The 57671-nt window shown below is 72.0% G+C and carries 47 protein-coding genes (1 of these 47 running past the window's edge); 16 read left to right on the top strand and 31 right to left on the bottom strand.

Annotation, left to right across the window (positions count from 1 at the left end; all coding sequences use genetic code 11):
* Positions 1-114 carry the final stretch of a cysteine hydrolase family protein gene (locus J7E91_RS12440; RefSeq protein ID WP_214902077.1) on the top strand. Its footprint begins 567 nt before the window's first position, so the window shows 114 of its 681 coding nt (coding positions 568-681); its start codon lies beyond the left edge, outside the window; its stop codon occupies positions 112-114.
* Positions 115-369: 255 nt separating this feature from the next.
* Here J7E91_RS12440 and J7E91_RS12435 read toward each other — a convergent pair whose 3' ends face one another.
* The 6 genes from J7E91_RS12435 to J7E91_RS12410 form a co-directional block, all read right to left on the bottom strand.
* Positions 370-1311, bottom strand: coding sequence for a hypothetical protein (locus tag J7E91_RS12435; protein WP_214902074.1), 942 nt, complete (start codon positions 1309-1311; stop codon positions 370-372).
* A gap of 61 nt (positions 1312-1372) precedes the next feature.
* A complete protein-coding gene (locus J7E91_RS12430) occupies positions 1373-2866 on the bottom strand; it encodes an APC family permease (RefSeq protein ID WP_285439063.1) in 1494 nt (497 codons plus the stop codon).
* A gap of 155 nt (positions 2867-3021) precedes the next feature.
* Positions 3022-4155 (bottom strand): aromatic ring-hydroxylating dioxygenase subunit alpha, encoded by a 1134-nt coding sequence (locus J7E91_RS12425; protein ID WP_214902071.1) that lies wholly within the window; start codon positions 4153-4155, stop codon positions 3022-3024.
* Between the two features lie 139 nt (positions 4156-4294).
* Positions 4295-6757, bottom strand: coding sequence for an FAD-dependent oxidoreductase (locus J7E91_RS12420; RefSeq protein ID WP_214902069.1), 2463 nt, complete (start codon positions 6755-6757; stop codon positions 4295-4297).
* Positions 6757-7842, bottom strand: coding sequence for an S-(hydroxymethyl)mycothiol dehydrogenase (locus tag J7E91_RS12415; RefSeq protein WP_214902041.1), 1086 nt, complete (start codon positions 7840-7842; stop codon positions 6757-6759). Before J7E91_RS12415 ends, J7E91_RS12420 begins: the two co-directional genes overlap by 1 nt.
* Before the next feature lie 151 nt (positions 7843-7993).
* Complete coding sequence (locus J7E91_RS12410; RefSeq protein ID WP_214902410.1) at positions 7994-8785, bottom strand: IclR family transcriptional regulator; 792 nt, start codon at positions 8783-8785, stop codon at positions 7994-7996.
* 193 nt (positions 8786-8978) lie between these two features.
* Here J7E91_RS12410 and J7E91_RS12405 point away from each other — a divergent pair, with 193 nt between their 5' ends.
* Together J7E91_RS12405 and J7E91_RS12400 are read left to right on the top strand one after the other, a co-directional pair.
* Entirely contained in the window at positions 8979-9320 is a 342-nt protein-coding gene (locus tag J7E91_RS12405; protein ID WP_214902393.1) for a bifunctional 3-phenylpropionate/cinnamic acid dioxygenase ferredoxin subunit, read from the top strand.
* On the top strand, positions 9317-10498 hold the full coding sequence (locus J7E91_RS12400; RefSeq protein ID WP_214902038.1) for an NAD(P)/FAD-dependent oxidoreductase: 1182 nt from the start codon (positions 9317-9319) through the stop codon (positions 10496-10498). Before J7E91_RS12405 ends, J7E91_RS12400 begins: the two co-directional genes overlap by 4 nt.
* A gap of 83 nt (positions 10499-10581) precedes the next feature.
* On the opposite strand, the gene J7E91_RS12395 is transcribed toward J7E91_RS12400, so the two are convergent.
* From J7E91_RS12395 to J7E91_RS12365, 7 genes are all read right to left on the bottom strand, one after another.
* A complete protein-coding gene (locus tag J7E91_RS12395; protein ID WP_308376420.1) occupies positions 10582-11853 on the bottom strand; it encodes a glycoside hydrolase family 6 protein in 1272 nt (423 codons plus the stop codon).
* A gap of 162 nt (positions 11854-12015) precedes the next feature.
* Entirely contained in the window at positions 12016-12411 is a 396-nt protein-coding gene (locus J7E91_RS12390) for a DUF2809 domain-containing protein (protein WP_308376419.1), read from the bottom strand.
* Between the two features lie 27 nt (positions 12412-12438).
* Positions 12439-13590 (bottom strand): XdhC/CoxI family protein, encoded by a 1152-nt coding sequence (locus J7E91_RS12385; RefSeq protein ID WP_214902035.1) that lies wholly within the window; start codon positions 13588-13590, stop codon positions 12439-12441.
* 42 nt (positions 13591-13632) lie between these two features.
* Entirely contained in the window at positions 13633-15099 is a 1467-nt protein-coding gene (locus J7E91_RS12380) for an NCS2 family permease (protein ID WP_214902032.1), read from the bottom strand.
* A 282-nt stretch (positions 15100-15381) separates the two neighbouring features.
* On the bottom strand, positions 15382-17766 hold the full coding sequence (locus J7E91_RS12375; protein WP_214902030.1) for a xanthine dehydrogenase family protein molybdopterin-binding subunit: 2385 nt from the start codon (positions 17764-17766) through the stop codon (positions 15382-15384).
* Between the two features lie 3 nt (positions 17767-17769).
* Entirely contained in the window at positions 17770-18378 is a 609-nt protein-coding gene (locus J7E91_RS12370) for a (2Fe-2S)-binding protein (RefSeq protein WP_214902022.1), read from the bottom strand.
* 2 nt (positions 18379-18380) lie between these two features.
* Positions 18381-19271, bottom strand: a complete 891-nt coding sequence (locus J7E91_RS12365; RefSeq protein ID WP_214902019.1) for a xanthine dehydrogenase family protein subunit M — start codon at positions 19269-19271, stop codon at positions 18381-18383.
* Between the two features lie 410 nt (positions 19272-19681).
* On the opposite strand from J7E91_RS12365, the gene J7E91_RS12360 reads away from it, so the two are divergent.
* Together J7E91_RS12360 and J7E91_RS12355 are read left to right on the top strand one after the other, a co-directional pair.
* On the top strand, positions 19682-21415 hold the full coding sequence (locus tag J7E91_RS12360; RefSeq protein WP_214902016.1) for a PucR family transcriptional regulator ligand-binding domain-containing protein: 1734 nt from the start codon (positions 19682-19684) through the stop codon (positions 21413-21415).
* Positions 21416-21828: 413 nt separating this feature from the next.
* Positions 21829-22602: a hypothetical protein gene (locus tag J7E91_RS12355; protein WP_251015565.1), complete on the top strand. Its 774-nt coding sequence runs from the start codon at positions 21829-21831 to the stop codon at positions 22600-22602.
* Positions 22603-22642: 40 nt separating this feature from the next.
* On the opposite strand, the gene J7E91_RS12350 is transcribed toward J7E91_RS12355, so the two are convergent.
* Positions 22643-23416, bottom strand: a complete 774-nt coding sequence (locus J7E91_RS12350) for a GntR family transcriptional regulator (RefSeq protein ID WP_214902010.1) — start codon at positions 23414-23416, stop codon at positions 22643-22645.
* 156 nt (positions 23417-23572) lie between these two features.
* Here J7E91_RS12350 and J7E91_RS12345 point away from each other — a divergent pair, with 156 nt between their 5' ends.
* The gene (locus tag J7E91_RS12345; protein ID WP_214902006.1) at positions 23573-24454 is read left to right on the top strand and encodes a (2Fe-2S)-binding protein; all 882 of its coding nucleotides are present in this window, start codon (positions 23573-23575) and stop codon (positions 24452-24454) included.
* A 193-nt stretch (positions 24455-24647) separates the two neighbouring features.
* Positions 24648-25706 carry a DUF2637 domain-containing protein gene (locus J7E91_RS12340; protein ID WP_214902003.1) on the top strand — a complete coding sequence of 353 codons (1059 nt, stop codon included), beginning with the start codon at positions 24648-24650 and terminating at the stop codon, positions 25704-25706.
* A 32-nt stretch (positions 25707-25738) separates the two neighbouring features.
* Here the strand turns inward: J7E91_RS12340 and J7E91_RS12335 are convergent, their stop codons facing one another.
* The 4 genes from J7E91_RS12335 to J7E91_RS12320 all read right to left on the bottom strand — a co-directional run bounded on the left by J7E91_RS12335 (position 25739) and on the right by J7E91_RS12320 (position 30928).
* On the bottom strand, positions 25739-26227 hold the full coding sequence (locus tag J7E91_RS12335) for an ATP-binding protein (RefSeq protein WP_214902001.1): 489 nt from the start codon (positions 26225-26227) through the stop codon (positions 25739-25741).
* An 88-nt stretch (positions 26228-26315) separates the two neighbouring features.
* Positions 26316-27113 (bottom strand): hypothetical protein, encoded by a 798-nt coding sequence (locus J7E91_RS12330; protein ID WP_214901999.1) that lies wholly within the window; start codon positions 27111-27113, stop codon positions 26316-26318.
* Positions 27114-27216: 103 nt separating this feature from the next.
* Complete coding sequence (locus J7E91_RS12325) at positions 27217-28965, bottom strand: pyruvate dehydrogenase (protein WP_214901989.1); 1749 nt, start codon at positions 28963-28965, stop codon at positions 27217-27219.
* 103 nt (positions 28966-29068) lie between these two features.
* On the bottom strand, positions 29069-30928 hold the full coding sequence (locus J7E91_RS12320) for a protein phosphatase 2C domain-containing protein (RefSeq protein WP_214901986.1): 1860 nt from the start codon (positions 30926-30928) through the stop codon (positions 29069-29071).
* Positions 30929-31239: 311 nt separating this feature from the next.
* On the opposite strand from J7E91_RS12320, the gene J7E91_RS12315 reads away from it, so the two are divergent.
* A complete protein-coding gene (locus tag J7E91_RS12315) occupies positions 31240-32223 on the top strand; it encodes a helix-turn-helix domain-containing protein (RefSeq protein WP_214901984.1) in 984 nt (327 codons plus the stop codon).
* An 87-nt stretch (positions 32224-32310) separates the two neighbouring features.
* Positions 32311-32793 carry a DUF456 domain-containing protein gene (locus tag J7E91_RS12310; RefSeq protein ID WP_214901982.1) on the top strand — a complete coding sequence of 161 codons (483 nt, stop codon included), beginning with the start codon at positions 32311-32313 and terminating at the stop codon, positions 32791-32793.
* 313 nt (positions 32794-33106) lie between these two features.
* On the opposite strand, the gene J7E91_RS12305 is transcribed toward J7E91_RS12310, so the two are convergent.
* The 5 genes from J7E91_RS12305 to J7E91_RS12285 form a co-directional block, all read right to left on the bottom strand.
* Positions 33107-34468, bottom strand: coding sequence for a DNA-3-methyladenine glycosylase 2 family protein (locus J7E91_RS12305; RefSeq protein WP_214901980.1), 1362 nt, complete (start codon positions 34466-34468; stop codon positions 33107-33109).
* Between the two features lie 174 nt (positions 34469-34642).
* Entirely contained in the window at positions 34643-35800 is a 1158-nt protein-coding gene (gene rsgA, locus J7E91_RS12300) for a ribosome small subunit-dependent GTPase A (protein ID WP_251015578.1), read from the bottom strand.
* Positions 35801-36093: 293 nt separating this feature from the next.
* Positions 36094-38610: a SpoIIE family protein phosphatase gene (locus J7E91_RS12295; protein WP_214901976.1), complete on the bottom strand. Its 2517-nt coding sequence runs from the start codon at positions 38608-38610 to the stop codon at positions 36094-36096.
* A 154-nt stretch (positions 38611-38764) separates the two neighbouring features.
* Positions 38765-39487, bottom strand: coding sequence for a class I SAM-dependent methyltransferase (locus tag J7E91_RS12290; protein ID WP_214901974.1), 723 nt, complete (start codon positions 39485-39487; stop codon positions 38765-38767).
* 132 nt (positions 39488-39619) lie between these two features.
* Entirely contained in the window at positions 39620-42121 is a 2502-nt protein-coding gene (locus tag J7E91_RS12285) for a SpoIIE family protein phosphatase (RefSeq protein WP_214901971.1), read from the bottom strand.
* Between the two features lie 202 nt (positions 42122-42323).
* On the opposite strand from J7E91_RS12285, the gene J7E91_RS12280 reads away from it, so the two are divergent.
* Positions 42324-43157: an SDR family NAD(P)-dependent oxidoreductase gene (locus J7E91_RS12280; protein ID WP_214901968.1), complete on the top strand. Its 834-nt coding sequence runs from the start codon at positions 42324-42326 to the stop codon at positions 43155-43157.
* 10 nt (positions 43158-43167) lie between these two features.
* Here J7E91_RS12280 and J7E91_RS12275 read toward each other — a convergent pair whose 3' ends face one another.
* The 4 genes from J7E91_RS12275 to J7E91_RS12260 all read right to left on the bottom strand — a co-directional run bounded on the left by J7E91_RS12275 (position 43168) and on the right by J7E91_RS12260 (position 48077).
* On the bottom strand, positions 43168-44409 hold the full coding sequence (locus J7E91_RS12275; RefSeq protein WP_214901965.1) for a patatin-like phospholipase family protein: 1242 nt from the start codon (positions 44407-44409) through the stop codon (positions 43168-43170).
* A complete protein-coding gene (locus J7E91_RS12270; RefSeq protein ID WP_214901962.1) occupies positions 44406-45485 on the bottom strand; it encodes a ComEC/Rec2 family competence protein in 1080 nt (359 codons plus the stop codon). Before J7E91_RS12270 ends, J7E91_RS12275 begins: the two co-directional genes overlap by 4 nt.
* Before the next feature lie 34 nt (positions 45486-45519).
* The gene (locus J7E91_RS12265) at positions 45520-47307 is read right to left on the bottom strand and encodes a S8 family serine peptidase (protein ID WP_214901959.1); all 1788 of its coding nucleotides are present in this window, start codon (positions 47305-47307) and stop codon (positions 45520-45522) included.
* A gap of 140 nt (positions 47308-47447) precedes the next feature.
* Entirely contained in the window at positions 47448-48077 is a 630-nt protein-coding gene (locus J7E91_RS12260; RefSeq protein WP_214901956.1) for an alpha-ketoglutarate-dependent dioxygenase AlkB, read from the bottom strand.
* 233 nt (positions 48078-48310) lie between these two features.
* Here J7E91_RS12260 and tdh point away from each other — a divergent pair, with 233 nt between their 5' ends.
* The 3 genes from tdh (at position 48311) to J7E91_RS12245 (ending at position 51788) form a co-directional block, all read left to right on the top strand.
* Complete coding sequence (gene tdh / locus J7E91_RS12255) at positions 48311-49339, top strand: L-threonine 3-dehydrogenase (RefSeq protein WP_214901954.1); 1029 nt, start codon at positions 48311-48313, stop codon at positions 49337-49339.
* Positions 49340-49695: 356 nt separating this feature from the next.
* On the top strand, positions 49696-50877 hold the full coding sequence (locus J7E91_RS12250; RefSeq protein ID WP_214901952.1) for a glycine C-acetyltransferase: 1182 nt from the start codon (positions 49696-49698) through the stop codon (positions 50875-50877).
* A complete protein-coding gene (locus tag J7E91_RS12245) occupies positions 50874-51788 on the top strand; it encodes a LysR family transcriptional regulator (RefSeq protein WP_214901950.1) in 915 nt (304 codons plus the stop codon). The genes J7E91_RS12250 and J7E91_RS12245 overlap by 4 nt, the downstream gene beginning before the upstream one ends.
* Before the next feature lie 651 nt (positions 51789-52439).
* Here the strand turns inward: J7E91_RS12245 and J7E91_RS12240 are convergent.
* Positions 52440-53348 (bottom strand): slipin family protein, encoded by a 909-nt coding sequence (locus tag J7E91_RS12240; protein WP_214902384.1) that lies wholly within the window; start codon positions 53346-53348, stop codon positions 52440-52442.
* 159 nt (positions 53349-53507) lie between these two features.
* Here J7E91_RS12240 and rpmF point away from each other — a divergent pair, with 159 nt between their 5' ends.
* A complete protein-coding gene (rpmF, locus tag J7E91_RS12235; RefSeq protein ID WP_028814853.1) occupies positions 53508-53678 on the top strand; it encodes a 50S ribosomal protein L32 in 171 nt (56 codons plus the stop codon).
* Between the two features lie 5 nt (positions 53679-53683).
* Positions 53684-54931, top strand: a complete 1248-nt coding sequence (locus tag J7E91_RS12230; protein WP_214901947.1) for a GTP-binding protein — start codon at positions 53684-53686, stop codon at positions 54929-54931.
* Here J7E91_RS12230 and J7E91_RS12225 read toward each other — a convergent pair.
* Positions 54906-56018 (bottom strand): sensor histidine kinase KdpD, encoded by a 1113-nt coding sequence (locus J7E91_RS12225; RefSeq protein ID WP_214901944.1) that lies wholly within the window; start codon positions 56016-56018, stop codon positions 54906-54908. The genes J7E91_RS12230 and J7E91_RS12225 overlap by 26 nt on opposite strands.
* Positions 56011-56844: a response regulator transcription factor gene (locus J7E91_RS12220; RefSeq protein WP_214901941.1), complete on the bottom strand. Its 834-nt coding sequence runs from the start codon at positions 56842-56844 to the stop codon at positions 56011-56013. The genes J7E91_RS12225 and J7E91_RS12220 overlap by 8 nt, the downstream gene beginning before the upstream one ends.
* Before the next feature lie 139 nt (positions 56845-56983).
* Here J7E91_RS12220 and J7E91_RS12215 point away from each other — a divergent pair, with 139 nt between their 5' ends.
* Positions 56984-57379 (top strand): VOC family protein, encoded by a 396-nt coding sequence (locus tag J7E91_RS12215; RefSeq protein ID WP_214901938.1) that lies wholly within the window; start codon positions 56984-56986, stop codon positions 57377-57379.
* Here J7E91_RS12215 and J7E91_RS12210 read toward each other — a convergent pair.
* Positions 57319-57671, bottom strand: a 353-nt coding sequence (locus J7E91_RS12210) for a helix-turn-helix domain-containing protein (RefSeq protein ID WP_214901936.1), incomplete at its 5' end; no start/stop codon positions are given. The two genes, J7E91_RS12215 and J7E91_RS12210, sit on opposite strands and share 61 nt — an antisense overlap.

The following is a 57671-nucleotide window of genomic DNA, read 5'->3' as shown; positions in this document are numbered from 1 at the left end:
GAACCGGAACTCGCCGTACTGCGCAAGGGGTTCGCACTCGTACTGACCGCCGAGGAGATCGCGGACCGGCTGAACGGCCGGCCCCGCAGCTCGGGCCCGGCCGACGTCTCGTGACGTCAGGAGTGCTGCTCGCGCTTCCTCGGCTCCCCGCCCGCCTCCGGTACGTACGCCGAGCAGTCGGGGTTCCGGCAGGGACCCGGGCGCCAGGTGGGCACGAAGACCCCGAGGGATTTGTGCCGTTTGATTTCGGACGTGACAGGGTGCTTGCAGACCGGACAGACGTGTCGGGCCCGCGTTTCGGTCTCACGCTCATTGCTGCCCATATCTCTACGTTATGCCCGCCCCGCGGAATAGGACAGACCGGAGCACTCAGGGCAGCAGCTTGTCCCGCCAGCGCACGAAAAGCCGCTCCGCGTCGCCGCTGTACGACCACGGGATCCGGGTGGCCCGGTTGTCCAGGAGGCGGAAGACGGCAGTGGCCTCCCCTTCCATTCCAGCGTGGACCAGCCCGTGGGCCAGGTAATTGAGGTCGGCGACGTCCTGCGCCTGCGGGACCGTCCGATGCTTGATCCACTTCTCCAGGGCCGTACGCAGGTCCCAGCGCGCCCGGTCCCCGTTCCAGTGGAAGGTGAGGCCGATCGCCGTCCTGCCCTCGGCCTCCGTCTGGAAGCGGTACTGCTCGGCCCGCGCCACCTGCGGCATGATCGCGAGCGGCGAGCCGGCCGGGGCGTACGACGCGGCCTCCCAGGCGAAGTTGTCCGCCTCGCCGTGAGAGCCGTGCCAGCGGGCGGAAAGGTAGCGCAGTGCCTGGTGGTGGCCTTCCCGGTGGTACAGGTCGCGGTCCCTGAGCTCCTTCCACCAGTGGCCCATGTTCGGGTCGCCGCCTTCGTACAGTCTGCCGAGCGCCACCAGCGAGACGTACGGGTGCGGGTCCTCGGGCGCGAGGTCGGACGCCTGGAGGCACATACGGGCCGCCCGGTCCAGGCTGTCCTTCCCCGGCAGGGTCCCGGTGCGCGCGCCGGCGAACATCCGCATCACCTCGGTCTCCGCGCGCAGCACGGCCGCGTCCGGGTTCGTGGGGTCGGACGCCTGCCAGACGTCCACGGTGCGCCGGTTCGCCGCCGCGTCGGCGAGCAGGCGCAGCCGGTGCGCGCGCCGGTCCCAGTCGTCGCGGGGACGCTCGGCGAGCAGGTCGCGGGCGCCCTCCCAGCGGCCCATCACCATGTCCTGGCAGCCCTCCGCGAGGGCTCGGTCACCGAACGCCTGGTCGTGGAGCGGTGCTCCGGAACGGCGGCGCAGCCAGGCTGCCATGGGCGGGTTCCCTCTCTGATCGGGCGCGGGCACGGGTGCTGGCCGCTACGGACCGGATACGTCAGAAGTCGGTGAGGATCTCGTCCCGGCGCCGGGCGGCCGCAGGCGCCGGCTCCGCCCCCTGTCCTCCGTAGAACTCGTCCGCCGCCTCCGCCTGCTCCGGGTCCAGCGGCCTCGGCCGGTAGTACGAGCTGCCCCGGAACCAGGACAGGACCATCGGCACCAGCCCCAGAGCCAGCGCCCCGAGACCGATGGCGAGGGCGCTGCCGCTCAGCTCCGGGACGGACCTGGCGAAGATCCACAGCATGAAGAGCGCTCCGCCGAGCGGCCACAGCCCGATGAAGACCAGATTGCCCAGGGACTTGAGCAGCACCCTGCGGTAGGCGACGACGGCCGAGAGCCCGGCGAGGGCGTAGTAGAACGCGATGTGCAGACCGATTCCGCTCACCGCGTCCCGGACGAACTGCGCGCCGGAGCCCGCCGTCGCCGAGACCAGGATGAGCAGCAGCGCGACGAGCGCCACGGCCGCCGTGGCCACCCAGGGCGTCTGCCATTCCCGGTGGGTGCGGGAGAACACGGCGGGAACGGTACGGTCGCGGCCCATGGCGAAGAGCGTCCGGGTGGCCTGGAGGAGAGTGGTCTCCAGCGTGGCGATCATCGACAGCGTCACGGCCAGCACGAGCAGCCGCCCGCCCCAGCCCGGCCAGATGGCCTCGCCGAGTACGGAGAGGAATCCGGCGGGGTTGTCCCGCACTGCTTCGGCGCCGATGAGGACATTGGTGGCGATGGTGAAGACCACGAAGACGACCAGCGACACCAGTACGCCGACGATCCCGCCCAGGCCGAAGGTGCGACGGCTGTTGCGGGTCTCCTCGCTGAGGTTGCTGGTCACGTCCCAGCCCCAGTAGCTGACCCCCGCTATGAGGGCGCCCGCCACGAAGGTGTGCGACGCGTCGAAGTGGCTGAAGCCGAACCAGGAGAGCGAGAAGTCGGCGGCGTTCCGGTCCTTGGTCAGGGCGAGAGCGGCGAAGAGAAGGAGCAGCCCGAGCTGCGTACCGGTGATGACGGTCCTGGCGTGCGGGCTGATCCGGGCGCCGAGGGCGACGACGGTCGCCATGAGCAGGAACCAGCCGACGCCCACGGCCGTGGCCAGTGCGGTACGTCCGGCCAGTTCGGGGTCGACGAGCGCGAGCGTGGCCGTGCCCGCCGGCAGGGTGGCGGAGACGAGGAAGACGGTCGTCGCCACGACCAGGGCCCAGCCGCTCAGGAAGCCGAGGAAGGGGTGGAGCGCGCGGGCCACCCAGGTGTAGGTGGCTCCGGCGTTGACTTCGAGGCGCCCGAGATGCCGGAAGGCGAGCGCGATGCCGATCATCGGGATCGCGCAGTAGAGGAGCACAGCCGGGCTGGCGACGCCGACGGCGAGCACGAGCGCGGGGATCGTCGCGGCGACCGTGTAGGCGGGGCCGCAGCCGGCAACCGCCATGACGACGGAGTCGAACGTGCCCAGGGCGCCCGCCCGCAGTCCGCCCCCCTCGGAGCCGGGCCTCTTGCTCAACGGTTGCGCCTTTCCGGTGACGTACGTGAAATGCCTGCCTCGGACAGGAGACAGATCTTGCACATGGTCACCGGTTCGACACAAGGGGTTGAGTGCGGATTCTTCTCAATCGATACGATCGTACGGAGGAAAGCCTCCGTCACACAGGACTAGACCTACGGATTTCGTTGCTCCGAGCCCTTTCCCAGCATTTCGGTCACCCAGTCGTGAAACGCCCCGATGTGGTGCTCCGCCGGGACGAGTACGCCGCCCTTGCGGTACGCCCGCGAGGCCATGGCCGGCTGGGTCCGTTCGCAGGCGTCGAAGTCCTGGACGTTCACCCGGTGGAACAGCTCCACGGACTTGTCGAGGTCCGCTCCCGACGCGACGACTCCGGGCGCGTACAGCCAGTCGCACTCCACCACCGTGCGGTCCTCGGCCAGCGGGAACATCCGGTGGACGATCACATGGTCGGGCACCAGGTTCACGAAGACCTGAGGCCGGATGGTGACCGCGAAATAGCGGCGGTCCTGTGCGTCGGTGATGCCCGGCAGCCGGCCGAAGCCCGCGCTGCCGTCGACGGTGAAACCCTGCGCCTCCTCGCTGAACTCCGCCCCGTGCCCGACGTAGTACTGCGCCGCCAGGCCGTCCGCGAACTCCGGTAGCACGTCGGTCAGTTCGGGGTGGATCGTCGCGCAGTGGTAGCACTCCATGAAGTTCTCGACGATCAGCTTCCAGTTGGCCGCGATGTCGTAGCTGATGCGCCGCCCCAGGGTCAGGCCCTCGGTCTCGTACCGCTCGATCGTCACGGTGTCGCCGAGCCGCTCCACGACGGCGCCGATGACGGTGTCCTCGAAGGAAGGCGGCTCGTCGGCGAGGCAGACCCAGGCGTAGCCGAGCCATTCCCGCAGCGCGACCTTCACCAGGCCGTATTGCGTGCGGTCGATGTCGGGCATCTTCTGGAGGTTGGGGGCCGCGACGAGTGTGCCGTCGAGGCCGTACGTCCAGGCGTGGTACGGGCATTGGAGGTTGCGCCGCACCTGCCCCGCGCTCTCGGTGCACAGCCGCGCGCCGCGATGACGGCAGACGTTGAGAAAGGCTCGCAGTTCGCCGGTACGGGTGCGGGTGACGAGTACGTTCTCCCGGCCTGCCTGGACCGTACGGAAGGCGCCGGGGCGGTCCAGATCGGCGCTGCGGACGGCGCAGTACCAGAGCGACTCGAAGATGCGCTCCTGCTCGCTGCGGAAGATCTCGGGGTCGGTGTAGAAGCGGCCGGGCAGGGTGGAGATCAGGCTGGTGGCGGTCGTCATGGGTGGGCTGCCTCTCGGCTCAGGCGGCGGGCGCGGAGGGGAGCGCGGCAGTGAGCGCGGCGATGATCCCGGCGCTGCCCGTCCCGCCGGGGCCGGCCACGATCACGTCATAGGTGGGTGGCATCTCGCGAGACCTCGCTCACTTCAGAATGTGGGTCATCTGCGGGTCGAACAGGGGCTCTTCGGCGACGGTCGCGGCCGTCCTCTCGCCGAAGTAGGTGATGTGGACGGGGGTGCCGGGGGCGAGCGGCGGCAGCCAGGCGTAGGCGACGCAGCGGCCGAGGGTGTAGCCGTAGCCGGCACTGGTGACGTAGCCCGCCGGGCGCCCGGTGCCGTCGATGGTCACCGGTTCCTTGCCCAGGACCACGGCGGCGGGGTCGTCGAGCGTGAGCACGGTGAGTCTGCGCGTCGGCTCCCCGCGCGCTTCGAGGGCCAGCAGGGCCGCACGCCCGGTGAAGTCACCCTTGTTCATGCGGACGGCGAAGCCGAGACCCGCTTCGTAAGGGGTGTGTTCGGCGGTCATGTCGTGGCCCCAGGCCCGGTAGCCCTTCTCCAGACGGAGGCTGTTGAAGGCGGAACGGCCGGCCGCGACGACGCCGTGCCGCTGCCCGGCCTCCCAGAGCGTGTCCCAGAGCCTGAGCCCGAGGTCGGCGGTGGTGTAGAGCTCCCAGCCGAGCTCCCCGACGTAACTGAGGCGCATGGCCGTGACCGGGACGTGGCCGATGTGGGTCTGCCGCGCCTTGAAGTAGCCGAGGCCCTGGTGGGAGAGGTCGTCGCGGGTCAGCGGCTGGACGAGGTCGCGGGCGAGCGGGCCCCAGACCCCGACGCAGCAGGTGCCGGCCGTGACGTCGCGGATCTGTACGTCGTCGGGGGCGGCGCGCAGCAGCAGGTCGAGGTCGGCGGGCGAGTTCGCGCCGAGCTGGAAGTGGTGTTCGGCGAGGCGGGCGACGGTGAGGTCGGAGAGGATGCCCGCGGCCTCGTCGAGGAGCAGCGTGTACGTGACCGAACCGGGCTTCTTGGCCAGGTTGTTGGTGGTGGTCCGCTGGAGGAAGTCGAGGGCGCCGGGCCCGGTGACTTCGAGCCGCCGCAGCGGCGTCATGTCGTACAGGGCGGCCTTCTCGCGGGTCGCCTTCGCCTCGGCGGCGGCGATCGGTGACCAGTGCGTGGCGGACCAGTTGTCGCGGGCGGGGAGCCCGGTGAGGGTCTCGGCGAGCGGGGCGTTGGCTTCGAACCAGTGCGGGCGTTCCCAGCCGCCGCCCTCCAGGAAGTGGGCACCGAGCTGGAGCTGGCGGGCGTAGAAGGGGCTGACGCGCAGCGGGCGGGGCTCCTGCGGCGGCTGGAGCGGGTGGATGATGTCGTACACCTCGACGAACTGCCGCGCCGCCCGCTCCTCGACGTACGCCGGTGAGCGCTGCGCGGTCTCGAAGCGCGTCAGGTCGCATTCGTGCAGTTCGATGGAGGGGCGGCCGTCGGTCATCCACTCCGCGAGTGCCTTGGCGACCCCGGCGGAGTGGGTGACCCAGACGGCTTCGGCGAGCCAGAAGCCGCGCAGTTCGCGGGTCTCGCCGAGGACGGGCATGCCGTCGGGGGTGAAGGAGAAGACGCCGTTGAAACCGCTCTCGACGCGGGTGGCGGCGAGGGCGGGCAGCAGAGTCTTTGCGTCTTCCCAGCTGGGCGCGAAGTCGTCCTCGGTGAAGGGGTACGAGGAGGGCATGACGGGGGCGTCGTCGTAGCGCGGGACGGTGAACGGGTCGACGGGCAGCGGGCGGTGGGCGTACGAGCCGATGCCGACGCGGTCGGTGTGCTCGCGGAAGTACAGGTCGCGGTCCTGGTGGCGCAGGATGGGCCGGGAGGCTTCCCGGTCCGCGCCCGCAAGTTCGTCGAGGGGGGTCGTACGGGCGTACTGGTGGGCGAGTGGCAGAAGGGGGATGTCGACGCCCGCCATGCGTCCGATCACCGGCCCCCAGAAACCTGCGGCCGACACCACATGGTCGGCGGGGAAGGTTCCCTGGTCGGTGACGACGCCGGTGACGCGGCCGCCGCGCTGCTCGATGCCGGTGACGGTCGTACGGTCGAGGATGCGGGCGCCGCGTGCGACGGCCCGCTCCAGCTGCGCGCGGGAGGCCGGCAGGGCGCGGGCGAGGCCGTCGCCCGGGGTGTGGAAGCCGCCGAGCACCAGGTCCGGGTCGAGGAAGGGCCACAGCTTGAGGCACTCGCCGGGGCCGACGACCTCCCCCTCGACGCCCCAGGAGGCGGCGAGTCCGGCCCTGCGGTGGAGGTCGGCGAGGCGGGCGGGGGTGGTGGCGACTTCTAGGCCGCCGACGGGGTCGAAGCAGGCCCGCCCGTCCGGCGCGCGCAGGCCGCTGAACTTCTCGACCGTGTAAGTGGCCATGTCGGTCAGGCACTTGGATGCGTTGGTACGGAAGACGAGGCCGGGCGCGTGCGAGGTGGAGCCGCCGGGGGCGGGCAGTGGTCCCTGTTCGAGGACGGTTACGCCGGTCCAGCCACGGGCGGTGAGTTCGTCGGCCAGCGAGCAGCCCACGATGCCCGCGCCCACGACGACCACACGCGGGGCGGCGCCCCCGCCTCGTACCGCCGCCATCAGAGCACCACCACCGAGCGGAGCACTTCGCCGCGCCGCATCCTGGCGAAGGCCTCCTCGACGTCGTCCAGGCCGATCGTCTCGCTGACGAAGGCACCGAGGTCGAGCTTGCGGCTGAGGTACTGGTCGATGAGGATCGGGAAGTCCCGGCTGGGCAGACAGTCGCCGTACCAGGACGACTTGAGGGCGCCGCCGCGCGAGAACAGGTCGATCAGCGGGATGTCGAGCCGCATGTCGGGCTCCGGTACGCCGACCTGGACGAGCACCCCGGCGTGGTCGCGCATGTAGAAGGCCTGGCGGTACGTCTCGGGGCGGCTCACCGCGTCGATCGCGACGTCGACGCCGAAGCCGCCGGTGAGTTCGCGTACGGCCTCGATCGCGTCCGTACCGCGGGAGTTGACGGTGTGGGTGGCGCCGAAGCGGGTGGCGCCGTCGAGCTTGGCGTCGTCGATGTCGACGGCGATGACGCGGCGGGCTCCGGCGAGGGCGGCTCCGGCGATGGCGGCGTTGCCGACGCCGCCGCAGCCGATGACGGCGACGGTGTCGCCGCGGCCGACGCCCCCGGTGTTGACGGCCGCCCCGTACCCTGCCATGACGCCGCAGCCGATGAGACCGGCGGCCTCGGGGCGGGCGGCGGGGCTCACCTTCACGGCCTGGCCGGCGGCGACGAGGGTCTTCTCGGCGAAGGCGCCGATGCCGAGGGCGGGGGTGAGCGGGGTGCCGTCGAGGAGGGTCATGGGCCGGGTGGCGTTGCGGCTGTCGAAGCAGTACCAGGGGCGGCCGCGGCGGCAGGAGCGGCAGTCGCCGCAGGGGGCGCGCCAGGCGATGACGACGTAGTCGCCGGGGGTCAGGTCGGTGACGTCCTCCCCGACGGCCTCGATGATGCCGGCGGCCTCGTGGCCGAGCAGGAACGGGAAGTCGTCGTTGATCGCGCCCTCCCGGTAGTGCAGATCGGTGTGGCAGACCCCGCAGGCCTGGACGCCGACCAGGACCTCTCCCGGTCCGGGGTCGGGGACGGTGATCGTCTGTATCTCCACGGGTGCGCCCCTCTTGACGGCGACGACCGCACGGACCTCATGAGGCACGATCCGACCCCTCTCTTGTTGCGCATTGCACGACTGGTTGCGCGATGAGAGACATACTGGGAACGCGATCGGGAGGCCGTCAAGGGGGCGAAACCGGGCCGGACGGCCCCCGCGTCCGGAAGGCCGGCCCGGCCGCCGAGGCGACGGCGTGTCAGGCGCGGTACCCCATGCGGTAGGACAGCTCCCCCGCCGCGTCGACCGCCAGCTTCGCCAGCTCCACCAGCCGCACCTCATCCATCCGGTACACCGGCCCCGACACGCTCACCGCGCCGATCACCTGCCCGTCGTGCGCCCGCACCGGCGCCGCGACGGCGCTCAGTCCGACCTCCATCTCCTCGGCCACGACGGCGTACCCGTCGGAGGAGATCTCCGCGAGCTGGGCGCGCAGTTCGGCCGCCGAGGTCACGGTGTGCTCCGTGAATCTCGGCAGCCGACGGGCCAGGAAGATCTCCTGCATCGCCGTCGGCAGCCCCGCGAGCAGCACCTTTCCGCTGGACGTGGCGTGCAGCGGCGTACGCCGTCCGAGCCAGTTCTGCGCGGTGACGGACGCCGCGCCGCGCGCCTGCATGACGTTGACCGCCGCGTCGTCGTCGAGGACCGCGATATTGACCGTCTCCCCCGCCTCGTCGGCGAGTTCGCGCACGACGGGCGCGCTCTCCTGCGAGATGTCCAGCCGCCCCGCGGCGGCCCCCGCCAGTCTGAGCACCCCGGCGCCCAGGTAGTACTTCCCCCGGTCCTTCGACTGCCCCACCAGACCGCGGTTCTCCAGCACACCGAGCAGCCGGAACGCGGTCGACTTGTGTACGTCCAGCTCGTCGGCGATCTCCGTGACCCCCGCCTCACCGAGTCTCGCCAGGATCTCCAGCACACTCACCGCGCGGTCCACCGACTGAACGGAACTCGCGCCTCCCTTGACCCGCTTCGCCTCGTCCGGCTCCTCCATAGTGACTTTGCCGCCCTTGCTCGCCATGAGTCCGCTCTCACCACCTGACGGCCGATTAACGGCCGACTTCCATGGGTGCCCTTGACGCAGCGGCTCCCGATCCGGATTGTGTTCCGCATCTGTTGCGCATCACGCGCGTCGATGCGCCATATGGAACATCATGTTACCGAAGAGTGAGCTCAAGGGGGCTCTGGTGATTCCTGTCTGCCACCTCGACGACCTGCCCGAGGGCGAGTCCGTCCGCCTTTCCACCGAGCCGCCGATCGCCGTGTTCCGCACCGAGGGCGCGCTGTACGCGATCGACGACACCTGCTCCCACCAGGACGCCTCGCTCTCACAGGGCTGGCTGGAGGGCTGCTTCGTCGAATGCCCGCTGCACGCCGCGCTGTTCGACCTGCGCACCGGTCAGCCCACCTGCCTGCCCGCCCGCCGCCCGGTCCGCACCCACCGGGTCTCGGTCGACGACAGCGGTTTCGTCCACGTCGAGGTGGCCGCTGACGCCCAAGCCCCCACCAGGGAAGGAAGCGCCGCGTGAAGACCGTCGCCGTCGTGGGAGCCTCGCTCGCCGGGCTGTACGCGGCGCGGGCCCTGCGCGCCGAGGGGTACGACGGCAGGCTGGTGATCATCGGCGATGAGATCCACCGGCCGTACGACCGGCCTCCCCTCTCCAAGGAGTTCCTCACGGGCGCGATGGACGAGGACCAACTCGCCCTGTCCGACGCCGAGGAGGAGGCGGAGCTGAACGCCGAGTGGCTGCTCGGCGTACGCGCCCAGGGGCTCGACGCCAGGGGGCGCGTGCTGCGCCTGGACAGCGGCCGTACGGTCGCCGCCGACGGCGTGGTCATCGCCACCGGCGCCGCCCCGCGCCGGCTGCCCGGCGCCGCCGCACTGAGCGGCGTACACACGCTGCGGACCCTCGACGACGCGCGGGCGCTGCGCGCCGAACTGACGGACCGGCAGCCGGTACGTGTCGTGGTCGTCGGCGGAGGCTTCATCGGCTCCGAGGTCGCCTCCTCCTGCGTCGCGCTGGGCCATCACGTGACCGTCGTGGAGGCCGCGCCACTGCCACTCCTGCCCCAGCTCGGCGAGGCCATGGCAACGGTCTGCGCCTCGCTGCACGCCGACCGGGGAGTCCGGCTCATCACCGGCGCCTCGGTCGCCGCCCTGAGCGGCGCCGTCGCGGTCACCGGCGTACAGCTCACCGACGGGCGGCTGCTGCCCGCCGATGTGGTCGTCGTCGGCATCGGAGCCGCGCCCAACACCGGCTGGCTGGACGGCTCGGCGCTCGCCGTCGACGACGGCGTGCTGTGCGACGACGGCGGCGTCACCACGCTGCCGCAGGTGGTCGCGGTGGGCGATGTGGCGCGGGTCGGAGGCACCCGCTCCGAGCACTGGACCAGCGCCACCGAGCAGCCCGCCGTGGCCGTGCGCAACCTGCTCGCGGGGCGCACGGTGGAGGCGGCGCGCCCGCTGCCGTACTTCTGGTCCGACCAGTACGGCGTACGGATCCAGTTCGCCGGCCGGCGGCTGCCGGACTGCGCGGTGCGGATCACCGACGGCTCACCCGAAGAGCGCAGCTTCCTCGCCGTGTACGAGCGCCCCGACGGCACCGTCACCGCCGCGCTCGCCCTCAACCGCCCGCGCGCCTTCATGCGGCTGCGCCGGGAGCTCACTTCGGGCGTACCGGCGGGGCACGCAAGCCGCTCGGGCTGACGGGCTCCACCGGCTGTCACGACAGGCCGCCGCCCCGCTCCCCGGGTTTCGTCCGGGGAGCGGGGCGGCGGCCTGTGAGCAGGTCAGGACCCCGCGATCACACCCCCGCGCCCGCGACCGGGCAACCGGTTTTCCGCGGGCATGATCGCCGGGTTGGCGAGCCGCACCAGTTCGAGGGCCTGGTCGGGGAACCAGACACCCGCCTTCGGGTCGATCACGCCGCGCTCGGGGTCCTTGGGGCCCTCCGTACCGCGCAGGCACTCGCCGTCCGACTCCCCCGGAGTCTTGATCCACAGGTTGGCGTCGTTGAGCGGGTCCCCGGTGCGGGTGGTGGGTCGGGCTCCGAGGCCGCGTCCCGGCGGATTGCACCAGTCCTGCGCGTCACGGTGCTTGCCGGCGGGCGGGGTCCAGGGGCCCTGGCCGTTGCGGCTGGTGTCGGTGACGAAATGCTTCATACGGTCAGGGGCGAAGGGCACATGACGGTCGAGCCAGCGCTGGGCATCGGCGCGCTTCCACTTCTGGGCGGGGCAGGCGGACGCCTTGCCGCCCTTGTCGACGTACGCCAGGCAGGACGAAATGAGTCTGCCGTACCAGGCGTTGGCGTGGTCGGTGCTGTAGTTGGAGACGTTCACGGAGAAGCCCGTGGCGCGAGCGACACCCCCCTTGATGAGCCGGGGCACGATGCTGTCCACGGTGTGCCAGGCCGGGTGCCCGGCGTCGACGTACACCTTCGCGCGGGGCAGCGCGCCGAGGGTGGCGACGGCGTCGGCCACCTGCGCGTAGCGCGCGGCGGTCGCGGTCACCCTGGCGGTCTCGGTGTCCTTCGCGTCCTTCGCCTCGCCGCTGGGGCAGTCGGCCGGCACCAGCGCCAGCGCGTCGGGTTCGACGACGACGAGCGCGCGGCTGTCGCCGATGCCCTCCGCCACCGCGCCGACCCACGCCCGGTACTCGGTGGTGTCGCGCAGGCCGCCCGCCGAGTACAGGGAGCAGTCGCGACCGGGCACGTTGTAGAGCACCAGCATGGGCGTCGTCTTGCGCCGGGCGGCGTCGCGGACGATGCCGCGCGTCTCGTTCCTGACCTCGTCCGGGGTGCGGCCGGCGAGCCAGACGGCGTGGGGGGTACGGGCCATGGCCCGCAGCCCGGCCGCCTCGCGCGGCCGCTTCGCGCTCTCCAGCTCATCGGCCTGGCGGTACGCCGCCGGGTTGGCCTCGGGGGCGTAGAGGCTGGTGGCGGCCGCGCCGGCCGGGTCTTCGGTGGCGGTGACGTGCGGCGCGCCCAGAAGCAGCGCCGATGCCAGGCCGGTGGTCAGGGTGAGGGGGAGGGCGGTGAGGAGGACGGTTCTTGTGTTGCGCACAGGTTCGCTCCTGGGTCGCGGGCGGCGACGGGTTGCGAGAGCGCTCCCACAACCGGGCGCACGGCCTCGTCGAGTGCAGTGGTCCAAGGCGAATCCGGCGGAACCGGGGCTGGCTCCGCCCCGGACGCCGGCCCGAAGGGCGTCCGGGGAACGGCCGCGCCACTACGCGTGGCGCAGGCCGCCCGGCCGGGGCACCACGGCGCATATGAGCAGGAAGAGGCCCGCGCCCACGGCGTACCAGAGCAGATCGGGCGCGTTGAAGGTCGAGCCGAGCACGAGCCGGGCGACGACACTGCGTTCGGCCAGCTCGGCGGGTACGCCGGTGAGCTGGGCGCATTCGACCGCCCAGCTCGCAAGGAGCGCGATGCCGCCGGCCACCCGCGGCCTGGTCGCGGGCGCGAGGAGGACGACGAGCGTGCACAGCAGGACGGTGTAGAGCGCGTCCCCCGCGTACTTGGCGACATCGCCGTCCACGGCACCGCGGACGCCGAGCCCCGCGCACAGGGTCAGGCACGCGGCCACGGCCGCCAGGATGCGGGTCCGGCGAAGATCACTCACGTCGGACACTGTACGTCCGTACCACCGTCAGGCGACGGAACCAATCCGGCCCGCCGGTGCCTGAGGACCCTCGTGGTGGATCGGGGTGTGCGCGCCGGTGAGCGAGACGCCGCTGCCGCCGCGCCGGGCCGCCACGATCTCCGCGGCGATGGACAGCGCGGTCTCCTCGGGCGTACGGGCGCCGAGGTCGAGGCCGATCGGGCTGCGCAGCCGGGCCAGTTCGAGCTCGGTGACGCCGACCTCGCGCAGCCGCCTGTTGCGGTCCTCGTGGGTACGGCGGGAGCCCATCGCGCCGACGTACGCGACCGGCAGCCGCAGGGCCTGCTCCAGAAGAGGTACGTCGAACTTCGCGTCGTGGGTGAGGACGCAGAGCACCGTACGGCCGTCGGTCCCGGTCGACGCCAGGTAGCGGTGCGGCCACTCGACGACGATCTCGTCGGCCTCGGGGAAGCGCGCGGCGGTGGCGAACACGGGCCGGGCGTCGCACACGGTCACGTGGTAGTTCAGGAATTTGCCGACGCGCACCAGCGCGGAGGCGAAGTCGATGGCACCGAAGACGATCATGCGCGGGGCGGGGACGCTCGACTCGACGAGGAGCGTCAGCGGCCGGCCGCAGCGTGAGCCGTCCTCGCCGATGAGTACGGTGGCGGTCCGTCCCGCGTCGAGCATGGCGCGGGCCTCGCCCGCCGCCGTACGGTTCAGCTCGGGGTGCCCGCCGAGGGCTCCCTCGTACGAACCGTCGGGGCGGACGAGCAGGGCGCGGCCCATGACGTCGGCCGGCCCGTCGGTGATCCGCGCGACCGCCGCCGCATCCCCACGTGCGGCGGTGGCCAGCGCTGCCGCGAACACCTCCCCGCCGGGAGAGTCCGCGCGTACCGGGGTGACGAGGATGTCGATCACGCCGCCGCAGGTCAGGCCCACGGCGAACGCGTCCTCGTCGCTGTAGCCGAAGCTCTCCAGGACGGTTCCGCCGTCCTGGAGGGCCTGCTGGCACAGTTCGTACACCGCGCCCTCCACACACCCGCCGGAGACAGAGCCGATCGCCGTGCCTTCGGAGTCGACCGCGAGGGCCGCTCCCGGCTGCCGGGGCGAGCTGCCGTGCGTCGCCACGACCGTGGCGACGGCGAAGTCGCGTCCCTGCTCGACCCACCGGTTGAGCTCTTCGGCGATGTCCAGCATGACTGTCTCCTTACGGATTGCGGAGGGCTCGGGGCGGCGGGCCTAGCCGACGCCCAGCCAGGACTCGATGGGGTGGATCGCGAAGTACACGATGAAGATCGCGGTCAGGCCCCACATGAAGGCGCTCACCTCGCGGGCCTTGCCCTGCGCCACCTTGATGACGACGTAGGAGATGACACCGGCGGCCACACCCGTGGTGATGGTGTACGTGAACGGCATCAGGACCACGGTGAGGAAGACCGGGATCGCGACGGCGCGGTCGCTCCAGTCGACGTGCCGGGCGTTCTGCATCATCATCGCGCCGATGACCACCAGGGCCGCGGCAGCGACTTCCTGGGGCACGATCGCGGTGAGCGGGGTGAAGAAGAGGCAGGCCGCGAAGAACGCGCCGGTGACCACAGAAGCGAGGCCCGTACGGGCGCCCTCGCCGACGCCGGTCGCCGACTCGACGAAGACGGTCTGGCCGGAGCCGCCGCCGACACCACCGATGACACCGCCGGCGCCGTCGATGAACAGGGCCTTGGACAGGCCGGGCATGCGGCCCTTGTCGTCCGCGAGCTTGGCCTCGCTGCCGACACCGATGATCGTGGCCATGGCGTCGAAGAAGCCCGCCAGCACCAGGGTGAAGACGATCATGGTGACCGTGATGTAGCCGACTTCTCCGAAGCCGCTGAAGGACACTTCGCCGAAGAGCGAGAAGTCCGGGGCGGAGACCGCGCTGCCCTCCAGCTCCGGCGCGCCGGAGAACCAGGCCTTGCCCGGGATGTCGGCGATCGCGTTGAGGATCGCCGCGACGACGGTGCCCACGACGATGCCGATCAGGATGGCGCCGGGGACGTTGCGCGCCTGGAGGGCGAAGATCAGCAGCAGGGTGACGGCGAAGATCAGGACGGGCCAGCCGGCCAGTTCACCGGCCGGGCCGAGGGACACGGGGCCGCCGCCGAGGGCGGGGTTCTCGTGCACGAAGCCGGCCTTGACCAGGCCGATCAGCGCGATGAAGAGGCCGATGCCCATGGTGATGCCGTGCTTGAGGGCGAGCGGGATCGCGTTCATGATCAGCTCGCGGAGACCGGTGACCACCAGGAGACAGATCACCGCACCGTAGGCCACGCACATGGCCATGGCCTGCGGCCAGGTCATGACCTGGATGACCTGCGAGGCGAGCACACCGGAGACGCTGAGACCGGCCGCGAGGGCGAGCGGGACCTTGCCCCAGAAGCCCATGAGCAGGGTGGTCACGGCAGCGGCGACAGCAGTCGCGGTGATGAGGGCGGGCTGGCTGAGGGCGTTGCCGGCCACGTCCTTGCCGCCGAGGATCAGCGGGTTGAGCAGGAGGATGTACGCCATCGCCATGAAGGTGGTGATGCCGCCGCGGACCTCCGTCGCAACGGTGGATCCTCTGTCGGTTATGTGGAAGTACCGGTCGAGCCAGGACCGGCCGGCGGGCTGGCGCGTACCCGCGCCGGCGTCCTCCGCCATGGTCTTCGGCTCTGTGGACTGCTGGGTCATGGTGCCTGTCTCCCAAGGTTCAAAGGGGCACCCGCATGGAGATTGGAAACGCGGGATTTGGGATGCTGCGAGGGCTGCACGACCCGGGGGACGGCCCGAGACGAACTGGAACAAACTGACTGAGCGGAAAAGCGTGGTACTGCGTGTACTGCTGGTACTGCTGGTACTGCGATAACCGCGAGCGGTGCGGTGCTTGAAGACCCCGGGCGGTGTCGGGCGGGGGAATTGTGACGTTCCTGGAGGCACGGCACCGCCCGGGGAGCTTTCGGCGGAACTCGGGGATCAGGTACCGGTGAGGTGCTCGGGCCGCACCGGCGCCCTGTTGAGTTCCAGACCCGTCGCGTTCCGGATCGCCGCGAGGACGGCCGGGGTCGACGAGAGAGTGGGGGCCTCGCCGACGCCACGCAGACCGTACGGCGCGTGATCATCGGCCAGTTCGAGTACGTCGACGGGGATGGTCGGCGTATCGAGGATGGTGGGAATCAGGTAGTCCGTGAAGGACGGGTTGCGCACCTTCGCGGTCTTCGGGTCGACCATGATCTCCTCCATGACCGCGACGCCCAGGCCCTGGGTGGTTCCACCCTGGATCTGGCCGACGACGGACAGCGGGTTGAGCGCCTTGCCGACGTCCTGCGCGCAGGCCAGCTCGATGACCTTCACCAGGCCGAGCTCGGTGTCGACCTCGACGACCGCGCGGTGCGCAGCGAACGAGTACTGGACGTGGCCGTTGCCCTGTCCCGTACGCAGGTCGAACGCCTCCGTCGGACGGTGACGCCACTCCAGCTCCAGGTCGACCGACTCACCTTCGAGTACGTCGACCAGGTCGGCCAGCACCTCGCCGCCGTCGGTGACGACCTTGCCGTCTTCGAGCAGCAGCTCGGCCGTCGCCCAGGCCGGGTGGTACGAGCCGAACTTGGCCCGCCCGATCTCCAGGACCTTCTCGCGGACGTTCTCGCAGGTGTTCTTGACCGCGCCACCCGTGACGTACGTCTGGCGGGACGCGGACGTGGAGCCCGCCGAGCCGACCTGGGTGTCCGCCGGGCGGATCGTCACCTGCGTGACACCGAGCTCGGTACGGGCGATCTGCGCGTGGACGGTGACACCGCCCTGGCCGACCTCCGCCATCGCGGTGTGCACGGTCGCGACCGGTTCGCCGTTGATGACCTCCATGCGCACCCGGGCGGTGGAGTAGTCGTCGAAGCCCTCGGAGAAGCCGACGTTCTTGATGCCGACCGCGTAGCCGATGCCCCGTACGACGCCTTCGCCGTGCGTGGTGTTCGACAGACCGCCGGGCAGGGCGCGTACGTCGGCCTGCTCGCCGGCCGTGAGCCACTGCTGCTCGGGCGGCAGCGGCATGGCCTTGACGCGGCGCAGCAGCTCGGCGACGGGCGCCGGCGAGTCGCACGGCTGACCGGTCGGCAGGAGCGTGCCCTGCTCCATGGCGTTGATCCGGCGGAACTCCACCGGGTCCATGCCGAGCTTCGCCGCGAGCTTGTCCATCTGCGCCTCGTACGCGAAGCACGCCTGGACGGCGCCGAAGCCGCGCATGGCGCCGCAGGGCGGGTTGTTCGTGTAGAGCGCGAGCGCCTCGATGTCGACGTCCTCGACGACGTACGGGCCGACGCTCAGCGACGAAGCGTTGCCGACGACCGCCGGGGAGGCCGACGCGTAGGCGCCGCCGTCCAGCACGATCCGGCACTTCAGGTGCGTCAGCTTGCCGTCCTTGGTCGCCCCGTGCTCGTACCAGAGCTTCGCCGGGTGGCGGTGGACGTGGCCGAAGAAGGACTCGAAGCGGTTGTAGACGATCTTGACCGGCTTGCCCGTACGCAGGGCGAGCAGGCAGGCGTGGATCTGCATCGACAGGTCCTCGCGGCCGCCGAAGGCCCCGCCGACGCCGGAGAGCGTCATGCGCACCTTCTCCTCGGGCAGGCCGAGGACGGGGGCGATCTGGCGCAGGTCCGAGTGCAGCCACTGGGTGGCGACGTACAGGTCGACGCCGCCGTCCTCGCCGGGTACGGCCAGGCCGGACTCGGGGCCGAGGAACGCCTGGTCCTGCATGCCGAAGACGTACTCGCCGGAGACGATGACGTCGGCGCGCTCGGCGGCCTCGTCGGCGTTGCCGCGGATGATCGGCTGGCGGTGCACGATGTTCGGGTGCGGGACGTGACCGATGTGGTGGTCGTCGCGGTTCTCGTGGATCAGCAGCGCGTCGGGCGCGGTGGCCGAGGCCTCGTCGGTGATGACGGGCAGCTCGGCGTAGTCGATCTTGATCTTGGCGGCGGCGCGGCGGGCCGTCTCCGGGTGGTCGGCGGCGACGATGGCCACCGGCTCGCCGTGGTGGCGGACCTTGCCGTGGGCGAGAACCGGGGTGTCCTGGATCTCCAGGCCGTAGTTCTTCACCTCGGTGGGCAGGTCGTCGTACGTCAGCACGGCGTAGACGCCGGGCGTGGCGAGCGCCTCGGACGTGTCGATCGACCGGATCTCGGCGTGCGCGGTGGTGGAGCGCAGCGTGTGGCCCCAGAGCATGTCCTCGTGCCACATGTCCGAGGAGTACGCGAACTCGCCGGTGACCTTCAGGGTGCCGTCGGGGCGGAGCGTGGACTCGCCGATGCCGCCCTTTGTCTTCGAACCCTGGTTGATGCTGGTGGGGGTACCGGTGACGCCCATGGCTCAGACCCCGCTTCCCTGGCGGTCCTGGCGGGCGGCCGCGAGGCGCACCGCATCCAGGATCTTCTCGTAGCCGGTGCAGCGGCACAGGTTGCCCGAGAGCGCCTCACGGATGTCCGCGTCGGACGGCTCGGCGTTGCGCTCAAGGAGCTCGTCGGCCGCGACCAGCAGACCCGGGGTGCAGAAACCGCACTGCACGGCGCCGGCGTCGATGAACGCCTGCTGGATCGGGGCGAGCTCTTCGCCCTCCCCCGTCTGGGAGTCGGCGGCCCGGTCGGAGGGGCGAGCCTGCCACTGCTGGGCGGCCTGGAGCGACGTACCGCCGCTGCCGCAGGCGCCGGTCGCACACCCTTCCTCGCGCTGCCTGGCGAAGTCGGCGAGGCCCTCGACCGTGACGACCTCGCGGCCCTCCACCTGGCCGGCGGCGACGAGACAGGCACAGACGGGGACACCGTCGAGGCGGACCGTACAGGAGCCGCACTCGCCCTGCTCGCACGCGTTCTTGGAGCCCGGCAGGCCCATGCGCTCGCGCAGGACGTAGAGCAGGCTCTCGCCCTCCCAGACGTCGTCCGCTTCCTGCTTACGGCCGTTGACCGTGAAATTCACGCGCATGGCTATGCAGCTCCTTCAAGGGTGCGGCCGGTGCCGCGGTACTGCTCCCAGGTCCAGCCCAGCGTGCGGCGGGCCATGATCCCGACCGCGTGGCGGCGGTACTTCGCGGTGCCGCGCACGTCGTCGATGGGGTTGCAGGCGCCGGAGGCGAGCTCCGCGAACTGCTTGGCGATCGAGGGGGTGATAATCTTCCCGCTCTCCCAGAATCCGCCTTCTTGGAGCGCGGCGTTCAGGAAGTCCTCGGCAGCGCGGGCGCGCAGCGGGGTCGGGGCGGCGGAGCCGATGCCCGTCTTGACCGTGCGGGTCTCGGGGTGCAGCGCGATACCGAACGCGCAGACCGCGATGACCATGGCGTTGCGGGTGCCCACCTTGGAGAACTGCTGCGGACCGTCGGCCTTCTTGATGTGGACGCGCTTGATCAGCTCGTCCGGCTCCAGCGCGTTGCGCTTCACGCCGGTGTAGAACTCCTCGACCGGGATGAGGCGCGTCCCGCGCACCGACTCGGCCTCGACCTCGGCGCCCGCGGACAGCAGGGCGGGGTGCGAGTCACCGGCGGGGGAAGCGGCACCGAGGTTGCCGCCGACCGAGCCACGGTTGCGGATCTGGGGCGATCCCACAGTGTGGGCGGCGAGCGCGAGGCCCGGCAGTTCCGTCCGCAGATGGTCCATGATCTGGGTGTACGGGACGGAGGCGCCGAGCTGTACGGTCTTTTCGCCCACCTCCCACTCGCGGAGTTCGCCGATGCGGTTCAGGTCCAGGAGGTACTCGGGGCGGCGGTGGTCGAAATTGATCTCAACCATGACATCTGTGCCGCCCGCGATGGGCACAGCCGTGGGGTACTCGGCCTTGGCGGCGAGCGCCTCCTCCCAGCTTGCGGGGCGAAGGAAGTCCATGAGGCTCACTTCTTCCAATCGGGTGGTTCGCTGGGGTGGGAGACGGCCGGCCCTCGACTGGTCGTTCTAAGTGGTTTGGGCCGGTCTGGGACGTTCATCTGCTGTTCACGTGGCTTGGCCCAAGTACACCGCCGGGGCTTCGCCTGGTGCAGTCACCGAAACCATGAAGGAGTTGGCTGGTGGCTGCTCGCGTCTTGTAGATTCGAACGAAAGGCGGAGGTCGGTAACCTCACGGTTTTCCCTTGGAAACCACAGGCACAGCCCTTTGGAAAGACATAGGCACAGCCGTCTGGAAACCCCAGGCACGGCCCCTGGAAACCGCAGGCACCGCTCTCCGCAGACCACCAGCACGGCCTCCACAACCGCATCACATTCCATCCACATCTAGAGACAGATCGGCGGCGACCACCATGCGGCTGCGCGCACTGCTTGAGACCGACGCGCTGGGCCTGCGGCTGCTCGGCGGCGAGGAAGAGCTCGACCGCACCGTGCGCGGTGTGATGACCACCGACCTGCGGGACCCCAGCCGCTATCTGTCCGGCGGCGAGCTGGTGCTCACCGGCCTGGCGTGGCGGCGTACCGCCGAGGATTCTGAGCCCTTCGTACGGATCCTGGCGAGCGCGGGCGTCGTCGGGCTCGCGGCGGGCGAGGCGGAGCTCGGCGCGATCCCGAGCGACCTGGTCGAGGCGTGCGTACGCCACCGGCTGCCGCTCTTCGCGGTCAGCGAGGCCGTCGCCTTCGCGACCATCACCGAGCACGTGGTGCGCCAGGTGTCCGGCGAACGGGCCGGTGACCTGGCGGCCGTCGTCGACCGGCACCGCAGGCTGATGACGTCGGGCCCGGCGGGCGGCGGCCCCGAAGTGGTGCTCGACCTGCTGACGTCCGACCTGGACCTGCGCGCGTGGGTGCTCTCGCCCACCGGCCGCCAGATCGCGGGCGCGGGCGACTCGCTGCCGCCGGCCGTGGGAGCCGTCCTCGCCGGCGAGCACCTGGCCGCGAGCCGCACGGGGCGCCGGGCGCCGCACCGGGCCGCCGTGCAGGGCACGACGTACTCGCTGTTCCCGATCAGGAGCGCGGGGCGCGCCGCCGCTGCCGCCGCGTCCCGCGACGTACGCGAGAGCGTGCTCTCGGACTGGCTGCTGGCGGTGGAGGCGGACGCGGGCGACTGGCCGGCCGCCCGGCTCGACCTGCTCCAGGGCGTGACGCAGCTGATCGCCGTCGAACGCGACCGGCGCGACGCGGCCCGTACGGTACGCCGCCGCCTCGCCCAGGAGGTCCTGGAGCTGGTGCAGACGGGAGCGGCCCCGGCCGAGATCGCGGCCCGCCTGCGGGTCGCCGCACCGGTGCTGCTGCCCGGCCTCGGCTCGGCGCCGCACTGGCAGGTGGTCGTGGCGCGGGTCGAGTGGCTGGAAGGCGGCCCGGCGGGCGTCGCGGGCGGTCCGGGCGCGTCGATCCAGGCCGGGCCCGTGGCGCAGACGCTGCTGGAGGAAATACTGGTCGACCCGGCAGTGGCCGGTTCCGACTCCTCGGACCGGATCGCGGTGGCGCACGCGGGCGACGAGGCGATCGCGCTCGTACCGCTGCCCGCGGTCGCGCCGGAGGGGGCGGGGGACGGGGACGAAGCCGACGCCACCTCGGTCTCCCGCATCGGCCTGCACGCCGACGTACTCCTGGAGGCGGTGCGCGCGCCGCTCTCGGGCGGCCTCGCCGACGACGGGCGGCTGACACTGGGTGTCAGCGCGGCCGTGCATTCGGCGGAGGGGCTGCGGGGGGCGCTGGAGGAGGCCCGGCACGCCCGCCGGGTGGCGGCGGCGCGCCCCGGCCGGGTCTGCGCGGCGGGCCACCACGAGCTGGCGTCGCACGTGCTGCTGCTGCCGTTCGTGCCGGACGACGTGCGCCGGGCGTTCACCGCGCGGCTGCTGGACCCGCTGCGGGACTACGACCGGCGGCACCGGGCGGAACTCATTCCCACCCTCGAAGCGTTCCTCGACTGCGACGGCTCCTGGACGCGCTGCGCTGCCCGGCTGCATCTGCACGTGAACACCCTGCGCTACCGGGTGGGCAGAATCGAGCAACTGACGGGTCGTGACTTGTCGCGTCTTGAGGACAAGCTGGACTTCTTCCTCGCACTGAGGATGAGCTAGGCGGGGGGCCGGGGAGGCGCGGGGGCGCAGAGCCGCTGCGCGGAGCTTTCCCCTACCCGCCCCTTCCCGGCTGTGACATTTGCGGCTCCGCCGCGAGGGGCTCCGCCCCAGACCCCGCTCCTCAAACGCCGGAGGGGCTGAAAGTTGCCCAGGGGGCACCATCCAAGCCCGTCCGGCGTTTGAGGACATGCCCGCAGGGCGTCCGGGGGTCTGGGGGCTTGCCCCCCAGTTTCGGGAAGGGGCGGGGTGGGGAAAGACCCAACTGGCCGCACCGACCGGTCGATTGTGAATTCGTTCACCTGAGCTCTTGGCCCGGAGTGCCATTCCGTGCTGAGATTCGCCCACTACCGCACGACCGTTACTCACAGCTCAATGACGTGCTGCTCGGGGAGGGCAATGTGGCGCATACCGCCATGTCTGGTTCTGGAACGACCGCAGGGGACGGAAGCCCACTCCAGACCGCGGTATGGCGGCTGCGCTCGCGCGGCTGCTGGACCGATGCCGCGGCCCTGCTCGAACCACATGGGGGCGCCGCCGCGACCCCTGCGGCCGCGCTCCAGCGGGCGTCGCTGCTCGTAGAGCGCTGCCTGTTCACCGAGCGGGGCTGGGCCGAGGCGGAGGACGCCCTGCGTACGGCGGAGGCGGTCGCCCAGAGCGACGACGAGCGGGGCGCGGCGGCATGCGAGCGCGGCCAGCTGGCGTACGCCTCGACGGTGCTCGGCGCCCGCGACCGGGCCGACGAGGCGCGCTCAGCGCTCGGGCGGGCGGCGGCGCTGATCGACCCGACGGCGCCGGGCCGTCCGCTCCTCGACTTCCGGCGCGGCCTGATCGCCGAGCACCTCTCCGACTCCCCGCAGTCGGCCCGTGCCGCCTACCGTCGCGCCCACGCGGGCGCGACGGCGCACGGCGAGACACTGCTGCTGTCGTTCACGTGGCGCCATCTGGCCGGACTGTCCCTGCGCGAGGGCGAGTTGGCGGACGCGAGGCACGGCTTCGCGGAGTCACTGCGGATACGGGAGGAACTGGGCTACCTGGTCGGCACGGCCCCGGCCCTGGCAGCCCTGGCCGACGCGGAACCGGAACCGGAGGCGACACGCCTGCGGGCGGAGGCGGGCCGCCTGTTCCGGCTGCTGGACGGCGTACCGACGTGGCTGGCGGCGCAGCTCTCGCCGTCCGCCGCGGTGTGAGCCCGGCCGCCCGGGCCCCGGCGGTCGCCGCCGCCCGCGGTCAGCGGTCCGCGCCCGCGAAGTGTTCGCGGACCAGGGACTGAACCACCGTCAGGTCCTGTGCGGCCAGGGCGTCCAGCAGGGCCAGGTGTTCGGCCGCGTCCGCCAGGAGGTCTGCCCGCCGGCCCAGGGGGTCGCCTGCGAGCAGCGGCCACTGGGACCGGCGGTGGAGGTCGTCGGCGACGGTGACGAGTTGGTGATTGCCGGAGAGCGAGAGGATCGCGCGATGGAACGCGCGGTCCGATTCCGCGTACGCCGCCCGGTTGCCGGTCGCCGCCGCCGCTGTTGTGGCTTCCGCCAGTGGGCGCAGCTCGCACCAGCGGGCGGCCGGGATCGTACGGGCCAGGCGGAGCATGACCGGGACCTCGATCAGGGCCCGCACTTCCGCCAGCTCGGCGAGTTCTGCCGCGCTGCGGACCGTGACGCGGAAGCCGCGGTTCGGTACGACCTCCACCGCGCCCTCCAGCGCCAGCTGCTGCATCGCCTCGCGGACCGGGGTGGCGGAGACGCCGAAGCGGGCGCCGAGGCCGGGCCCGGAGTAGACCTCACCGGGGACCAGTTCGCCGCTGACGAGGGCGGCGCGCAGGGCGTCGAGGATCTGGCCGCGGACGGAGTGGCGCTGGACGAGGCGGGGGGCCGGGGGCTCGCTGTGGGTGTGCTCGCCGCGCGCCTGCTCCGGAAGACGCACGGAGGACATCTGCACCGGCACCTGCACCGGCGTTGAGGCAGGCATGTGCCCGTACGCGGCTTCGCGCGGTCTGCCCTGCTGCTCCATGGGGGTCCCTCCGGTGCTGTGTCCCATATGCACGATAGGCGGGCGGCGTCACATGCGGGGCCCGGGGGGGTGCCCCCCGGGGTCAGAGGCAAACAACGGAACCATCGGGTAAGGTAAGGCTTACCTGCAAACGATCGCGATTCGGTGGTCCCCTGCATGACCGTCCCCGCCCTTTTCCCCGGCGTCGCCGCCTCCCCCGTCGCGGCCTCCTACGCCCGCCTCACCGAGGTCTTCGCCGGACTGCGCATCGCCGAGCTGGCGGACGGCGAGCAGGTTCCGCGCGGCGGCGGCTGGGTCGGGGCAGCCGAGCTCGCGGCCGGCGGCGCCGCGCTCGACGCCTTCCTGGCCTGGGACAACGCCCAGGTGCTGCGCGACTACGGCCAGCAGGCCCGACCCGACGTCATCGCGAGTTTCGGCCTGCACCGGTACGCCTGGCCCGCCTGCCTGCTCATCACCGCGCCCTGGTTCCTGCACCACCGGGTGCCGCGCGTGCCCGTCGAGGACGTCGCCTTCCAGCGGACACTGGGCCGCATGGCCGTACGGGTGCGGGAATTCGCCTGCCTGCCGGGCGACCCGGCCGCCGCGCTGCCCGGCGCCCGCGTCGTACCGGACGAGGAGGCCCTGCGCGCCGAGGTACGGGACGCCGTCGCCCAGCACCTCGGGCCCGTGCTCGACGGCTTCGGACCCCGGATGCGGCGCGGGAAGCGCGCACTGTGGGGCATGGCGACGGACGAGATCGTGGAAGGGCTCTGGTACATCGCGCACCTGCTCGGCGAGGAGCGGCGCGCCATGCGCGAGCTGGAGGCGCTGCTGCCGGGTACGACGAAGCCGTACGCCGGGACGGCCGGCTTCCGCGAGCTGACCGGACCCAACGGCGAATCGCTGCCGACCCGCGACCGCGCGAGCTGCTGCCTCTTCTACACACTGCGCCCCGAGGACACCTGCGTGACGTGTCCGCGTACGTGCGACGCCGAGCGCGTGCGCAAGCTCAGCGAGGAAGCCGCGGCGACGGCCGACGCCGCTGTCGCCGCGGTCTGACGGCACGCCACCCGATCAGGTGGCATAAATCGAACTCAACCGGCCGACACCGTACGGCGGTTCGACCAGATGGCACCTATTCGCGTGCCCTGGCGGTCCCTTGGCGTCCTCTTGCACCGAAAGCCTCTTTAGGCCACTTGGGTTACGCCAGTATGGCGCCCCAATAGCCCTACCGCGATGCAAGGGACACCGCATGAGACTGACCGACATATCGCTGGACTGGCTGCTTCCGGGTGGCGTGATGCTCGCAGGGGTCCTGGCGGCGGTTGCGGTGCTCGCGCGCGGCAAGCGCGCCGGTGGCAAGGCCGCAGCAGACGACTCCTGGGAACGTACGGAGGAACGGCGCAGGCGGAAGGAAGCCTTCTACGGGATCGCTTCGTACCTGCTGCTCTTCTGCTGTGCCGCGGTCGCCGCCGCCCTCTCCTTCCACGGCCTGGTCGGCTTCGGCCGGCAAAACCTCAGCCTCTCCGGCGGCTGGGAGTACCTCGTCCCGTTCGGCCTCGACGGCGCCGCCATGTTCTGCTCGGTACTCGCGGTGCGCGAGGCCAGCCACGGTGACGCGGCGCTCGGCTCGCGTCTGCTGGTGTGGACGTTCGCCGGTGCGGCGGCCTGGTTCAACTGGGTGCACGCGCCACGGGGACTTGGCCACGCGGGCGCCCCGCAGTTCTTCGCCGGGATGTCGCTCTCGGCCGCCGTGCTGTTCGACCGGGCGCTGAAGCAGACCCGCAGGGCCGCGCTGCGCGAGCAGGGGCTGGTGCCGCGCCCGCTGCCGCAGATCCGGGTCGTACGGTGGCTGAGGGCGCCCAGGGAAACCTTCGGCGCGTGGTCGCTGATGCTCCTGGAAGGCGTGCGCACGCTCGACGAGGCGGTCGAGGAGGTGCGGGAGGACGTACGGGAGAAGGAGCAGAACCGTATGCGCCGGCGCGACCACCAGAAGCTGGAACGCGCCCAGTTGAAGGCCATCAACCGTCAGCACCGCGCCTGGGGGCGCGGTCGCGTGGGCGGCCGGCAGGTCGTCGAGGTCTCTGCCCTCGCCCCCGGCTCGGGCTCCGCACCGCCGCAGGCGGTAGCGGAGCCTGCCATACCGGAAACCGGACAACTGCCGCTTCGACAAAGGCCCTCCCTTCAGGCCGTGAAAGGCGCTGAAAAGGTGACGACCGTCGACCTCACCGCCGAGGACGACACGCAGGCTCTGCCACGGCTCGACTCGCTCGAACGCAAACTCAAGGATCTTGAGCAGCAATTCGGCTGAGCAGCGCGGTGGTCGCGGCGGCGGGCGGGCGGTTACGCCGGCCCGCCGCCGCTCATCTCAAGTTCGAACCAGACCGCTTTCCCCACGCCCTGCGCCCTGACGCCCCACGCGTCCGCGAGCGCCTGCACCAGGAGGAGGCCCCTGCCGTGCGTACCGTCGTCGGCGACCGGTACGCGTAACCGCGGGTGGCGGGCGACGAAGTCCCGTACCTCGACCCGGAGCCGGGAGGCGGCGACGGTGGCGGTGACCTCGGCGTCGTGTTCCGTGTGGACCAGGGCGTTGGTCACCAGCTCGGTGGTCAGGAGCTCGGCGACGTCCGTACAGCTCTGGTCGCCCCGGTGGCGCAGCAGTTCGCGCAGAGCGCGCCGTACTTCCGGGACCGCTGTGAGATCCGAGCGCCCCAGTCTGCGTCGCAGCTGAATGGGTGCCCCCTCCCTGTCCCCCTCCTCCTCCGCCCCCGCTGTTGCCGCCGAAGAACCTTGCGCGGCGGCACTGCGTCCGCCCGCCTGTTGCCTTGTCATATCCCCCACCCGCACGCCGGACCGACCTTTCTCGAACAGGTTCACGGGATGCATGCCCCGAACGCGCAATGGCACTCATGTCCAATAGTCAATTAACCGGTGTGGGTGGCATATCCGGATCTGGGCCGGAGTCCCGCCGGGGCTCAAGGCCGAGCTCCGCGTCCAGGCCGAGCGCGAACGCGAGGTCGACGTCCAGGTCGGTGTGGGCCTCGAACGTCGTGCCGATGCCGGCGGCGGCCGCCCGGCTGAGAACATCCGCCCCCAGGCCCGCGTCGATCCGCTCCCGCGCCCCCGCGTCCAGCACCAGCCGCCCGACCGTCGCGATGTTCGCGTCACCCGCCACCTTGTGCGCGATGAGCGTCGTCCTGGCGTCTTTCAGTACGCCGAGCCGGGTGCCGGGCCTGCCCTCTCCCACCGTGGCCGTCACGACGTGCGTCCTGAGGTAGACGGCGAAGTCCTTGACGAAGACGACCGCCCTGTCGCCCTTCGACAGCCGGACGCCACCGTCGAACACGACCTTGCCGCCCCGCAGCTTCCCGCCCCCGTGCGCGATCCTGCTCCCCTCGCGGGCCTTGAGCCCGACACCGCCCGCGCCCAGCTGAACCGCGCCGTCGACGGGGGCGGCCGCGACGCCGTTTCCCGCCAGGCCGAGAGCCGGGCCCAGGTCCAGCTTCAGCAGCCCCGCCCTTATCGGGGTGCCGGGCGCCGGGGCGCCGGCCTCGGGGGGCGCCTTCGCGGCCTCCGGACCGGCCGCGGCGCCCCAGACGGAGGTGGCCGCGTCCGGAAGTGCGGCGATCGCGGCGGGCGTGGCGATGACGACGGCGGCCGCAGCCGCGGCGGAGATGCGGCCGCGGCCGAAGCGGCGAGGGAGATACATGCGCTTCACAGGCCCTCTCGGTGGCTGGGGTGACTAGCAGTCGGTCGCCGTGAGACCTTCCGCGACACGCCGCTTCCGCCCCGCCCCCGCCCGTCATTCCACTCGTACGGACCTACGGCCTCGGCACATTGCGCAGGTTCGAGCGGGCCATCTGAAGCATCCGCCCCACCCCGCCGTCCAGCACGATCTTGCTCGCGGACAGCGCGAAGCCGCTCACCATCCCGGCGCGGATCTTCGGCGGGATCGACAGGGCGTTCGGGTCGGTGACCACGTCCACCAGCGCCGGGCCCTTGTGCTTGAAGGCGTCCTTGAGGGCCCCGGCCAGGTGTTTCGGCTTCTCCACCCGTACGCCGTACGCCCCGCAGGCCCGCGCGACCGCCGCGAAGTCCGGGTTCTTGTTCGCCGTACCGAACGACGGCAGGCCGTCGACCAGCATCTCCAGCTCCACCATGCCGAGGGAGGAGTTGTTGAAGACGACGACCTTCACCGGCAGGTCGTACTGGACGAGTGTGAGGAAGTCGCCCATCAGCATGCTGAAGCCGCCGTCGCCGGACATGGCGATCACCTGGCGGCCGCGGTCGGTGAACTGGGCGCCGATCGCCTGCGGCATGGCGTTGGCCATCGAGCCGTGGGTGAAGGAGCCGATGATGCCGCGGCGCCCGTTGGGGGTGATGTAGCGGGCGGCCCACACATTGTTCATACCGGTGTCGACAGTGAAGACCGCGTCGTCGTCGGCCAGTTCGTCGAGGACCGAGGCGACGTACTCGGGGTGGATCGGCACCCGCTTGTCGACCTTGCGGGTGTACGCCTTCACCACGCCCTCCAGCGCGTCGGCGTGTTTCTTCAGCATCCGGTCGAGGAACTTGCGGTCGGACTTGGCCTTCACGCGCGGCGTCAGGCACGTCAGGGTCTCCCGTACGTCGCCCCAGATCGCGAGGTCGAGCTTGGAGCGGCGGCCGAGGCGTTCGGGCCGGACATCGACCTGGACGATCTTCACGTCGTCGTCGTGGGGAAGGAAGTCGTTGTACGGGAAGTCGGTGCCGAGGAGGATCAGCAGGTCGCACTCGTGGGTGGCCTGGTACGCCGCGCCGTAACCGAGCAGGCCGCTCATGCCGACGTCGTACGGGTTGTCGTACTGGATCCACTGCTTGCCGCGCAGCGCGTGCCCGACGGGGGCCTTGACGCGCTCCGCGAACTGCATGACCTGCGCGTGGGCGCCCGCCGTGCCGCTGCCGCAGAAGAGCGTGACCCGTTTCGCCTCGTCGACCATGCGGGCGAACTTCTCCAGCTCCGCCTCTCCGGGGCGTACGGCGGGACGCGTCGTCACCAGCGCGTGGTCACCCGCCCGCTCGGGGACCTGCTCGGACGCCACGTCACCGGGCAGCGACACCACACTGACTCCGCCGCGGCCGACGGCGTTCTGGATCGCGGTCTGCACGACGCGCGGCATCTGCTTGGGGCTGGAGATCAGCTCGCTGTAGTGGCTGCATTCGCGGAAAAGCTGGTCGGGGTGGGTCTCCTGGAAGTAGCCGAGGCCGATCTCGCCTGCCGGGATCTGCGAGGCGAGGGCGAGCACCGGGGCCATGGAGCGGTGCGCGTCGTACAGGCCGTTGATCAGGTGCAGATTGCCGGGGCCGCAGGAGCCGGCGCAGGCGGCGAGGGTGCCGGTGATCTGGGCCTCGGCGCCGGCGGCGAAGGCCGCGACCTCCTCGTGCCTGACCTGGATCCAGTCGATGCCGGAGGTCCGGCGGACGGCGTCGACGACGGGGTTGAGGCTGTCGCCGACGACACCGTAGAGGCGTTGCACCCCGGCTTTCACGAGGATGTCGACGAACTGCTCCGCCACCTTCTGCTTGGCCATGGGATGCGCACGCCCTTTCGGGAGAGGGAGATGGTCGGCCGGTCCTGCCGGTACGGTGCTGTGCCCGTGCTGTGCCGAGTCCATCAACCCATGCGGTACGCCGTTACGCCTCCCAGACCGCCACCGCCGTACGGTCGTCGGCGTACCCCTTCACCCTCAGGCTGGTGTCCGCGAGGTACGCGGCGAGGCCGGGTGGTTCGGCGGGGGCCCAGCGTTCGGCGAGTTCCTTGGCGAGGGACGGCTCGTCGCGCAGGGGCTCGGCGAGGCCGGGGCTGCACAGGAGGAGGGTGTCACCCGGGCGGGCCACCGAGGCCCGGAAGCGGAAGGGCTCGGTGGGCGGGGGCACGCTTTCGACGTACGGGGACGGGGGCGTCGTAATGCCGAGGTCCATGGTGAGGCGGTCGCCCTCGGGGGTCTCCGACGGGGGTGAGCCGAAGCCGACGACGGGCGCGCCGGTGACGGCGGCGGGCTCGGGAACGGCCGGCTCGATGTCCTGCCAGGAGCCGCCGCGCAGCCGGAACAGGCCGCCGCCGCCGATGCCGAAGAAGACCCTGGTCCGGCACGCGGGGTCGGCGGGCAGGAGGAGGCAGCGGAGGCTCGCCGTGTACTCCTCGGGTTCCAGGCCGAGTTCGGACGCGCGGGCGCGCAGCTTGCCGTAGCCGCGGTCGGTGAGGCGGTGCAGGCCGGACTTGAGGTCGCCCCTGCGACCCGCCCTTATGTCGTCGGCGAGGCGGGCGTGGCTGCGGCCGACGGCTTCGCCGATCCAGCGGCAGGCGTCGGCGGCGGCCAGGTGCGCGTTTCCGGCGGCGCGGGACCCGCCGGCCACCGCGACCAGGACGAGCGCGCCCGCGCCGCTGCCGAAGCGGGCGGTGAGCAGGGCGTCGCGGCGGGGTTCGCCGCGGTAGCGGGCGGAGTCGCCGCGGACGGAGGCGGCGCGCAGGGTGTACGTGCCGTACCGGGCGCCGTCGAGCACGGTGTCGGCAACGAGAGCGCCGAGTTCGCGGGGGTCGGCGGCGGGCAGGGCGGTGGGCTCGGCGTCGTAGGTCGGCGGGCGGTCCCCGACGAAGTCGGCGCGGGGGCGGCGGTCCTGGTCCTCCTCCCGGCGCCCGTCGCTGCCGGCCCCGGCGTTTTCCGCGGGGCGCCCGGCGTACGGGTCCGGCGGTGCCCCGCCGTACGGGGGCGCGGGAGGTGCCGGCCGCGGAGGTACGGGCGGGGGTGGCGCTGCGGCGTCCCGGGGGGCGCGGGCCTGCGGCGTGCGGTGGGGCGCGGCGGCGGTCCCTGGCCGCCGGTTCTCAGCAGGCGGCGGCTCCGACTCCCGCCGGGCGGGCGGCACTTGGGGTACCTCGGGCGGCTCCCAGGGGGCACGCTGCCGCGCGATGGCGGGAGGCGCGGGCGGGGACGCGGGCCGGGGCTTCCCTGTCGGCGGCGCGGGGGGCGGCGGGGGCGGCGGGAGCGGCGAAGCCGGTGCGGATTTCGGTGGAGTCGGCGCCGGTCCCGGTCCGAGCCGTGGCTCGGTCGAGGCGGGGTGGCGGGCGTCGGGCGGATCGGAGCCCGGTCCCGGCGCCGACGCCGACGAAACTTGCGGCTCCGGTGTGGGGGGTCCCGCGGGCGGCGGAAAGGGCGGGGCCGGAGGGTGTTTCTCCGCCGGTTCGGGGGGCCGGCCCGCTGCCCACCAAGGCGGCGGCTCCGGGGCCGGTCCGGTTCGCGGCGCCTCCGGCCGCCTCGGGACCGGGGGTTGCGGCGGTGGGGGCGGAGGGCGGCGTACGTCCGCTGCGGCGGTCGCGCCGGCCGCCTCGCGTCCCGGTGGTGGCGGCGACAACGTGTCCGTCGCCGAGTCGAAACGGGCGTCCAGGGTGTCGTCGTCCCCCTGGGCTGGACCCGTGTCCGGGACGGGCTCGTCGTCGTACAGCCGACCCCACCACTCGTCCTCGTTGGCGGTGCGCCTCTCCCCCTGCTGGCTCATGCCCCTATTGTCGACCGCAAGGGCCGTACGAAAACGGGGCATCAGGAAAAAGAAGTCCGCCGGGCGACCCCACCACCACGGAACTGACGCCCGGCGAACCGTCATTCGGCCGGCGAGGCTCACCCCGGCGCAAAGGCACTGTCCTCGGAGGCTGTTGGGGCTGCCGTGGCGCCACATTGGCAGAGTGACGGGTGGTGCGGGGATGATGTCTGCGGCGGGTTTACGCCGTGGCCGCTTCCCGCCACGAGCCGGTGGGCAAGATCGGAGCGCCGGGGGGGCGGAACCGAAGCGTCCGGGGAGGGTGTGGAGGGGTGCTGGGAGCCATTGGTCTCGACGAGGCCCAGGAGTCGACGTACCGCGCGCTTGTCGCGCTCGGTGCCGCGGAGGTCCCCGACCTCGCGCACCGGCTGACGCTTCCGGAGGCCGATACGGAACGCGCGCTGCGCCGCCTGGAGCGGCAGGGGCTCGCGGCCCGGTCGTCGGCCCGTACGGGACGCTGGGTGGCCGCGCCACCGGGGGTCGCGCTGGGCGCGCTGCTGACCCAGCAGCGGCACGAGCTGGAGCAGGCGGAGGTGACGGCGGCGCTGCTCGCCGAGGAGTACCGGGCGGAGGCGGCCGAGCCCGCCGTGCACGATCTGGTCGAGGTGGTGACGGGGGCGAGCGCGGTGGCGCACCGCTTCGTACAGCTGCGGCTCGGCGCGACCGAGGAGGTCTGCGCGCTGGTGACGGGGAATCCCGCCGCGGTCAGCGGCCTGGACGACGAGGCGCAGGAGCGGGCGGCGACGCGTGGAGTGACGTACCGGGTGGTGCTCGAACGCGAGGTGCTCACACTCCCCTCGGGGTTCACCGAGCTGTCGGCGGCGCTGGGGCGCGACGAGCAGGTCCGGGTGGTGGAGAACGTACCGACCAGGCTCGTGGTCGTGGACCGGACCGTCGCGATGGTGCCGCTGACGGGACGGGGCGCGGAACCAGCGGCCCTCGTCGTGCACGCGAGCGGGTTGCTGGAGTCGCTGACCGGGCTCTTCGAGGCGGTGTGGCGGGAGGCGCTGCCGCTGCGGCTGGGGGTGGACGGGAGGGCGTCGGAGGAGGGGCTGCCGGGCCCGGACGCCACGGACCTTGAGGTGCTGTCGCTGCTGCTGGCCGGGATGACGGACGCGAGCGTCGCGAAGCAGCTGGAGCTGGGTCTGCGGACGGTGCAGCGGCGGGTGAAGGGACTGATGGAGCTGGCGGGCGTGACGACCCGGCTGCAGCTCGGCTGGCATGCGTACGAGCGCGGCTGGGTCGCCAGACGCTGACCGGGAACACGGGGTATTCCGCTGCCCCCGCACCACGGGCGGCCCCTCCGACCTGCGGGGACAGCCCAGGTCCCGCACCCTGGGAAGATGGGCGTGTGGCAGCTCCTCCTGGTCGGCCTCGTCATGCTGGCCGGCCTGCTCGGCGTACTCGTGCCGGGCGTACCGGGCCAGGCGATCGTCTGGGCGGCCGTGCTGTGGTGGGCGCTGGAGGAGAAGACGGCGCTCGCCTGGGGCGTACTGATCGGCGCCACCGCACTGCTGCTGCTCAACCAGGCGCTCAAGCCCCTCCTGCCGGCCCGCCGCCTCCAGGAGTCGGGCGCCCCGCCGCGGACGCTGATGGTGGGCGGGATCGCGGGGATCGCCGGGTTCTTCCTGCTGCCGGTGGTGGGCGGGATCGTCGGGTTCGTCGGAGGCATCTACGGGGTGGAGCGGGCGCGGCTCGGCAGCCACGGCGGCGGCTGGGCCTCCACCCGTACGGTCATGCGCGCCATCGGATACCGGGTGCTCGTGGAGCTGTTCGCCTGCCTGCTGGTGGTCGGCGCGTGGGCGGGTGCGCTGATCTGGGGTTGAGGGTCTGGGGTTGAGGGTCTGGGGCTGAGAGTCTGAGGTTGAGGGTCTGGGGCTGAGAGTCTGGAGCTGAGGGCCGGTCCCCGGATCTCCGGGCACGGGCCGGCCCCACGACCGCAACTACAGCCTGCTGCCGACCATTTGTGGCTGACGGTGACGGTCGACCCCGGATGCCGAACCGGTGACCGACGACATCGTGAGCCTGACGCCGTGAGGCGTGGGAGGCGTCCAGGGTAAGGCGCAACTGCTGACCGGGCCGCACCAGCCGGGGTCGCGCTTCAGCGAGGAGCTGATCCGGCAGGGAGGTGTTCGGGCGTTACGCCGTCCACCGGTGCCGCACTGCGTACGACCGCCAGGGCCGCCACCCGGCGGTCCCCGCCTCGTCCCCCTCACCGTCCGGCGCCACATCCGGATCCCCGAGCGCCCGCATCCGGATCAGGCCGGCGGTCCTCGCGGTGATCCCCGGCAGCGCGCGCAGCGCCCGCTCCGCCTCGTCGCGGTCCGCTCCGGGATCCAGGCGTACGTCGCCGTCGGCGAGCGCGGTCGCCAGCGTCCGCAGCGCCGGGTCCTCGGCCCCGGTGAGGGCGCCCGGCTCGGGGAAGACGTGCGTCAGCGCGCCGCACGGCTGGTCGAGAACCTTCCCGTACGACTCGATGAGGCCGACCGCCGCCTCCCGGCCCACCAGCGCCCGTACCGCGAACTCGTCGGGGTCCGCGGCGCCCGGTGAGCGCAGCCCAGGTTGGGCGGCGACCAGCGGTGCCAGCGCCGGGTCGGCCGCGAGCCGCTCGTCGACGGCGTACGGGTCGGCGTCGAGGTCGAAGAGCCTGCGCAGCCGCTGGACGGCGGTGGTCAGGTCGCGCAGGTCGGTGAGGTGGATGCGGGCTTCGAGCCAGCCACTGTGCGGTGCCTCGTCCACGGCGGCGATGCCCGTTCCGTACGGCAGGCGCAGGGTGCGCCGGTAGGTACGGGCGCCGGGCTCACCGGTCATCTCCTCGACGCGCGGCACGGCCTCGCTCGCCAGCAGGTCGAAGACCTCCCTGGCGGCGTACGCCCCGCGATAGGCGAGTCGCAGCGGAATCCCGGCGGCGGGGGCGGGGCCCGCGCCGGTGCCCGCCGTCTTCGTGCCCGACTCCGCGCGCAGGAGGCTGGGGGTGCGGGCGTAGATCTGGCGGATGGTGTCGTTGAACTGCCGCACGCTCGCGAAGCCGGACGCGAACGCGATCTCCGTGACGGGCAGTCCGGTGGTCTGGAGCAGTACGCGGGCGGTGTGCGCGCGCTGGGCGCGGGCGAGTGCGACGGGGCCGGCGCCGAGCTCGCCCGTCAGCTGCCGCTGCACCTGCCGGGTGCTGTAGCCGAGCCGGGCCGCGAGCCCGGGCACGCCTTCGCGGTCCACGATCCCGTCGCCGATCATGCGCATCGCGCGCCCGACGACGTCGGCGCGAGCGTTCCAGTCGGCGGAGCCGGGGACGGCGTCGGGGCGGCAGCGGCGGCAGGCCCGGAAGCCGTTGCCCTGGGCGGCGGCAGCGGTGGGGTGGAAGCACACGTTCTTGCGCTTGGGGGTGACGGCGGGGCAGCTCGGCCGGCAGTAGATGCCGGTGGTGGTGACGGCGAAGAAGAACTCCCCGTCGAACCGCGCGTCGCGGCTGGTCACCGCCTCGTACATGCTCTCTTCGTCCATCACGCCATCCAGTGTGCGGCAGCGGTGGGCGGCGGACTGGCGGGATTCGGACACGGCGTCCGGGGCGGGGTGGCGCTCGAACGCCGGAGGGGCTGGAGAGTGCGGCCGAATCCAGCCCGTCCGGCGTTTGAGGACAGGCCCGGGGAGCATCCCGGGGGCTGAGCTTGCCCCCGGTTACGGGTAGCGCCGACTGCCGCCGCGCTTGGCGTTGAAGTTGGCGCGGCCCTCCGCCGACTTCAGCCGCCACTCGCGACCCATCTCCGCGCGGAGCCGCGCATCGGTCTTGGCGACGATGCGCCGGTTCTCCCGCAACAGTTTGCGGTAGCTCTCCAGCCGGCGGTCCGACAGCGAGCCCTCCTCCAGCGCGGCCAGCACGGCGCAGCCGGGCTCCGACTCATGGGCACAGTCGTGGAACCGGCACTGGGCCGCCAGCTCCTCGATCTCGGAGAAGACCTGCCCGACACCGGCCTCGGCGTCCCACAGCCCCACGCCGCGTAGTCCGGGCGTATCGATGAGCACTCCCCCGCCGGGCAGGGCGAGAAGGTTGCGGGTGGTGGTGGTGTGCCGGCCCTTGCCGTCGACTTCACGGGTGGCCTGCACCTCCATGACGTCCTCGCCGAGCAGCGCGTTGGCCAGCGTCGACTTTCCCGCACCGGACACCCCGAGCAGCACGCTCGTACCGCCCGACACGACAGCGGTGAGTACGTCGACGCCGTCGCCCGTCGTGGAACTGACGGGCAGCACCTGGACCCCCGGCGCGGCGGTCTCCACGTCCTCGACAAGGTACGAAAGCCCGGTGGCGTCCGGTACGAGGTCGGCCTTGGTGAGGACCACCAGCGGCTGTGCGCCCGACTCCCAGGCCAGCGCCAGGAAGCGCTCGATCCGCCCGAGGTCCAGCTCGACGGCGAGCGAGACCGCGATGATCGCGTGGTCGACGTTGGCCGCGAGGATCTGCCCCTCGGACCGGGTGGAGGAGGTGGAGCGTACGAACGCGGTGCGGCGCGGCAGGTACGCCCGTACGAACTGCGGGTCGCCGACGGGGTCGACAGCGGCCCAGTCGCCGGTGCAGATGACCCGCAACGGATCGTGCGGCGTCACGTAGGTGGTGTCGGCGCGGACGACGCCGTCGGCGGTGAGGACGTCGCACTGGCCGCGGTCGACCCGTACAACACGGCCGGGCAGCAGACCCTGGGCGGCGTACGGAGCGAACTGCGCCTCCCACACCTCGTCCCAGCCGTACGGGGCGAGAGGGTGCGACGCGGAGGAGACCCCGGACGTCGACGAGGCGGAAGCGGAAGAGCAAGTGGAAGTGGAAGTGGACGAGGCATGCAGGAAAGACAAGGGGTGACCCTTCACAAGGGTGGCCCCGGCACCGCGCATACAGACGCGGGGAAGAGAGGAAGGTCAGCCGGTGGCCACGGGAGTGGAATTGACGCAGTTCTGGATGAGGGCAGCGCCCATCGAAGAAACAGCCATCAGTCACACCTCCCGGATCACACACCGCTGAACACGGCAGCCACCGGCCACCGCGAAGAACGATCACAGCCTAGACCGGCCGTCGCGCACCACGCCAAGCATTTTCCGCGCCGCGCATTTTCCGGGCCAGGCACGTTCCACGGCCGACATCACCCCGTGGAAGGGAAGGCCAGTTCGGTCCAGATGGTCTTCCCGGAACGGGTGTAGCGCGTGCCCCACCGCTGAACGAGCTGCGCGACGATGAACAGTCCACGGCCGCCTTCGTCGTCGTCCCCGCTGTGCCGCAGGTGCGGGGAGGTGTGGCCCGTGTCCGCGACCTCGCACAGGAGCGTGCGGTCGCGGATGAGGCGCAGGTGCAGCGGCCCGCCGGCGTACCTGACCGCGTTGGTGACCAGCTCGCTGACTACGAGCTCCGTCGCGAACGACAGCTCGTCCAGGCCCCATTGCCGAAGCTGTGCGGTGGCCAGCTCCCGGGCGCGGCCCGGCGCGACCGGTTCGGCGGGCAGCTCCCATTCGGCGACCTGCGAGGTGTCGAGTTCGCGGGTCCGGACGAGGAGCAGGGCCGTGTCGTCGGCTGTGGTGCCGCCCGGCAGGAGTCGCGCCACGGCGCGGTCGCACAGTTCTTCCAGCGACGCCTGCCGGTCGCCGAGTACGCGTGCCAGGGTGTCGAGTCCGTGATCGATGTCGCGGTCGCGGGCTTCGACCAGGCCGTCGGTGAAGAGGGCCAGCAGGCTGCCCACCGGCAGCTCGATCTCCATGGACTCGAACGGCAGGCCACCGAGCCCGAGGGGCGGGCCGGCCGGCAGGTCGGGGAAGGACACACGGCCGTCCGGGTGCACGACCGCCGGGGGCAGGTGCCCGGCCCGGGCCATGACGCACCGTCGCGAGACCGGGTCGTAGACCGCGTAGAGACAGGTCGCCCCGGTGGTCACGTCCTCGAAGGCGCCGTCGAGTGTTCCCAGCTCGCCCCACTGCTCCTCCGCCGACTGTCCCACCAGGTCGTCGAGCCGCGTCAGCAGCTCGTCGGGGGCCATGTCCATCTGGGCGAACGCGCGTACGGTCGTGCGCAGCCGTCCCATGGTGGCGGCTGCCTGCAGGCCGTGGCCGACCACGTCCCCGACCACGAGTCCGACCCGTGTTCCGGACAGCGGGATGACGTCGAACCAGTCGCCGCCGACGCCTGACAGGTCGTCCGCGGGCAGGTAGCGGTAGGCCAGATCGACCGCCGACTGGCGCGGTACGTGCTGCGGCAGCAGCTGGCGCTGGAGGGCGAGGGCCGCGGTGCGTTCACGGGTGAAGCGGCGGGCGTTGTCGATGGACACCGCCGTACGGGCGACCAGCTCGTCGGCCAGCGCGATCTCACCGTTGTCGAAGGTGGCCGCGTCGGCGCCACGGACGAAGGTGACGAGTCCCAGAACGCTGTTCCCCGCCCGCAGCGGCACGACCAGGGTGGTGTCGTCGAGTACGAGGCCGCCCGAGGAGAGGCTGCGGTCCTGCGGCGAGCCCGGCGGGTACGCGACCGGGAGAAGAGGCCGCCGGCACTGCTCCCGCGGCTCCCTGGGCCGCACAGGCTGCCCCGGCGGTCCGGGCTGCCCCGGCGGTCCGGGCTGCCCCGTCTCCGCCGGCTCCGGCGGGCCGCCCTCCCCGGGCTCGACGGCCTCCGCTGCCGCCCCGGCCGACCGGCAGGCGACCTGCACGAGAGCCATCGCAGCCGAGCCGCCGGTGGCCGGCACCTCGCCTTCCAGTACCGACCTCGCGAGGTCGACCGTAACGGTGTCGGCGAACTCCGGGACGGCCACCTCGGTGATCTTCTCGGCGGTGACCAGCACGTCGAGAGCGGTGCCGATGCCCCGGCCGGCCTCGACGAGCAGGGCCAGCCGCTGCTGGGCCCGGTAGCGGTCGGAGATGTCGAAAGCGTCCTCGCACACTCCGAGCACGTGCCCGTCGGCGTCCTGGAGCCGGTAGTAGGAGCAGGACCAGAGGTGGTCCGTTTCCGGGTCGCTGGGAGGCCGGCCCAGGAAGTGCAGGTCGAGGATGGGTTCGCCGATGTCGAGTACGAGGCGCATCACCGCGTCGAGCGTGTGCGGGTACCCCTGCGTGACGAACCTGCCCCCGGAGTACAGCTCATCGGCCCGCAGGCCGCTGAACTCGGCGAACGGCAGCCCTATCTCAAGTTCGTAGGCCGTGTTGCACCAGGTCAGGCGCAGGTCGGTGTCGTAGATGGCCAGGCCGACGGGCGACTGGGTGGCCAGCCCGTGCAACAGCGCCAGCCGGGCTTCCCACGCCCTCAGATCCTTCAGCTCCGTCACCACGAGGACGCGCTCGGCCGTACCGGGGCCCGGCAGCGCGGACACCGCGGCCGCGACGAACAGCTCTCGCCCGTCCCGGTGCCGGGCGACGCGGATCTCGCTTCCCCGCACCGGGCCGACCGGAGCGGCGGCGGAGTCCTCCGCCGGAGGAACGGGGAGGGCAGGGGCCGGCCGGGCCGGCAGGAACGTCCCCAGGGGCTGTCCGACGACGTCGTGCGGCCGGTAACCGAGGAGCTCCTCGGCGGCGGGGCTCCATCCGATGACCGTGTCCTGGGCGTCGACGACCACCGTGGCCGCCCTGGTGACGTCGAGGGGACCACGGAAGTCGGCGCTCTGCGCCGCGTTCCACGCACTCATGGCGCCACACCAGCCCGGTTCATCCCCTACAGAATCCGCTGTGGCCGGGACAGGCACAACCGCGGTGCGTCCGCCCGGCGGCCACCCGACGGCTCACGCGGCGGCTCACCCAACGGCTCACCCGAGGCGAAGTACGGCGTTGGCGGGGGCGCGCTCAGCCGGTACGGCCCACTATCAGCCACTGCGCGGGCAGCTCTATGCGGGTGCCGTCCGCCCGGAACTCCGTCTGGGCGAGAGTGGTACGGCCGTCCGCCAGGACAGTGAGCCCCGAGGCGCGCAGGAGATCCGGCACTTCGTGGTCCTCGGACTCCGCCGGTTTCAGTCCGTGCGCGAAGACCCGTGCCAGCTTGGGCGGCGGTCCGCCCGGCTCCCGCATGATGTCCCGCAGTACGGTCTTCGCTTCGGCGGTCAGCTCCGCCACGAAGGCACGCCCCCGCTCCCCCACCAGCTCCGCGACCGCCGCAGCGATCAGTGGACGGTCCGGCGGATCACTCTGGTGGATGACGGCCCGCAGGTAGACGTTGCTGTCACCGAGCCGCTTGTGCAGCTCCCGCACGGCCACCGTGTCGGTCGCGTTGAGCTGCCTGAACTCGACCGTGCCCGCGGTGTCCGCCCGTCGCGCGTGAGCTATCCCCGCGTGCGAGACGTCTATGCCCACCGCACGGGGGAAGTGGCGTGCCAGGTAGCGGGTCTGCGTACCGTTCCCGCATCCGAGGTCGACCACGGGCAGTGCCGCGTCGACGTACGGTGCCAACAGCTTCAGGTGAGGCGCGGCGGTCAGCGACGGATCGCTGTCCCAGATCGCTTCGCCGGGGGCGTCCGGGGTGTCGCCCCAGTAGCTTTCCCATGCGTGTATGTAACGGCCGGTCAGAGTCATCGGATGCCCCCGGTGCGGATGGACGGACGGACGAACGACGAACCGGAGGACACGGTGGTGTCGCCCGGCGCCGATGCCGTTCGCCGCCCGGTTCCTACCCCGGCAGCACCGTCCGGACCCCCTGATCGGACGTCATCCGCTTCCCGTCCCGGATGGCGCGCCCGGCGGCAGTTCCTGCTCGAACCAGACCACCTTCCCCGGCCCGAAGTGACTCGCTCCCCACCGGTGGGCAAGCCGGCTCACCAGCCGAAGACCGCGCCCGCATTCCTCCTCCGGCCCCGCCTCCCGCAGCACGGGCAGCGTGTGGTCCTCGTCCGACACCTCGCACAGCAGAGTGTCCGAGCGCACCAGACGCAGTTCCACGGGCCGCCCGCCCCCGTGCCGTACCGCGTTGGTGACGACCTCGCTCACCAGCAGCAGGGTGGTGTCGGCCAGCTCCGGCAGCCCCCAGCGCGCCAGTTGGCCGACCACCAGCCGCCGGGCCCGGCGTACGTCGGCCGCCGTGGGTTCCAGCCGCCAGGTCGTCATGTCCTCGGGCGGCATACCGTTCAGCCGGGCCATCAGCAGCGCGATGTCGTCCTTGCGCCCGCCGGACTCCGCGGTCGTCGACACCGCCAGCGCCCGGATGATCGTGTCGCATGCCTCGTCCATGGAGGCGGCCGGGTGCGCCGCCGATTCGCACAGCGCCGCCAGCCCGGTTCCGATGTCCTCACCGCGCACCTCGACCAGCCCGTCCGTGCACAGCACCAGCCGGTCGCCCGGTGACACCGGCACCCGTGCGGTCCCGAACGCCACACCTCCGAGGCCGATCAGCGCGCCGCCGGGCACGTCGATCAGCTCCGAGCGGCCGGTCTCGGCCCGTACGAGCACGGGAGGCAGATGCCCGGCGCTGGAGATCAGCAGCTCGCCGGCGACCGGGTCGTAGACGGCGTACAGGCAGGTGGCGAGATAGTGGTCGCCGAGCTGGTGTGCCAGGTCGTCGAGGTTGCGCAGCAGGCGCGCCGGTGGGATGTCCAGTGCGGCCATGGTGTGTACGGCGGTGCGCAGCTGGCCCATCATGGCCGCCGCGTTCAGCCCGTGCCCCATCACGTCCCCGACGACCAGCGCCGTACGGGAACCGGGGAGCCGGATGGTGTCGAACCAGTCGCCGCCGACGCGGCCGAGCGCGGTGCCCGGCAGGTAGCGGGTGGCGATGTCGCAGCCGGCCATACGGGGTGGGACCTGCGGGAGCATGCTCTCCTGCAGCGTCTCGGCCACCTGCTGCTGGTAGGTGTACATGCGGGCGTTGTCCAGGACGAGTCCGGCCCGGGCGGCGAGCTCGGCGCCGGTCCTGCGGTCCATGTCGGTGAACGGCTCGCGGCCCGGGCGGCGCATCAGCACCATGAAGCCGAGCACCACCGTGCGCGCCGTGAGCGGTACGACGAGCAGCGACCGGCCGCCGATCAGCGGGCGCAGGTCCCGCTTCTCGAACTGGGCGGCGATGCGCTCGCTCAGTTCGTTCCCGATGTGCGGGAGGAGCACGGGTTCCCCGGTCACCATGCACTGGAAGAACGGGGTCTTCTCGGGGAAGGTGATCTCCTCACCGACGGGGACGGTGTCGTCCCAGCGGCCCGGCTCGTCGTTGTGCTCCACCCAGACCCGGCGCCAGTCGGTGTTCACGTCCGGCGGGCCGTCCGGGAATCCCTCGCCGGCGAGGATCTGCACCCGCAGGTGGGTGCCCGCGAAGTCCGCGAAGCGGGGTACGGCGGCGCTCGTGACCTCACGGATCGTCCGGGCCAGGTCGAGCGAGCTGCCGATGCGGCCGCTCACCTCGTTGAGGAACTCCAGCCGCTCACGGACGGCGGCGTGTTCCAGGTCCTGTTCCAGGTCCTGGTCGAAGTCCTGGTCCTGGTCCTGGTCCTGGTCGAGGTCCGCACCCGGCATCGGCCCGCTGTCGGGGGCTGTCGTGCTGTCCGTGGGACCGCCGCCCGCCTCGGCCGTCCGTTTCCGGCGCTCACGGTACTTCGGCACCCCCCAGTCCGGCGTGACCGGGACGCGCTCGTACGTGCTCATCTCCAGTACGGGGTAGCCCAGTTCGAGCATCTGCGCCACGATCCGGCTCGCCGTGGCCGGCCCCATGTGCGGGAGGATGTCGGGCAGCCGGTCGGCGAGCCGGGCCGCCCCGGGGAATTCCGTGTGCAGCGCGAAACCGGGGGCGACCCGCTCGTGCGGGTCCCCGTCGTCGCCCAGCCGGGAGGCGTCGGCGGCCAGCACCAGCAGCCGCTCAGGACCCGGTACGGCCAACGGGTACGCCCACCACAGCACGTCCAGCGAACCGGAATCGGCATGTGGGTGCGGGTCGCCGCCCGGACGAGCACACTTGGCGCGCCCGGACGTGAGATGGCCCGCGAAATCACCGCCGGGCGGCCCGCAGGAGGCCGGGGCGAGGGCGTCGTATGCGTAAGGCCTGGTCAGGGCACCGGAGATGGGCAGCAGGTCGGCGGCGGGGGCGCCCACGGCGTCCTCCCTGCGGTGACCGAAGAGCCGCTGCGCACCGGAGCTCCAGTGGGAGACGAGTCCGTCGCCACCCACCACGACGACCGCGAGCGGAATCCGGCCGGACACGGCACGCTGCCGTGGAACCACAGCTTCCATGGGCTTGCGTTCCCTCCCAGCGGCAAGATCTTCAATAACATCATTACGGTACGGCGGGGTGGCGGCCGGCAGGTGGAGTCTGCGGGAAATGCCCCCATCGGGCACGGGAGCGGCCCCCGGCTTGCCCCGGCTCCTCCGCGGACCGCGCACCTCCCTATGATCGTTCGGACGGTGAGCCACGACGGCGGAGGTCCGAACAGCCATGGTGCAGCAGCGAGTTGTCATCGTCACCGGCGGGGGGACGGGTATCGGCGCCGCCACAGCCGGGCTCCTGCGCGAGGCCGGGCACCACGTGGTCGTCTCCGGACGCAGGCCCGAGCCGCTGCGACGTCTCGCGGAGGAGACCGGGGCCCTGGCGCACCCGTCCGACACCGCCGATCCGGACGCCGTACGTGGCCTCGTGGACGCGACGGTGAAGGCCTACGGGCGAGTGGACGGGCTGGTGCTCAACGCGGGCATCGGCCGCTCCGGAGCGGTGGGCGACCTGTCGGACGAGGACTGGGAGGCCGTCATGCGTACCAACCTGACCGGCCCCTTCCTGCTGCTGCGCGCCGCGCTCCCGCACCTGCTGGAGGCGCGCGGCGCGGTCGTCGCGGTCGCCTCGGTGTCCGCCCTGCGCAACGGCGTGGGCAACGCCGCGTACGCCACCTCCAAGGCGGCGCTGCTCCAGCTCTGCCGTTCCCTCGCCGTCGACTACGGACAGCGCGGGCTGCGCGCCAACACCGTGTGCCCCAGCTGGGTACGTACCGAGATGGCCGACCGGCGGATGGCCCGGTTCGCCGAGGAGGCGGGGCTGGCCGGGGAGGCGGGGGCGGCGGACGGCGGCGTCGAAGCGGCGTACGAGGAGGCGACCCGGCTGCTGCCGGGGCGGCGCCCCGGCGAACCGCGTGAAGTCGCCGAGGCGATCAGCTGGCTGCTCTCGCCCGCCGCGTCGTACGTCAACGGCGCGGTGCTCACCGTCGACGGCGGGGTGACGGCGCTCGACCCCGGAACGGCCGCGTTCGACTTCCGCATCACACCGCGCGAGCGCGGCTGAACACCGGCCGTCAGAGCCGGGGCGGTACGAGCGATGCCGTGTCCGGCAGGTACTGGGGATGGAAGGCGGCGAGCCCGGCGCCCGCGAGCCACCAGCCCCGGTAGACCAGGGCCCGGCACAGGCCCGCGTCGAGGCGGTCGAAGACGGTCGGCACGAGCGCCAGGTCCCGGCCGTCGAAACCGCGGTGTTCGCCGAACGCCTCGCGCCACCGGCGCAGCGGCGCCGAGCCGTCCGCCGGGAAGTCGGTGGAGAGCCCGGCCAGGACTCCGCGACGAGCACCGGGCGGGGGCGGTTCCCCCTGTCCGTCGGCACGTTGGCCGAGCTGGAAGCGCTCGACGATCGCCCGGGTCCGCAGGGCCGTGCTCTGCCGGTACAGCAGGGAGTTGGCCCGGGCGAGGTCGCGGATCACCGGGACACGGCCGTACGGGCCCGGCCTCAGGAGGCCTCCGGAGTTGAGGATGAACAGCAAGGCGTGGCGGTAGCGTTCGCTGTCGACGGCCTCCAGGCCGGTGTTGTCGTACGTTCCCCCGTCCAGCAGGACGGGCGCGTGCGTGGCGCACGGGAAGTGGGCGCCGTCCAGGACCACGGGCGGGAACGCGCCGGGAACGGCGGCGGAGGCGGCCACGGCGAGGCTCAGCTTCAGCCCCGTACCGGAGGTCGGGGCCAGTCCGGTCGTGTAGTCGCCGAAGACATCGCGTTCGAAGGCGAACCGGACGCCGGTGGTGAGGTTCGCCGCGTTGAGGATCCAGCGGACTTCCGGGTCGAGGTCCTTCAGTTCGATGCCGTCGAAGAACCATTCGTCCAGGCGCTTCGCCAGGAGTTCGGTACGGGTCATCGGGCCCAGCGTCCGCCACAGTCCCCGGACGAGCGACCGCTTGAGCGACCGGGACGAGACGCGTTCGATGACCGGTTCCACGACGAGTTCGTCGACGGCTCCGGCGGTGTAGCCCCGTTTCCTCAGGGCGGGCCAGGCGGTGGCGAGGCACGCGTTGGCGACCGATCCGCCGGAGACCGACGAGGCGTACCGCACGCTGGGCAGCAGCCCGGCATCGGCCAGCAGGCGTACGAAACCCAGTGCGGAGAGCGTGGCGCGGAAGCCGCCTCCGGAGAGGGTGAGCGCGACGGGGTCGGCCGCGCCGGGAGGTTCGGCCGGGCGGAGCGTGTCGCCGCACGGCCGCGCCTGCAGGCCCGTACCCACGGCGGGGGAGTCCACGAACCAGGTGTCCTCGGCAGGGGGCTTGGCCGCGTTCATCGCCGGTCACCGACCTCTATGACGAGCGCGGGGTCCGCGGACGGCCGTACGTCGACTTCGAAACTCCGCTCCGCCCCCAGGTCTGTGAGCGCGTCGGCCGCGAAGGCGATGTCGTTCGTCAGGTGGATGGCGTACTCGTCGTCCTCGTCCCGGGACTCGACGAGCCAGCGCAGGGTGTCTTCGTGCGGATGGTGGTGCTTGACGCCGTCGGCGGACACCACGTAGTGGTCGGCGTGCACGCTTTCGAAGAAGTCGCGTTCCACATTGCGTTCACTGCCGTGGTGCGGCAGTTTCAGCAGGTCGACGTGGAGCGGTTCCGAGTCGGTGAGCAGGCCGCCGGCCCGCAGCCCGGCGAGTATGCGGTCCCCCCGCGCGTCTCCGGTGAGCAGCGCGGTCCGGCCGTCGTGCCTCAGCAACAGGACGATGCTCGAAAGGTTCGGTACCGAGCGGTCCGTGTACGCCGCCGTGATCACATCGGGGTCTCGCCGCTTCTTCGCCTCCCGCCAGCGCTTCTCCAGCTTCTCCAGGGCCACGTCGTCGGGGGCGACGACGGTGACGTGGAGGTCGTCGAGTGTTGTTTCGGCGCCCTCGGTCAGTGGCCCCCCGAACAGGGGGTTGCCGTCCAGGCCCAGTGCCGTCGCTTCGTCGCGGATGGCCCGCCCCTGACCGTAACTCGCTTTGACCGCACCGCTGTTGGTCAGGGCCTGGTCGACGAGCGGCTGGACGGACGCGCTCAGTCCGGGGGCCCGCCGGTCGACGAGTTCCTCCACCGAGTTGAACCAGAGTCTCGTCACGTCGAACGGATCGGCGAGCTCTTCGCGTCGTGCCCGGCGTATTTCGGCGAGCAGCCTGAGCAGTCCGGCGGCGTGGTCGTCGTCGACATGGGACAGGCAGACGACGTCGATCCTCGGGGCGCCGTCGCCGCCCGGCGCCAGGTGCGTCAACCGGTCGCGCAGCGAGTCCTCGTAGACCCCGCCGGGCCCGCCGTCCACGAGCATGACGCGCTGGTCCGGTGCTCCCCACCGTACGAGGAAGCAGTCTCCGTGCCGGGCGTCGAGGAAATCGAAGGTGAACATGACGGGCCTCCTGCTTCCTTTGGACGGACTTCCTTTAGACGGACTGCATCGCCCGCAGGACATCGACCAGTCCGTGTCCCTGGAAGTCCCGCTCCCTGGCGAGGTCCGTCGCCGTGGAGCACAGGACCTGCTTCACGCGCTCAGGACGCCCCAGCAGCTCCCGGTTGCGGGCCAGCAGCATGGCCGCGGCTCCGCTGACGTGCGCCGCCGCCTGGCTCGTCCCGTGCATCGCCGAGATGCCCGCTCCGGGGATGGGACCGTCGATGTCCTCCCCCGGCGCCAGGAGGTCGGGTTTGGGTCTGCCGTCGCCCGTGGGGCCGCGGCTGGAGAAGTAGCTGACGCCGTGCCGGTGCGGATTGCTGCGATGTGTCGAGCCGACGGTGATGACGGACTCCGCGTTGCCGGGGTCGGAGATGCTGATGCTGCGGTAGTCGGCGCCCAGGGTTCGCATCGCCCCGCTGAACCCGGCGTTCCCGGCGGCGGCGACGACCACGACTCCCGATCGCGCCAGGTGATCGCATTCGATGCATACGGGCGTCCAGCCGGTGGAGTGGGTCGCGACGTCATGCGGTACGGACAGGCTGATGTTGACCCCGGCGATGACGAACCGGCCGGCCTGCTCGTTGATGTGCCGCACGGCCTGAAGCGCCGTGACGATGGAGAACTCGTCCCCTTCGCCTTTGTCGTCGAGGACCCGGAAGTCGTACAGCCGGATCGTCGGGCAGATGCCGCGGAATCTGCGGTCGGGCCACGAGGCGCCCAGGATTCCGGCGATGTGGGTGCCGTGCGGGTCGCCGGGGGTGGTGTACGGCACGTCGGTCCGCGTCGCGCGGTTCTGGGGGGCGGGGAGCTCCATTTCGACGTACGGCAGGGCACGCGACCAGTCGATGAGACCGTTCTCCAGCGCGTCGGCGGAGAGGGTTCCGCGTACGCCGACGAAGTTGAAGGCGCGGATGACGCGTGACGCCAGTTGCTCCGCGGGGGTGCTGGCCGTGTCCCAGTCGTAGAACGCCGGGTGCCGGGCGTCGATGCCGCTGTCGACGATGGCCCAGCCGATCGAACCGCAGTCCACGGAGAAGACCTGCTCGGCGGCGTCGGCCTTGATCGTGGACCTGGACCGGACGACGGCGGGCGCGGCTTGGCGGTTCGTCGTCACGGATGTGATCGGGTGCCGCTTCCTGCGGTCGATGACGCCCCTGGACGGCGCGTCGGCCGGCCGCGTCAGGGGTGACTCCAGGGCAACGTCCTTCAGCATGCTGGTCATCGCACCGATCAGTGCCGGTTCGTCCAGTGCCGGTTCGTCCGCCGGGGTGCGGCGCAGGTCCGGTTGTGACGCGGCGATGACCGTGCGCAGCAGGCCGAGGAACCACATGAGGTGCCTGCTGCGTTCCTGGCGCCGTTCGATGTTGTCGTGAACGTCGCTGGTCGGCGGGCTTTTGTAGTGGCCGAGGAGCGCGGCCTCGACGCCTTCGGGTCCTACCTGTCCGGCGAGTTCCTTCGCGAGGCGGATGAGACTGAGCAGGTTGGTCATGGGAAGCACCGCTTGCACCACTTCGCCGAGCGTCAGGCGGGCCGCCACGAAACTGCCGGCCGCGACCGGCTGGCAGTCGGTCATGCCCAGCTCCCTGAAGTGCTGCAGCACCCGCTGTACGCCGTGCTCCTCGTTGATCGCGAGGATCAGGTCCTCGCGGTGTTCCGGCCCCGGCGGCGACGGCTGGGTGAGTGCCAGCCAGGCATCGAAGCGCACGGGGCAGTCGGTGGCCCACGGAATGGGAAACCGCCCTTCCCCGTAGAACGCCGTCTCAAGGTCGTCGCGGTCCATGAGTGCTCCCGGATCACCGCAGCCGGATCAGCGCGAAAAACGGCTGCTGGGAAGGGATGAAGGAAGGGACATCGGGCCCGAACCGGGGTCTCTCCCATTGTCCGTCCGGCGTAATGGCACCGCAATTCCTCGCCAGTTGGTCAGCGCACGCCCTCGGGGCGGAACTGAACGCTGATGCGCGGCCCCACGGCACGCGACGTCTTGGGGATGGCGTGTTCCCACGTGCGCTGACAACTGCCGCCCATGACGATGAGGTCGCCGTGCCCCAGTGGCTTGTGCACGGTGGCCGAGTCGCGCCGGCGCGGCCTCAGCGCCAGCTGCCGCGGCGCGCCCAGAGACAGGATCGCGACCATGGTGTCCTCGCTGCTGCCCCGGCCGATGGTGTCCCCGTGCCAGGCGACGCTGTCCCGTCCGTCGCGGTAGAGGCACAGCCCGGCCGTCACGAACGGCTCGCCGAGTTCGGCGGCGTAGTGCGCGTTCAGTGCGGCACGGGCCTCTTCGAGGCTCGGGTGCGGCAGGGGGTCGTCCGCGCCGAAGAACGACAGCAGGCGCGGCACCTCCACCACGCGCTCGTACATGACCCGCTGCTCGGCGCGCCATTCGACGTCGCGCGCCAGTACGTCGAAGAGCGCGTCGGCCCCGGTGACCCACTGCGGGAGTACGTCGATCCAGGCGCCGTGCCCGAGTTCCGTACGGCGCAGCCCGTCCAGCGGGCCCAGCGCGATGTCGTCCCCCTGGTCGAAGAGCGAGCCCTGGAGGTGTACGGCCATGCAGCCAGCGTACCCCCACTCAAACAAACGTACGAATTACCTAACGGCCGACCGTCCGCCCCTCGTCGGCGAGCGGCACGAAGAAGCGCGCCACCTGCCCGGACGATCTTTTCTGTACCGCGTGAAGCTCCGCTGTTGGCCCGGTTAAGAAAACCTCGATGGACCGGGCGGCGCCGGGGCGACAGATTGGTACGCGTTCAGGATCACCTCCCATCCCGGCTGGAGCCGAAGCCATGAAGGCACTTGTCAAGCAGTACGCCGAGCCCGGGCTGTGGCTGATGGATGTGCCGGAGCCGGAGACGGGCCCCGGTGATGTGCTGATCAAGGTGCTGCGTACCGGTATCTGCGGCACGGACCTGCACATCAGATCCTGGGACGGCTGGGCCCAGCAGGCCGTCTCCACGCCGCTCGTCCTCGGCCACGAGTTCGTGGGCGAGGTCGCGGCCGTCGGCGCCGACGTCGCGGACATCGCGGTCGGAGACCTGGTGAGCGGCGAGGGCCACCTGGTCTGCGGGAAGTGCCGCAACTGTCTCGCCGGACGCCGGCACCTGTGCCGCTCCACCGTCGGGCTCGGTGTCGGCCGTAACGGCGCCTTCGCCGAGTACGTCGCCCTGCCCGCCTCCAACGTGTGGGTGCACCGGGCGAAGGTGGACCTCGACGTGGCCGCGATCTTCGACCCGTTCGGCAACGCCGTGCACACCGCGCTCTCCTTCCCCCTGGTCGGCGAGGACGTGCTGATCACCGGCGCCGGCCCGATCGGCATCATGGCGGCGGCCGTCGCCCGGCACGCCGGTGCGCGCAACGTCGTGATCACCGACGTGAGCGAGTCACGCCTGGAGATCGCCCGCAAGGCCGGCGCGACGCTCGCCCTCAACGTCGCGCAGTCGGACATCGCCGACGCGCAACGGCAGTTGGGCCTCAAGGAGGGCTTCGACATCGGCCTGGAGATGTCGGGCCGGCCGGAGGCGATGCGCGACATGGTCGCGAACATGACGCACGGCGGGCGGATCGCCATGCTCGGGCTGCCGGCCGAGGAGTTCGCCGTCGACTGGTCGAAGATCGTCACGTCGATGATCACCGTGAAGGGGATCTACGGCCGTGAGATGTACGAGACGTGGTACGCCATGACGGTGCTGCTGGAGGGCGGTCTGGACCTGAGCCCGGTCATCACGGGCAGCTACGCCCACCAGGACTTCGACGCGGCCTTCGACGAGGCGGCGACCGCCCGCAGCGGCAAGATCATCCTCGACTGGACCAGCTGAGCCACGTACCGCTGCGCGGGGCCTGTTCCCCTACCCGCCCCTTCCCGAACTGGGGCAAGCCCCAGACCCCGGACGGGCTGGATTTCCCGGTGCGGGCTGGATCTGCCGCGCAGCGGCAACTCTCAGCCCCTCCGGCGTTTGAGAAGCGGGGTCCGGGGCGGAGCCCCGGCAGCGCTCCCGGCCCTACCAGCCCGTCCGGCGTTTGAGGACCGGGGTCTGGGGCGGAGCCCCAGTTCGGGAAGGGGCGGGTCGGGGAAAGCCCCGCGCAGCGGCAACCCACCCGGACCGCCACCAGCGCCCACACGCACGCACGCACCGCCCACCGCCCACCGCCCACCGCAAGGAGACGCTCACCCATGTACACCTCCGTCCGCGAAGACCTCCGCACCACCCTCGACGAAATCCGCACCGCCGGCCTCTACAAGCCCGAGCGCGTCATCGCCACCCCCCAGAACGCCTCCGTCTCCGTCCCCTCCGGCGACGTCCTCAACTTCTGCGCCAACAACTACCTCGGCCTCGCCGACCACCCCGAAGTCGTCGCCGCTGCCAAGGGCGCCCTCGACCGCTGGGGCTACGGCATGGCCTCGGTCCGCTTCATCTGCGGCACCCAGGAGATCCACAAGGAGCTGGAGCAGCGCCTCTCCGCCTTCCTCGGCCAGGAGGACACGATCCTCTACTCCTCCTGCTTCGACGCCAACGGCGGCGTCTTCGAGACCCTCCTCGGCCCCGAGGACGCGGTCATCTCCGACGCCCTCAACCACGCCTCGATCATCGACGGCATCCGCCTCTCCAAGGCCCGCCGCCACCGCTACGCCAACCGCGACCTCGCCGACCTCGAGCAGCAGCTCAAGGACACGCAGGACGCCCGCCGCCGCCTCATCGTCACCGACGGCGTCTTCTCGATGGACGGTTACGTCGCCCCGCTCGCCGAGATCTGCGACCTCGCGGACCGCTACGACGCCATGGTCATGGTCGACGACTCGCACGCCGTCGGCTTCGTCGGCCCCGAGGGCCGCGGCACCCCCGAACTCCACGGCGTGATGGACCGCGTCGACATCATCACCGGCACCCTCGGCAAGGCACTCGGCGGCGCGTCCGGCGGTTACGTCGCCGCTCGCGCCGAGATCGTCGAGCTGCTGCGCCAGCGTTCACGCCCGTACCTCTTCTCGAACTCCCTCGCCCCGGTGATCGCCGCCGCGTCGATCAAGGTCCTCGACCTCCTGGAGTCGGCGGACGAGCTGCGGGAGCGCCTCACCGCGAACACCAAGCTCTTCCGTACGAAGATGACCGAGGCCGGCTTCGAGATCCTCCCCGGCGACCACGCCATCGCCCCCGTCATGATCGGCGACGCGGCGGAGGCGGGCCGCATGGCCGAACTCCTCCTGGAGCGCGGCGTGTACGTGATCGGCTTCTCGTACCCCGTCGTCCCCATGGGCGCGGCCCGCATCCGGGTCCAGCTCTCGGCCGCGCACTCCACCGCCGACGTGGAGCGGGCCGTGGCCGCCTTCGTCGACGCACGGGCGACAATGGCTGGGTGATCGACCCCAGACGACTGCGCATACTGCGGGCCGTGGCGGACCACCGGACAGTGACCGCCGCGGCGGCTGCGCTGTATCTGACGCCCTCCGCCGTGTCCCAGCAGCTCGCCGCGCTGGAGCAGGAGACCGGCCACACCCTGCTGACCCGCAGCGGCCGGGGCGTACGCCTGACAGCGGCCGGCGACATCCTGCTGGCCCACGCCAACGCCGTACTGGCACAGCTGGAGCGGGCCGAGGCGGAGCTGGCGGCGTACGCGGGCGGGGCGGCCGGTGAGGTGCGGGTGGTGGCTTTCGCGACGGGCATCGCGGAAGTCCTGGCCCCGGCCATCGCCCGTCTCGCGGACGGCCACCCGGACATCCGCGTCCGCGTCCGGGATGCCGAGGGCGACGAGAGCCTGCCGCTGGTGCTGGACGGGGAGGCGGACGTCGCCCTGGCGGTGGAGTACCGGGGCGCGCCGCGCGAGGACGACCGGCGCCTCGCGCGCGTACCGCTCTACGCGGAGCCGTTCGACGCCGTACTGCACGCGTCGCATCCGCTCGGCCAGAGTCCCACGGTCTCTCTCGCGGAACTGGCCGACAGCGACTGGATCGGCCCGTACCCCGGCAATCCGTGCCACGACGTGATGCTGCTGGCCTGCGAACTCGCCGGCTTCGAGCCGCGGCTGGTGCACTCGTCGGACGACTTCCGCGCGGTGGTGGCGCTGGCGGGTGCGGGGGCGGGGGTGGCGCTGGTACCGCGTTCGGCGCTGCGCGGGATGGAGCTCAAGGACACGGTGGTACGCCCGGTAGCGGGCCCGGCGGCGACCCGCCGGGTGTTCGCCGCGGTGCGGCGGGGAGCGGAGCGTCATCCCCTGATCAGCCCGGTACTGGGCGCACTGGCAGAGGCAGCGACCGGCCTCACGACCGACTGACGCCGTCGGCGGCTCGGCGCCGCCCCGGCCCACAGTCGCCGGGCGGGCCGGTTTGCGCAGCGGACGGAAGCAGCACACGCAGCCGGACGTGCCGACGCGGGGGGGCGCAGCACATGCCAGAAATGCCGCACACGGCAGACCCAACACACCCACCCCGCCCGCCACACGCCCAGCCCGCCCTCCAGCACACTCCGACCTCGCCCCGCCATACGCCCCGCCCGCCCTCCGGCCTCGCCCCGCCACACGTCCCGCCCGCCCCCGGCCCGCCCTCCGGCACACCCCACCCCCTCCCCCGCCGCGCACCCAGCCCGTCCGGCGTTTGAGGACATGCCCGGTGGGGCGCCGGGGCTGGGGGGCCTGCCCCGCGCGGCGGAGCCGCCCATGTCACGGACGGGAAGGGGACGGGACGGGACGGGACGGGAGGGGGAGCGCCGCAGGCATTCCGCCCCTGCGTCGGTCGTGTCCGCAAAGTCTCTCCTGGCTAGCGACGCCCGGCACGCACTCCCTCGTAACCCGTCGGGCACGGCAGGTGCCCCCCGTGCTGCGTGGCCGGGTCCCAAGTGAGGGCATCCGGCGGCGCCCTGCGATCGCACGCACCAGACGCCGCGGGCCCCGCCCTCCGGGCGGACGGCGATACCTTGCGGGCACTCCCTAGCCGGTCACCGCCGGCGGCTGTTGGGCCGTCAGGCCGGGTGCCTCATCCACACGCGGCAGCTGCGGCTCGGGCTGCGGCACGGGCTGCGGCGGCGCCTGCCCCTCGGTCTGCCCCTCCGCCTGCCCCACCTGCGGCGGACCCTGCTGCTGCGCCGCCCGCTCCAGGAACCGCAGCAGCTCCACGGGGAACGGCAGTACCAGCGTCGAATTCTTCTCGGCCGCCACAGCCACCACCGTCTGGAGGAGCCGCAGCTGGAGCGCCGCCGGCTGGTCGGACATCACCCCGGCCGCCTCCGCCAGCTTCTTCGACGCCTGAAGCTCCGCGTCCGCGTTGATGACCCGCGCCCGCCGTTCCCGGTCTGCCTCGGCCTGCCGGGCCATGGACCGCTTCATCGTCTCCGGCAGCGACACGTCCTTGATCTCGACCCGGTCGATCGATACGCCCCACCCCACAGCGGGGCTGTCGAGCATCAGCTCAAGTCCTTGGTTGAGCTTCTCCCGGTTGGACAGCAGATCGTCGAGATCGCTCTTGCCGATGATCGACCGCAGTGAAGTCTGCGCCATCTGCGAGACCGCGAACCGGTAGTCCTCCACCCTCACGACGGCGTCGGCGGCGTCCATCACCTTGAAATAGATCACCGCGTCGACCCGGACCGTGACGTTGTCGCGGGTGATGCCGTCCTGCGCCGGCACCGGCATCGTCACGATCTGCATGTTCACTTTCCGCATCCGGTCCACCACAGGAACGATCATGGTGAAACCGGGGCCCCGGATGTCCTTGCGGAGCCGCCCGAGGCGGAAGACCACGCCTCGCTCGTACTGCCGCACGACCCTCGCCGCCGCCGCGACGTACACCACGGCGGCCGCTCCCGTGGCCGCACCGGCTGCCAGAAGCTCGTCGAGCATCACGACCCCCATGGGTCCGAACGCATCTTATTTTTCACGATACGCCCGGAATTCCACCCCGGTCGATACGCGGCCCAGGCGCACCAATTGAACATGGAATCCATTTGCATGTAGCGTTCGGTGACCTCGCACCTTCGTCCACTCCCACAGGAGGACCCCATGGCCGTACCCAAGCGGAAGATGTCCCGCAGCAACACCCGCCACCGGCGCGCGCAGTGGAAGGCCACCACGCCGCAGCTCGTCCCCGTCACCGTCGACGGCTCGGTGTACCGCGTGCCGCAGCGGCTGGCCAAGGCGTACGAGCGCGGGCTCCTGCGCCCGGAGGGCTGACCGGCATGACCGGTACGACCGGTACGACCGGGGCGACCGGGGCGACCGGGGCGACCGTCACCGCCTTCCACCGGCTGCCCGTGACCGTGCTCTCCGGGTTCCTCGGGGCGGGCAAGACGACCCTGCTCAATCACATCCTGGGCAACCGGGACGGCCTGCGCGTCGCCGTGATCGTCAACGACATGAGCGAGGTCAACATCGACGCCGCGCTCGTGCGGGGCGGCACGGCGGCGCTCTCGCGCACCGAGGAGCGCCTGGTCGAGATGACCAACGGGTGCATCTGCTGCACCCTGCGCGACGACCTGCTCGAAGAGGTCGACCGGCTGGCGAGGGAGGGCCGCTTCGACTATCTCCTCATCGAGTCGAGCGGCATTTCCGAACCCATGCCGGTGGCGGCCACGTTCGCGTTCCCCCGCGACGACGGGGCGACGCTCGGCGACCTGGCCCGGCTCGACACCATGGTCACCGTCGTGGACGCCGCGGGCTTCCTGCCCGAGCTGAACGGCGGCGACGGACTCGCCGAGCGCGGGCTCGACCAGTACGAGGACGACGACCGCACCGTCAGTGACCTTCTGATGGACCAGATCGAGTTCGCCGACGTCGTCGTGCTCAACAAGCTCGACCTCGTCGATCCGGAGACGGCGCACCGCCTGCGGGCGGCGCTGTCCCGCCTCAACCCGGCGGCCAGGATCGTGGCCGCCACGCATGGCCGCGTCTCCCCCACCGACGTACTGGGCACCGGACTCTTCGACCTGGAGCGCGCCCAGGAGGCGCCGGGGTGGGTGCGGGAGCTGAACGGCGACCATGTGCCGGAGACCGAGGAGTACGGCATCTCCAGCACGGTCTTCCGCGCGGACCGCCCCTTCCATCCGGGGCGTCTGTGGGACTTCGTCACCCGCGGGCTCGACAGTGGAGCGTACGGGCAGGTCCTGCGCTCCAAGGGCTTCTTCTGGCTGGCCACCCGGCCCCGCGTCACCGGCCTGTGGTCCCAGGCGGGCGCCGTGGCCCGCTTCGAGCCCTCGGGGGCGCGCGACGCGGACACCGAGCAGGGGCAGGAGCTCGTCTTCATCGGTACGGGGCTGCGGGACGGGGCCCTGCACGCCGCGCTCACGGCGTGCCTGGTCACGGCCGGCGAAGAGGCCCCGGTGGACGACCCGTTCCCCGCCTGGGACACGTACGGCATCGACGACGTGTGCGAGCACGAGCCGTCGGAGGGGCTGCGGCCTCTTACAGCGGCGCTGCCGGGAGCGTGACCTCGAAGCGGCAGCCGCCCTTCACGTTGCGTACGTCGGCACGCCCCGCGTGGGCCTCGACGATGCCGCGGACGATGGCGAGCCCGAGGCCGGCGCCCCCCGGTGGCGTACGGGCCTCGGTGCCGCGCCAGCCGGTGTCGAAGACGCGCGGGAGGTCGTCGGCCGGAATGCCGCCGCAGCCGTCCGTGACGGACAGGACCACGCGGTCCTCGCGCAGTTCGGCGCCGACGGCCACTGTGCCGTCGGCGGGGGTACGGCGGATCGCGTTGACGAGGAGATTGGCGAGGACGCGGGTCATCTCGCGTGCGTCCACCTCCAGCGGGAGGGCTTCCGCCGTGTCACCGACGAGGCGTACGCCCTGCTCACGGGCGAGCGGGTCGGCGCCCGCGAGCGCCTCGCCGATGAGGTCGTGGGCGGAGATGCGTACCGGCGTCAGGGCGAGCGCGCCCGCGTGGATGCGGGAGAGCTCGAAGAGGTCACCGACCATGGAGTTGAGCCGGTCGACCTCGGTGCGCATCTGCCGGTGGTAGCGGGCCGGGTCGGCGACGACGCCGTCCTCCAGCGCCTCCGACATGGCGCGCAGCCCGGCGAGCGGGGTGCGCAGGTCGTGGGAGATCCAGGCGACGAGTTCGCGGCGGGAGGTCTCCAGGGCGCGCTCGCGTTCCCGGGAGGCGGCCAGTTTCGCGCTGGTGGCCGCCAGTTCGCGGCCCAGCGCGTCGAGTTCGGCGGTGGACGAGCCGGTGGGGGCTGCGAAGGAGCCGCCGTCACCGAAGGTACGGGCCGCCAGCGTCAGCGCGTTGCTGCGGGCGACGACCCAGCGGCCCAGGATCAGCGCGGTCGCCAGGGAGACCAGGGCGGCCATCGCCACGACCATGGTCACCACCGTCAGGTCGTGCGGTGACAGGAACATCGCCTTGCACACGGCGAGAGTGCCGGCGAACATCGCGGTGACCGTGACGGCGGCGACGACCGTCAGCGAGACGGCGACCGAGCGCCTGCGCAGGAGACGCAGCACCACGGCGCCGAGCAGGCCGGCGGCGGCCGCCCCGAAAAAGGCGATGAGGGCGATGAGCGGCAGGTCACGCACTGGCGACACCCCGTTCTTCGCCGGTACGACCGTGGACGGCGGCGGGGCGTTCACCAAAGCCGGGGCCGTTGGCCGCAGCGGGGCGGCCCTCAGCGGCGGGGTCGTCGGCGCCGGAGCGCCCCTCCACGCCGGGGTCGTCGGCGGCGGGGCGGTCGTCGAAGCGGTAGCCGACGCCCCAGACCGTCTGGATGAGGCGGGGCCGGGCCGGGTCGTCCTCGATCTTGCCGCGCAGCCGCCGCACATGGACCGTGACGGTGGACAGGTCCCCGAACTCCCAGCCCCAGACGTCGTGCATCAGCTGCTCACGGCCGATGGCCTCACCCCGGTGGCTCATGAGGTGCGCGAGGAGGTCGAACTCCCGCAGGGTGAGGGCGAGTTCGCGGCCCCCCTTGGTGGCACGGCGGCCCGCGGGGTCGAGGACGATCCCGGCGGCCCGCACCTGCGGGCCCAGGTGCCGGTGCTGGGCGATGGCCCTGCGGAGTACGGATTCGACGCGCAGCACCAGCTCGCGCGGGCTGAACGGCTTGGTCACGTAGTCGTCGGCCCCGACCTCCAGGCCCAGGATCCGGTCGTCCTCGTCACCGCGCGCCGTCAGCATGATGACCGGGACGGGACGGTCCGCGCGCAGTTCGCGGCACACCTCAAGGCCGTCCATGCCGGGCAGCATGAGGTCCAGGACCACGAGATCGGGCCGGTGGTCCCGCGCCTGCCGCAGCGCGGTGGGGCCGTCGGCGGCCTGTGTCACGGTGAAACCCGCACGTTCCAGGTAGCCGGTGACGACCTCGGCGACGGTCGGATCGTCGTCGACGACCAGGATGTTCTGCATGGGCCAAGTCTCGCCGACGTACGGGCGGCGACGGCCGTTCGGGCCCTTACGAAGCGATGACGGCCGGACGTCCGCCGGTGCTCGCCGGTTGTCCGATTCCTTCAAGAGCGGGACCCGGCACCCCGCCTACGTTGAACGCATGACTCCACGACTTGACGCCATCGGAATCGTGGCCGCCGACATGGCCGCCTCGCTCGCCTTCTACCGGCTCCTCGGCCTGGACATCCCCGCCGACGCCGACACCGCCCCGCACGCCGAGGCGACGCTGCCCAGTGGCCTGCGCGTCCTGTGGGACACGGAGGAGACCATCCGCTCGTTCGACCCGCAGTGGAGCAGGCCCGAGGCCGGCGGCGACCGGGTCGGCCTCGCCTTCCGCTGCGACAGTCCGGCCGAGGTCGACGCGGTGTACGACGCGCTGATCGCCGCCGGGCACCGTGGGCACCTCAAGCCCTGGGACGCCTTCTGGGGACAGCGTTACGCGGTGGTGCTGGACCCCGACGGCTGCGGTGTCTCCCTGTTCGCCGACGCCACGTAGGCACCCAGCGTCGTGCCGGCCAGAGCGCGCATCTCGCGCGAGAGGTGCGCCTGGTCGGCGCAGCCGGCGGCGAGGGCGGCCTCGGCGTACGGCAGGCCGCCGCGTACGAGCGCGAGCGCGCGCTGGAGCCGCAGGATCCTGGCCAGCGTCTTGGGGCCGTACCCGAAGGCGGCGAGTGAACGGCGGTGCAGTTGCCGGGCGCCGAGACCGACGGCGTCGGCGGTCGCCGCGACGGTGCGGCCGGCGGCCAGTTGGCGGGCGACGGCGCGCAGCGCCGGGTCGGGCGGGGGCG

It is taken from the genome of Streptomyces sp. ISL-99 (assembly GCF_018614005.1).
Taxonomy (GTDB): domain Bacteria; phylum Actinomycetota; class Actinomycetes; order Streptomycetales; family Streptomycetaceae; genus Streptomyces; species Streptomyces flavidovirens.
The sequence above is the reverse complement of the archived record's forward strand: the minus strand, read 5'-3'. Positions and strand labels throughout refer to the sequence as shown.

Coding starts and splice junctions, on each gene's coding strand:
- J7E91_RS12340 (WP_214902003.1), top strand. CDS start 24,648: ATGAGACTGACCGACATATCGCTGGACTGGCTGCTTCCGGGTGGCGTG.
- J7E91_RS12290 (WP_214901974.1), bottom strand. CDS start 39,487: ATGACTCTGACCGGCCGTTACATACACGCATGGGAAAGCTACTGGGGC.
- J7E91_RS12435 (WP_214902074.1), bottom strand. CDS start 1,311: ATGGCAGCCTGGCTGCGCCGCCGTTCCGGAGCACCGCTCCACGACCAG.
- J7E91_RS12250 (WP_214901952.1), top strand. CDS start 49,696: ATGTACACCTCCGTCCGCGAAGACCTCCGCACCACCCTCGACGAAATC.
- J7E91_RS12265 (WP_214901959.1), bottom strand. CDS start 47,307: ATGGACCGCGACGACCTTGAGACGGCGTTCTACGGGGAAGGGCGGTTT.
- J7E91_RS12220 (WP_214901941.1), bottom strand. CDS start 56,844: ATGCAGAACATCCTGGTCGTCGACGACGATCCGACCGTCGCCGAGGTC.
- J7E91_RS12280 (WP_214901968.1), top strand. CDS start 42,324: ATGGTGCAGCAGCGAGTTGTCATCGTCACCGGCGGGGGGACGGGTATC.
- J7E91_RS12260 (WP_214901956.1), bottom strand. CDS start 48,077: ATGGCCGTACACCTCCAGGGCTCGCTCTTCGACCAGGGGGACGACATC.
- J7E91_RS12420 (WP_214902069.1), bottom strand. CDS start 6,757: ATGGCGGCGGTACGAGGCGGGGGCGCCGCCCCGCGTGTGGTCGTCGTG.
- J7E91_RS12410 (WP_214902410.1), bottom strand. CDS start 8,785: ATGGAGGAGCCGGACGAGGCGAAGCGGGTCAAGGGAGGCGCGAGTTCC.
- J7E91_RS12325 (WP_214901989.1), bottom strand. CDS start 28,965: ATGGCCAAGCAGAAGGTGGCGGAGCAGTTCGTCGACATCCTCGTGAAA.
- J7E91_RS12380 (WP_214902032.1), bottom strand. CDS start 15,099: ATGACCCAGCAGTCCACAGAGCCGAAGACCATGGCGGAGGACGCCGGC.
- J7E91_RS12215 (WP_214901938.1), top strand. CDS start 56,984: ATGACTCCACGACTTGACGCCATCGGAATCGTGGCCGCCGACATGGCC.
- J7E91_RS12270 (WP_214901962.1), bottom strand. CDS start 45,485: ATGTTCACCTTCGATTTCCTCGACGCCCGGCACGGAGACTGCTTCCTC.
- J7E91_RS12355 (WP_251015565.1), top strand. CDS start 21,829: ATGTCTGGTTCTGGAACGACCGCAGGGGACGGAAGCCCACTCCAGACC.
- J7E91_RS12320 (WP_214901986.1), bottom strand. CDS start 30,928: ATGAGCCAGCAGGGGGAGAGGCGCACCGCCAACGAGGACGAGTGGTGG.
- rpmF (WP_028814853.1), top strand. CDS start 53,508: ATGGCCGTACCCAAGCGGAAGATGTCCCGCAGCAACACCCGCCACCGG.
- J7E91_RS12360 (WP_214902016.1), top strand. CDS start 19,682: ATGCGGCTGCGCGCACTGCTTGAGACCGACGCGCTGGGCCTGCGGCTG.
- J7E91_RS12385 (WP_214902035.1), bottom strand. CDS start 13,590: ATGCTGGACATCGCCGAAGAGCTCAACCGGTGGGTCGAGCAGGGACGC.
- J7E91_RS12345 (WP_214902006.1), top strand. CDS start 23,573: ATGACCGTCCCCGCCCTTTTCCCCGGCGTCGCCGCCTCCCCCGTCGCG.
- J7E91_RS12295 (WP_214901976.1), bottom strand. CDS start 38,610: ATGAGTGCGTGGAACGCGGCGCAGAGCGCCGACTTCCGTGGTCCCCTC.
- J7E91_RS12370 (WP_214902022.1), bottom strand. CDS start 18,378: ATGCGCGTGAATTTCACGGTCAACGGCCGTAAGCAGGAAGCGGACGAC.
- J7E91_RS12335 (WP_214902001.1), bottom strand. CDS start 26,227: ATGACAAGGCAACAGGCGGGCGGACGCAGTGCCGCCGCGCAAGGTTCT.
- J7E91_RS12285 (WP_214901971.1), bottom strand. CDS start 42,121: ATGGAAGCTGTGGTTCCACGGCAGCGTGCCGTGTCCGGCCGGATTCCG.
- J7E91_RS12365 (WP_214902019.1), bottom strand. CDS start 19,271: ATGGACTTCCTTCGCCCCGCAAGCTGGGAGGAGGCGCTCGCCGCCAAG.
- J7E91_RS12230 (WP_214901947.1), top strand. CDS start 53,684: ATGACCGGTACGACCGGTACGACCGGGGCGACCGGGGCGACCGGGGCG.
- J7E91_RS12425 (WP_214902071.1), bottom strand. CDS start 4,155: ATGACGACCGCCACCAGCCTGATCTCCACCCTGCCCGGCCGCTTCTAC.
- J7E91_RS12310 (WP_214901982.1), top strand. CDS start 32,311: ATGGGCGTGTGGCAGCTCCTCCTGGTCGGCCTCGTCATGCTGGCCGGC.
- tdh (WP_214901954.1), top strand. CDS start 48,311: ATGAAGGCACTTGTCAAGCAGTACGCCGAGCCCGGGCTGTGGCTGATG.
- J7E91_RS12275 (WP_214901965.1), bottom strand. CDS start 44,409: ATGAACGCGGCCAAGCCCCCTGCCGAGGACACCTGGTTCGTGGACTCC.
- J7E91_RS12240 (WP_214902384.1), bottom strand. CDS start 53,348: ATGCTCGACGAGCTTCTGGCAGCCGGTGCGGCCACGGGAGCGGCCGCC.
- J7E91_RS12350 (WP_214902010.1), bottom strand. CDS start 23,416: ATGGAGCAGCAGGGCAGACCGCGCGAAGCCGCGTACGGGCACATGCCT.
- J7E91_RS12375 (WP_214902030.1), bottom strand. CDS start 17,766: ATGGGCGTCACCGGTACCCCCACCAGCATCAACCAGGGTTCGAAGACA.
- J7E91_RS12305 (WP_214901980.1), bottom strand. CDS start 34,468: ATGGACGAAGAGAGCATGTACGAGGCGGTGACCAGCCGCGACGCGCGG.